The following is a 56,708-nucleotide window of genomic DNA, read 5'->3' as shown; positions in this document are numbered from 1 at the left end:
GTGGGCGCGTTCGCGGGCATGGTCGTCGCCCTCGAGCTCCAGCGGCAGCATGACGTTTTCTTCCGCCGTGAGGGCGGGCAGCAGGTGGAAGGACTGGAAGACGAACCCGACGAGCCGGCGGCGAACCGCAGCGCGGGCCTCTTCATCCATCGCGCCAAGCGATTGACCATCAAGGCGAATGCTTCCCGCGGTGGGCACATCGAGGCCGGCCAGCAAGCCAAGCAGGGTCGTCTTGCCCGAACCCGATGCGCCGACAATCGCGAAACTTTCGCCCGCGGCCACTGCCAGGTTCACGCCCGACAGGATATCCAGCTGCCCCTCCGGCCCGAAGACCGACTTGCTAACATCCGCCACTTCGAGAAGAACACGGGAAGAATCGCTCATGCGTCGTAGCCTGGTCCTGTTGCTGCTTATGGTTTGCTGCGCCATCGCCCACGCGGCAGAGCCGCGGAAGGTGCTGGTGCTCGGGGACTCGTTGTCGGCGGCGCACAACATCCCGGTGGAAGCCGGTTGGGTGCGTTTGCTGGACGCGCGCACCCAGAAGATGGCGACGCCATGGACAATGGTCAATGCCAGCATCAGCGGGGAAACCTCACTGAGCGGCCGTAACCGCCTGCCGGGGCTATTGAGCCGCGAAAAGCCGGGCGTGGTGGTGATCGAGCTGGGCGCGAACGATGGCTTGCAGGGGCTGGCCCTCGGGCAAGTGGCATCCAACCTGGACGCGATGATGACGGCGGCAGGGGCGGCAGGCGCGAAAGTACTCCTGCTCGGCATCGAGTTGCCGGTGAATTACGGCCCGCAGTATCGTGATGGATTGCGCAAGGTTTACGTGGACGCGGCGGCGAAGCACAAGGCCGCCCTGGTGCCCTTCCTGCTCGACGGCGTGGCGCTGGATCCCGCATTAATGCAGGACGATGGCCTGCATCCCACCGCGAAGGGCGAGCCCCGCGTAGCGGAGAATGTGTGGAAAGCGCTTGCACCGTTGCTGAAGTAATCGACGAAACGTCGACGTTCGCCTACCCAGAATGAACCATTGTTTTCGGTCTTCACGCTGTTCTCACCGGTCCGGCCGTTAACTCTTCACATTTGTGAATCAGCGAAGGAGAGTGGAGCGATGAGCAACCGCGACGAACAAGCAGGCCTGATCCTCCTCGTCGAGGACAACCGTCAGATTGCCGAGATGGTGGGCGAATTCCTTGAGCGCCGGGGCTACTCCGTCGACTACGCGGCCGATGGTGTCAGCGGCCTCCACCTGGCGGTATCCAACAGCTACGACGTCATCGTGCTCGACCTCATGCTCCCGGGCATGGACGGCCTGGATGTGTGCCGCAAGCTGCGCAAGGATGGCAAGAAGTCCACGCCGGTCCTGATGCTGACGGCGCGCGATACGCTCGAAGACAAGTTGGTGGGCCTGGAAGCCGGCGCCGACGATTACCTCGTCAAGCCGTTCGAAGTCCGTGAGCTTGAGGCCCGCCTGCGTGCCCTGATCCGTCGCGATCGCCGCCAGGTCTCGTCGGAAGTCCTGACCGTGGGCGATATGACCCTCGACACCGCGACGCTGCGTCTCACGCGTGGTGGCCAGGAACTCACCGTGTCGCCGATCGGCCTTAAGTTGCTCGCCATCCTGATGCGCGAATCGCCGCGCGTGGTCAGCCGCCGCGATATCGAACGCGAGATCTGGGGCGATACGCTGCCCGATTCGGACACCCTGCGTTCGCATCTCTACAACCTGCGCCGCGTCATCGACAAGCCGTTCGACCGGCCGCTGCTCCACACCATCCATTCGGCGGGTTACCGCCTGGCCGACCTCGATTCCGAGGTTGCCGCCTCCCAGACGGCATGAGAAGGGTGCGGGGCCGGAAGTAATCGATGGAAGGCAGGTCATCGCAGGGGACACGACGGGGCTGGCGCGGATCATTCCGCGCCCGCATCGCTATCGTCTTTGGGTTGCAGACGTTGGTAGTGGTCATCGCTTCGCTGATGACCGCTTACAACGTCGCGCCCCTGGGAGCCGCGCTCGCGATCATGCTGTGCTCGGGAGCGCTGTCATGGCTAGCCGTTTCCCGGGCCTGGCTGCCGATTGCCGCGCTGGCAAAGCTGTTGAATGGGTGGGATCCCGATCATCCGGATATGGAAGGGCTCGCGGCGGAAGAGGGCAGGGGGCGTGGCAAGGATAGCGACGTATCATCGCTGGTCCGTGGCCTGCACGGGCTTGCCTCGCGGATCGAAGGGTTTGGCGAGCGAGAGCGCAACTTCACGCGCGATGCCAGCCACGAGCTGCGTAGCCCGCTGACGGTCATCAAGATGTCGTCCGACATGCTGGCCGACGAGACGGACCTGTCCGAGTTCGGCCACCGCTCGCTCGAGCGGATCCGCCGTTCCACACGCGAGCTTGAATCGCTGGTGGAAGCGTTCCTGATCCTCTCGCGGGAATCCGACCAGGGTCTTGCCGAGGAAGACTTCATCGTCAACAAGGTGCTGCGCCAGGAAGTGGATTACGCGCGCGAGCTGATCGCAGGGCGTCCGGTGGAACTTATCCTGGACGAGCCCGCGGCGTTTGCGTTGCATGCGTCACCGCGCGTGTTCGCGGTGCTGTGCGGCCAGCTGATCCGCCATGCCCTGCAGCAGACCGACCAGGGCACGATTGTCGTGACGGTGATGCCGGGTAGCGTCAGTGTGATCAATCCTGCGATCGACGCCCCGGAGCCAGGCAGCCGGCGGCACGCCTCGGTGGACCGCCACGGTTTCGATCTGGCGATCGCCCGTCGCCTGTCCGATCGTTTCCAATGGCCGCTCGAACTGCGCGCGTTACCCGGCGCCTCCCGCGTCGCCAGCGTCCGGTTCCCCAACCCCCAGCCCATCGAAGCCTGACCGCGCTTGTATAAGCGCGCAAGCGCGCTCCTACAGGGACATCAGTTTAGCGATGCGCTCGGGCGTCAGTGCGCCGCTGTAGCTCTTGCGCGAGCCATCGGCGTGGATCACCAGCGTGCGCGGTGTCTCACCACCCCAGGTTGGGTCAATCATGAAATTCAGGTGGTCCGGCGTGGCCTCGGTATACGCGCGCGCTGGGACGTCGTCGAGCCTGGCCTTCGAGAGGCGAGCTTCGAGGACGTCACGCTGCGAGAGAGGATCGGTCGCCACGTAGATCAGGTCGACGTCCGCGTGCTGGCGCCGGTAGGCCCGCAACGCGGCGAGGTTCTCTTCGCAATACGCGCAATCCAGCGACCACAACGCCAGCACCTTGGTGCCGTGCGCGGGCGGCGCCACCAACGCTTTGACATCCGCCGCGGACAACGCCTCGGGAGGCGCCGCCAGCGCGGGAAGCGCGAAAGCCCAGGCCGCAAAGGCCAAGACAGCCACGCATCGGAACCCAGTCACTGCACCGCCTCGGTCGGCACCAGGCGGAACTGCCCACCCGGATTCCACGCCACGAACGCACGGTGGTCATGCAGCACCAGCTTCGGCCAGCCAGACGGGCCATCGGTATGCGCGACAGCGCGCGGCTCACCAAAGGACACGCCACCATCGGTTGATTCCCTGAGCATCAGGTCGAGCCCGTGGTCCGTCATCTGGTGCCACGCAATCCACACGTGCTTGCCATCGACGATCAGGTCCGCATGCGAGGCGCCATTCCCCGCGACGGTCATGGGGTGGAGTGGCGGCTTGCCAGGCTGGATCTGCCCATAGCTGATCTCGGGCTTGCCATCCACGGCGCTGAACCACACTGCGTGGCGCGTACCCGCGCCGTCGATGGAAAGCGAGGGCCCATGGTGCGGGCAGCCTTCGATATGCCACTGGGTAAAGGTCGCGCGCGCCACCGACGGCGAGCCGCCTACGGGGAGCGCAGCCAGGGCATGGTCGCGGATGTTGTCGCCGTAGATGGCACGGAAAAACGCATCGATATGGCCATCGGGCGTGCGTGCCAGCGCGATACGGCAGCACTCGCAGCTCTGGTCGGTGATCTTCTGTTCCGGCGCGAACGTTGCGCCGCGATCAGTAGACCAGCTGTAGTAGGTGGCCGCGCCCAGATACGGCTTATGTGCCTTCGTCGCTGCTTCCAGGTCGCGCTTATCGATCCACGCGACGATCAGGTTGCCCTTGCCATCCACCGCGAGCGAGTCGAAGCGATGGGTGATTTCAGCGGTGTCCTTGTGCACGGTCTTCGGTGCATCGAAATGCGCACCGCCGTCGAGCGAGCGCGAGAAGCGCACGAAGCCTGTCCATGGGGCCTTGCGTGGCTGTGACCAGGTCACGTAGAGCTCGCCCTTCGGACCCAGCGCGATCTTCGGGCGGTTTTCGCCTTCCGCGTAGATCGGTTCGCCCGTGGGGTTCACGATGGTCGAGAGCGTGAAATCACGGCCCATATCGTCGGAGCGCCGCACGCGCACATGTTCACCGACCGTATCGACCACCCACAGGTGGCCGGTGTTGTCGATGGCGGCGTCGAAGCCGAGTGGGGCTTCGTTGCCCATGCTGCCCATGTCGTGGGCGTGGGCTGCCGGCGCGGCGAATGCCACGGCCAGGAGCATCGCGCGCAAGCGCGCGCCTACAACGGGGGCTTTCATTGGGTGTCGTCCGGCCGCTCGCGTACGGGGTGTTTGCTCAGCTTGCGCTGCAGCGTACGGCGGTGCATGCCGAGCCGGCGTGCGGTTTCCGAAATATTGCCTTCGCATTCGGTCAGCACGCGCTGAATGTGTTCCCACTCCAGCCGGCGCAAAGGCAGCGGCGCATCGGGCGCATCGGCGAAATCATCGGCGTCGGCGGGGCCGGCATCGCCATCAAGGAGGGCGCGCACGACGGCGTCGGCATCCACGGGCTTGGCGAGGTAATCGTGCGCACCACGCTTGATCGCTTCCACCGCGGTGGCGATCGAGGCATAGCCGGTGAGCAGAAGCACGCGGATATCCGGCACCAGCGATTGCAGTTCCGGGATCAGGCGCAGGCCGTTCTCGTCGCCAAGCTTCAGGTCGAGCACGCAGTAGCGCGGCTGGTGCCGGCGGGTGAGGGCGCGCGCATCGTCGGCGTTGTCGGTGGTGATCACCTCGAAGCCCCGCGAGCTCATGGCCCGGCTCAGTACGCGGGCAAAGGTGGCATCGTCATCGACGATGAGCAGGGGGCGGCCGCCGGGTGGGACAAGTTCGTTCATGTGTGGTCTCCAATGACCGAAAGGGGCAGGCGCAGGCGCATCTGGGCGCCATGGCCGGTATTGCTGGCGGCAAGCTCGCCATCGAGCCGCTCGGCGGTGGCTTCCGCCAGGGCGAGGCCGATGCCGAGGCCGGTTGCCTTCTGGGACAAGCCTAGCGTGCCGAGTTCATCGACTTCGTCAAAGCCCGGGCCTTCATCGGTCACCGTGAGGACCAGCCAGGGGCCTTCCACACGGATATCAAAGCCGACGAAGGCGCTGCCGTTGATCGACGATGCGTCGACCGCGTTATTCAGCAGGTTGATCAGCGCATGGCGCAGGCCGGCCGGCGAGCGCAGGGCCAGCCGTTCGGCACCCGGCTCCACGCTGAGTGCCACGTCGGCTTCCGGACGCAGTAACTGGAATCGCTCCATGCACACGTGCACGAACTGGCTGACGGTAACGCGCTCGGGCACCTGGGAAAGCTGCGCCTGCCCAAAAGCGACCATCTCTCGAAGGATCGTGCGGCAACGCTGGACCTGGCCTTCGAGCAGGTCGAGGTCATCTCCCAGGGCGTTATCGCCAGCGTGCTCGCGGCGGATTTCGGGCAGCAACGTCCGCATGGTGGACAGCGGGGTGTTCAGCTCGTGGGCGGCACCGGCCGCCTGCGTGGCGATAGCGAGGATGCCCTCGTCGCGCAGTGCGCGCTCGCGGACGCGTTGAACCTCGCCTTGCTGGGTGCGGATCGCCTTGGCCAGGTTGCTGATGAAGACGCCCAGGAGGATGGCCATGATGACGAAGTTCACGCCCAGGCCGGCTACGTAAAGATCGAAATCGAGGCTCTTGTTGCCCAGGGTGGGGAGCGGCAGGTGGTACGGCACCAGCAGCACATAGGCCACGCCGGTGAGTACAGACACCAGCGCGACGCCGACAATGGAGAGTGCTGCCGCGGAAAGCGCGATGGGCACAAGTAGCAACGTCACGAAGGGATTGGAGGCCCCTCCGGTGAAATAAAGAAGGTAACCCAGCACCAGCGTATCGAACGCGATATGCACGATCGCCTCGCCCTCGCTGATTTTCCAGGGCATGCCCAGCCGGAATGAGGCGCCGGCGGCAAACACCGCAAGCACGCAGACGCCGATCATGAGGGGGAGCAGGGGAATGTCGAGCTTGAGCAGCGTGACGCACGACAGGATCGCGACGCTTTGGCCCGCGATGGCGCAGAGGCGCAGCCAGGCGAGGGTACGTGCCAGGACGAACGGACCAGAGCGGGAAGATGGAGTGTGTAAGTGGTCGCTCATGGTCTCTTAAAGCGAAGGGCCGCCCCGGGTGGGACGGCCCTCGCCGTATTACAGGTCTTCGTTATGCACCGGGGGGACCGGCTGGACATCCGCCAGTGCGTGGTCAAGCGACAGCTTGCGCATCAGCGGCAGCATCAGCACGGCGAGCACGGTGCAGCCGACGCCGACGAAGCCCAGCTTGTTGAACAGGCTGGTGTAGATCGGCAGCGACTGCAGCGGATCGTTGATATCGCTCGGGATCGCGGCGTAATTCGCCACCACGCTACCCAGGTACTGGGAAACGCCGACTGCCACGTAGTAGGCACCCATCATGAAGCCGCCCATGCGCGCGGGCACGTAGCGGGCGATCATGGCCAGGCCCAGGCCGCTCACCAGGATCTCGCCCAGCGAATACAGGCCATAACCCCAGACCATGTACCAGGAAGAGATCAGGCCGTTCACGGCGGTATGCGCGCCCAGGCCGTACATGAAGAAGCCCGCGGCCACGGCGACGAAACCCAGCGCGAACTTCGCAGCGACGGGGAAATCCTTACCGTGCTTGCCGAGCGTGTTGTATAGCCACACAAGGATTGGCGAGAGGATCACGATCCAGATCGCGTTGAGCGACTGGAACTGCTCGGGGATCCAGCGGAAGATTTCGAAGCCGAAGATACCGAACGAGAGATCGACGTTGCGCTGGGCGAACAGATTCAGCGACGTCGACATCTGCTGGTAGAAGATGAAGAAGAAGATCGTCTGGATGGTGAGCACCAGCGCGGCGATCAGGCCGGCGCGCTCGCTCTGCTCCACCGAGCGGATGAGGTGGGCAAAGATGCCCAGGACCACCACGCCAGCGGCGTAAACGCAGATCTTGGCGATGGTCTGGTTCTGCAGGATGGCCGCCGAGACACCGATGATGATGATGCCACCGACGATCACGCCGAGGATGCTCTTCATCGGCGGACGGGTTTTATCCGGTGCCGAGCCAATGTGCGCCAGGGTGTGGCGCATGAAGTAGTAGTTGACCAGGCCGAGCACCAGGCCGATCGAGCACACGCCGAACGCGGTATGCCAGCCCAGCGCGTCACCGTAGTGCTCGCCCACGTAGTCGCGGATCCACGGGGTGAGCAGCATCGAAATCGTCGAGCCGACGTTCACCGCCATGTAGTAGATGGTGAACGCGCTATCGATCTTGACCGGGTCACCTTCGTAGATCTGGCGTACGAGGTTGCCGGCGTTCGGCTTGAACAGGCCGTTGCCGAGGACGATCACGCCCAGGGCGAGATACAGGAAGATGGCGTTATCGGTGGGGACCCACAGCAGCGCGTAGCCGATCATCAATACGACCGCGCCGGTGAGCATCGTGCGGCGCGTACCGAGGAATTTGTCGCCGATCCAGCCGCCGATGGCGGGGGTGGCATAGATCAGGGCGGCGGCGGCGCCCCAGACCAGGTTGGAGTCCGCTTCGGCGAAGCCGAGCTTCTTGACCATGTAGGTGACCATCAGCACCTGCATGCCGTAGAAGCCGAAGCGCTCCCACATTTCGATAAGGAAGACCGTGCTGAACGACTTGGTCTGTGAAACAGGCGGATTCTGAATTGCCATGAAAATTCCGGACACATTGGAAACAGCGAACGGCCACGAATGGCCGTTCCCGTTGCCATGACCCTGAACCGGGCCACAACCGTTCAAGCGTAATACAAATGGTCCGCCGGGTTGTGCTGCAGCGCCAGAGGGGCGCGGCGATTCGCCACAAGGCGAGCGGCTAAGCCAGTCCAAAGGCCGTCTGTGGCATCATATTGGGCCATACCAAACCCTCCGGCCGCCTTTCATGCCGCAGCGCACCCACAATTCGACCTCGCGGGCCTCCCGCCAGGCGCCCCAGCGGCAGGCCTGATCTCCATGGCATCGACGGTTCCCCGCGGTCCGCGGCAGATCTATACGGCGTTTGGCTGGTCCATGAAGGGCCTGAAAGCCTGTTTCCAGTACGAGGCCTCGTTCCGGCTCGAGGTGTTCAACGCCATCGTCGTGATCCCCCTCGGCCTGTGGCTGGGCAACGGTGGGGTCGAAAAGATCATCCTGATCACCTTCCCGATGCTGGTCCTGGCCATGGAACTGCTGAATTCGGCCATCGAAGCCGTGGTCGACAAGGTCAGCCCGGAGTTCCATGAGCTGGCCGGCCGCGCCAAGGACATGGGCTCCGCCTCCGTGTTCCTCATGATGGTCATGGTCGTCGTCAGCTGGGCCCTGATCCTGATTCCCCGATATTTCTGAAGCCTCTGTCGTAGGAGCCCACCCTGTGGGCGACAGCTTTCGCCTAGGCTTGGGTGGGCCTGCGGCTCTTTCGCGAACGACGTCGCCCACAGGGTGGGCTCCTACAGGGCGTCCCAGCTCGCGGCCGGGCGGATCTGGGCTTGCTGAAACAAGCCGCCAGGCGTCGACTTGGGTTACCGTGTGCCCCGCACACCCAAGGAAACCGCTGCCATGAAGACATTCCTCCGCGTTTTTGCCCTCGTTGCCCTTGCCGGGTTCCTCTCCGGCTGCGGTTACAACTCGATCCAGCGTGAGGATGAGGCCGTCAAGGCCGCCTGGTCCGAGGTCCTGAACCAATACCAGCGCCGCGCCGACCTGGTGCCCAACCTGGTCAACACCGTGAAGGGCTATGCCCAGCACGAAGAACGCGTGCTCACCGAAGTGACCGCCGCCCGCGCCAAGGTCGGCCAGGTCCAGCTTTCGCCCGAGCAGGCCAACGATCCTGAGGCGCTCGCCAAGTTCCAGGCCGCCCAGGGCCAGCTTTCCGGTGCGCTCTCGCGCCTGCTGGTGGTCAGCGAGAACTACCCCCAGCTGAAGGCCGATGGTTCGTTCCGTGACCTCCAGGCCCAGCTGGAAGGCACCGAAAACCGCATCACCGTGGCCCGTAAGCGCTACGTCGATGCCGTGCAGTCGTACAACACGCTGATCCGTTCCTTCCCGAACAACCTCACGGCCAAGGTCATGGGTTACCAGGTGAAGCCGAACTTCAGCGTCGAGAACGAGAAGGCCATCTCCACGGCACCCACGGTCGACTTCAACAGCGCCCCGGCGCCCGCCCCGGCGGCTTCGGCCGCGCACTGATGCGCCGGTTCGCGGCGAGCCTGCTGCTCGCCTTCGCCTTGCTGGTGCCGTCTCTGGCGGCACTGGCTGACGATACGGCCAGCGTCCCCAAACTGACCCGGCATGTCACCGACCTGACCGGCACGCTCAGTGCCGATCAGGTGAACCAGCTGGATGCCCGGCTGGTCGCGCTCGAGAAAGCCAAGGGCGCCCAGGTCGTCGTGCTGATGGTGCCGACCACCCAGCCTGACGATCTGGAGAGCTATTCGCTCAACGTGGCCGAGACCAACAAGGTGGGCCGCAAGGGGACTGATGATGGCGTCCTGTTGCTTCTCGCCAAGAATGATCGGCGCGTGCGTATCGAGGTCGGCTATGGCCTGGAAGGCGCGCTGCCCGATGCCATCGCCTCGCGGATCATCCGCGAGTACATGGCGCCCAAGCTGCGCGCCAATGACTACGACGGCGCCATCACCGAAGCGCTCAACGCCATCACCCAGATCGTCAACGGTGAAACCCTGCCGCCGCCGGTCAAGGCGGACAATGAACGCGAGCGCCGTGATGGCGGCGGGGCGCAGATTCTTTTTCCCCTGCTGTTCGGCATCATTTTCCTGCGCGGCTTTGTAGGCTGGGCACCGCGTAGCGTGCGCATGATCATCGGTGGTGGCATTGCGGGCGTGCTGGGTGCGCTGCTCACGAGCTCCCTGTTGCTTGGCGCCGTGGGCCTCATCGTCGGCGCGCTGTTCATGGCGATCCCGGGCGCGGCCGGCCGTTCCATTGGCGGCGGTGGCTGGGGTGGCTGGGGCGGCGGCGGCTTCGGTGGCGGCGGTTTTGGCGGCGGTGGAGGCGGTGGCGGTGGCTTCAGCGGCGGCGGCGGTAGTTTTGGCGGCGGCGGTTCGTCGGGGAGCTGGTGATGGGCATGCAACGGATCGCGACCAACCTGTTTGGCGCCTGGTTCCAGATCGGCAAGCAGTTTCCGAAAGAAACACTTGATGAAATCGCTAAGCGCGTAGGTTTCGGCGAATGCACGCATCGCGGCGAGCTGCGCGTTGCCGTGGAATCACGCCTGCCGCTCGCGGCGGTGCTGGAGGGCGTGACGGCACGCGATCGTGCCGCCGCGCTGTTCTCGCACCTGCGCGTGTGGGATACCGAAGAGAACTGCGGTGTCCTGCTTTACGTATTGCTGGCCGAGCACCGCATTGAAATCGTGGCCGACCGCGGTATCGCGCATAAGGTGGCGCCCGCGGAATGGGATGCCATCACCCAGCACATGCGTGATGAGTTCGCCCAGGGACGATTCCGCGAAGCCGTGTTGACCGGCGTCGACGAAGCGGGCGCCTTGCTTGCGCGGCATTTTCCGAGCGATGGCACGCCGCGAACCAACGAGCTGCCGGATCAGCCGCTTCTGCTCTGACGCTCGGCGAATCGCGCGCAAGCCCGCTTCTTGTAGAAGCGCGCTTGCGCGCGATAGCCTGATTACCTCTGCATCGAAGGCGCCTGAGCCTGCGCCTGATTCTGCGTTTGCGTCTGCGCCAGATCCTGCTGCTGTCCCTGCGCGGCCTGCTGGTGCTGGCTCGCCTTCTCCCACGCGGCCGTGGACTGCATTAGCGAGGTGTTCACCGCCTGATTCAGGTCAACGCTGGCCAGCTGCTTGAAGGGATCGTTGGTCTGGCCCTGCACGGCCCAGCAACGCGTCGCATCGGTGTTAAGGGCGACACTGTCGATGCGGTTGAGACCCTGGGCTTGCGATTCGGCAGCGAGCGCGCCGGCGACATTGGCGGTGATGTGGTCGGAGGTGCGTCCCTGGGCGGCATCGACCTTCTGCATGCCTTCGAGGGCCTGCTTGTAGATCGCGTGGCCTGCGTGGTTCGGATCGCTAATAAGGGGCTTGTTGCCCGGCGTGTTCAGGCGCCCGAGCGTGGCTGGCCCGGCGATGCCATCGGCCTCGAGGTGGTTTTTCGCCTGGTACGCTTCCAGCGCCGCCTTGGTTGCGGGGCCGAAGCTGGCATCGGCTTTCAGCGGGTGGCCGTGCGCGTCGGTATACCCAAGAGAGCCCAACTGGCGCTGCAGTGCGCGTACGTCTTCGCCATGCATGCCTTCCTTCATGGTGCGGCCGTGCGCGTCCGGCGCGGCGTGCCTGGGTGCGTCGTGGTGCGGGGTGGTGTGCGGCGTTGCTGGCGCGTGCTGCGGCGTGGGGGCCGGCTGCCCTTGCGTCTGCCCCGATACCTGGTTCGCATAGGGCGTAAAACGCTCCATCTGCGTGCCCATGTTTTTATAGGCCGCGGCAAGCGAGATGCTGCCATCACCGTAGAGCGCAGAGTTACGTTCGATGACGGTGGATGAAAGCACGCTATCCACACGCGCATTGGGATGCTCGGCCATGGCCTTCAGGAACTTGGGGCCATCGCCGCCGCCCAGGTTATGCATGGCATAAACGTTGGCCGCCGCATCCGCGCCACCCAGCTTGGCGCCCACCGCGGCGTTTTCCTTGGTGAACTCCGCCAGCATGCCGGCCTGCAGGCGCGTGTTGTTGCGCATGGCTGCCGTATTGGTCTGCGCATCGGTGAGGTCGGCGGCATGTTCAATACCGTATTTCTCGCCGTGCTCGCGGACCATGTTGGCCCAGGTCTTGTTGAGGAACTGGCCGTAGCCGTAGGCGCTCGACATGGCCTTGGTGCCGTCGAACTGGGTTACGGTGTTCAGGTCGGCGTGCTTGTGCCCGGCAATGGGGCGGGCATGCGGGTTATAACCGGATTCAAAACCGGCGATCTTTACCAGCACGCCCGGATCGACGCCTGCCGTGTGGGCGGCATCGACCAGTTCCTGCCGGGCGGCATCAAAGCGTGTATCCAGGGGGTTCTCACCAGCCATCTCGTTCTCCTTGCGTTAGCTCACGCGCCAGCGGCTCAACGGCCAGCGGGCAGGGCGTATACCGATTTGGCCGCATCGAACGGCACGTCAAATGCTTCGGACTTACCGGCCGACTTCTTCACCACGTGCAGTGGGTAGAAGCCCTTGGCGGTGGGGTCATCCTTCACCGAGGCGGTGTAGGTCACACCCTGGGCTTTCTCGGTCACCTGGGGGATCTTGCTGATATCGGTGATCCGGCCCTTGATCGCGGCCACGAGGCTGTAATCGGCCACGCTGACACCCTGCCAGGTGCCCCCGCTGACGAACAGCCAGCCGTAGTCACCGGCGTTGCTCAGCTTCACGAACTGCGCTCTGGTGCAGCCGCAATCGCCAGCGGTGCCATAGTCGGTGGCGGCTTCGGAGGCTTCATAGGTCCAGCCCTGCTTGCCGCCCAGGCGGAGCTTGAACGCACCCATCAGGCCCGGCTGGACCTGGCTGTAGCCATAGCGGGGATCGCCATGGATATCGGTGGCGTTGTAGGTATGGAAGTAGAGCAGCTTCCCCTTCGGACCATCGACCACCTGGGGCGTGCTCGCCCGCATGCAGTAGTCAGCCGATTCGCCCTGGTCATCCTTCCAGGTGAAGGCCCAGCAGGTGTTCTTCGCATCGTAGGTCTGGCCATAGGTGTCATCCATGACCTCTTTGACGATGCCGGCGGTATCGGGCGCGGCGGCCTGGGCAAACGCGCTGCCCGTGGCACCGAGGGCGGCCCATGCGATGGCCGTTGCAATGACTGTTTTCAAGACCATTCCTTTCTTGTTCCCCAAAACGTGGCGGGGCGCATCATAGCGTACGCGCGTCAAAAAAATGGCACAAAAAAAGGGCTGCCCGAGGGCAGCCCTTTTTTCCTACACAAGTGCAGCGGTACGGCTTCTTACAGGCTGAAGTCGTACTGGAGCATCAGGCGCAGCGAACGCGGCGTCTGGTAGTAGGTCGGCACGCGGTAGGTCGAGCCGTAGTACGTGGCATCGCCGCCGTTTTCGCCCACTTCATCAACGGCCGTCTTAGTGTCGTTGTTGAAGAGGTTCATGACGTCGAGCTGCACGGTCAGGCCCTTGACGTACGCCGGGGTGTAGACCACGTTCGGGCTGATCGACCACTGCCACGGCAGGCGCTTGGCAGTGCCGCGCGACTTGATCTGGCCGTCGCAGTAGAAGAACTCCGAGTTGTAGCCCGGGATACCGCCGACGGTCTCGTCGCCGCCGCCGAAGCAGCTGGACGGACGACCCGACTCGAGCAGGGCGTTGACGCCGACCTGCCATTCCGGGGTGATGCGGTAGCCGCCGTACACCTTGAAGCTGTGGCGACGGTCGTTCGGCAGGTAGCCGGTCGCACCGGTCATCAGTTCCGGGTAATCGAACGCGCTGGTCGTGCCCGTATCCTTCTGGCCGTTATCCGACTTCACCAGGCCTTCCGTGTTGCCACGGTTCTTCGACCAGGTGTACGACGCATTGACGTACCAGCTATCGGTGGCCTTCTCGGCCGACAGGGTGACGGCTTCGTACGTGCGCTTGGCCTTTTCGCCGAACGCCACGCCCGGGATCGTCACGTTGCGGAGCTGGCCGCTGCCGTCCAGATCGACGTCAACCGAGACCTTGCTGCCCGGGTTGTAGATGAAGCAACCCGGCATGGTTGCCGGCGGGGTGAACTGGTCGCCGTTGGCGTCCATGTCCAGGCCGATCGACTTGCCGTAAGCGTAGAACGGACGCCAGTCGCAGGTATCGTCGATAGCGTTGTTGAGCTTGCGGTAGGTCGCCTTGGCGCCGACCACCCAGTCGTTCAGGAAGTCGTTGTCGCTGGTGATGCGGTGCTGGATACCGAGGATGAACTCATCCTGCGAGTACGGCTTCAGGTCCTTCGTGGCGACCGAGCGCGGATCCGGGGTGGAACCGTTCTCGCCGTTCACGATGCTCTGGCCGCTCAGCGGAGCGCCCAGGTTCGGCGTACCGGTTGCCTGATCGATATCCGAGTAAGCGAAGTTCTGCATCGTGTAGTACGAGGCCGTGGCGGCGCGCAGGGCGACGTTCGCGGCGATCGGCAGCGAGTAGCGGCCGGCGGTACCGAAGACCTTGGTCGACGAATCGCCGAACACGTCCCACGAGAAGCCCAGGCGCGGCTGCCAGATGTTGCCCTGGCGGACGAAGTTCTGCGCGGCGCCGTTCTTGTTGTTGAACGAGTCGTTGCGCACGCCGATGTAGGCGAGGAACTTGTCGCTGACCTGCCAGTTGTCCTGCAGGAACCACGACTTCTGGTCGATCGCGACCGAACCACCGGTGCGGTAGTTGTACTCGGTGACGTAGTCCTGGCCGGTCTTGTCGGTGCGGTAGTACCACAGCGCGCCACCAGCGTATTCCTGGCCTGCATCCGAGCTCCACTTCTCACGCGAGAAGCCGCCCGACAGGTCGTGGTCGCCCACCTTCCAGTCGAGGTCGACGCGGTAAGCCGTGCGCTGGTCTTCGCCGTTGAAGCGGTCGATGGTGCTGTCGAGGTAGCACGAGTTGACCGGGGCGGTGGCGCCGCTCAGCGTGCTGCTACGACGATCGATGACGTACGGGCAGCCCGAGTTCACGCCATTGATGTTGCCGTCGTACTTGGTGGCGGTGCCGTCAGCCGAGACGTAGTCCGAGGAGTTCTTGGACTTCATCTTGCCCCACTGCGCCGACACGGTCAGGTCGTCAGTGATGTAGCTGGTGTACTTGAAGATGTTGACCGCGCCGCCGGTCTTCAGGTGCTTGCGGCCCAGGTAATCGTCGGTCGACGGCTTGCCGTCGGCATTGATTTCCGAGGTGTAGTACTGGTTGGTCGTGTGCTGCGTGTTGTTCATCCCCGTCCATTCGAGGATGTTCGAGTCATTGATGTTCCAGTCCATCTTGATGAGATAGAACGGATCGCTGTACTCGTTACGCGAAGCCGGGGTGGTCGAGACCGTCGACGGGTAGGTCGTGGTCGATTCCTTGTGCGACTGGAAGATGCCGTAGAAGAACAGCTTGTCCTTGATCAGCGCGCCACCCAGCCAGGCCGAGTAGACGTTGTCGTTGTCGCTGTTCTTCTGATAGGTGCGGTAGAGGTTACCGTCCTTCGTGTAGGTGGTCGGCTGCTGCTCGCGGCCCCACGCCGGGGTGTACACCCACGATGCGCCACCCTTCCATTCGTTGGTGCCACGCTTGGTGATCACCGAGGTCACGCCGCCGGTCGAGAAACCGTACTGCGCGCCGTAGCCACCGGTCTGCACGTCGAGCTGCTGGATGGCCTGGAACGGCACTTCCGAGAACGACAGGTTGTTGTACAGGTTGGTGACGTTGAAGCCGTTGACGTAGTAGCTGTTTTCAGCGACCGAGGCGCCACCGAACGACGGCAGGTTGCCGAAGGCGGAGTCGCCCTTGACGGTGCCCGGGGTCAGCGCGGCGACGTCGACGACGTTGCGCGGGACCGGGAGCTTGTCGAGCTTGTCAGCGGTGAAGCTGGTGCGCGATTCGACCGAAGCCACGTCGATGGCGGTCAGGGCGTTGGCCGAGACGGTGACGGTGTCGAGGGCCTGCGCGCTGCTGTTGCCGCCGTTGGCGGCCGCGAAGTTCAGCTGGGCCGACTGGCCGGCGACAACGTTGATATCGCGGGTCGAGACGGTGGTGCCGTTCTCGATGACGTTCACGCGGTAGCTGCCGATCGGCAGCGACGAGGCGCGATAGTGACCATCCTGGTCAGCGACGACCGAACGCGAAGCGCCCGAGCCGAGGTTCTGGATCTGGATCGTCTGCGAAGCCGAGGCCGTACCGTAGATGTCGCCGACGGTGCTCTGGGCATACGCGGTACCGGCCAGCAGGCAGGCGCCGAGCGCAGAAACGAGCGCAGTGCGCTTCATCACGCGCGAACGCGTGAGCAGGGTGGTGCTAGTCATGAGGTCAAAAACTCCCTGGCCCTGCATTTTCAGCAAGGCTGAACAGCTTGTAGGAGCGCCGCGGGACGGCACTCGATGTGGGTATGTGAGGCAAACGGTGTGGGGACACCGACGTCGCGCCCACCTCGGGGCGAATGGCGACGTAACACGAACATAACGCTCTCGTCATGCGACTGCAAGCTTTTGCGGCATTTCGTGCAGGATGCTACGGGTCTCGCATGGGCCCGCGATCCGCCGAAAACGCCCGTGATTTCCGCAGCTTAAAGCTCGTGCAGGAGCGCGCTTGCGCGCGATTAGCGCCTAGAACCGCTGCTGATACCCGATATAAAAATACCGGTCGATATCAAACGCCGGGTTATACGGCGGGCTGCCGCCGCCAGCGCTGGAGACGTTGTAGTACAGCGGCCCCTTGCGCGCGAACACGTTGTTGACGCCAACGCGCACGTTGCCGTTCCACGGTGTGGCCCAGCGGAACTGCAGGTCGTTGAAGGCCACGCCGCCTTTCTGGCTCACGCCGTCGACGCCGCTGATCACGTTAAGCGTATCGGGCTTGTTGCATTCCACGGTCGATGACCAGCACGAATCCTTCAGCCCGGAGTAGTAGCGCACCGTCCACGTGGCGCCGAAGCGCTCCCAGCTCCAGTCGAGGGAAAGATTGGAGCGCACGCGGTAAAGCCCCTGCACGCCATTCATGTAACCGGCGAGCTGGCGCGGTTCGGCACTCGCGCTGCTGCGTTGGGTGTAATCCTTCAGGTAGGTGCTGTCGGAGAGCAGCGCGAATTCGCCAACACTTGTCTGCGGAAAACGGTAGTGGAGGCCCAGGTCGTAGCCTTCTGTACGCAGCGAGCCCAGGTTGACCAGGCTTTCATCGAGCGACGTGATGCTGCCGTTCGCCGCGCGGGTGAACCGGCCGCAATAGGTCGGGTCGTTGCGCACATAGCAGAAGTTGAGGATGTCGCCCGCGAGGATCGGGGTGATCACGTCACGGATGTCGACCTTGTAGTAGTCGAGCGTGACGTCGAGGCCATCGACGTACACCGGGCTATACACGAGGCCCGCGGTGCGGGTGATCGACGACTCGGGCTTGAGGCGCGGATTGGCGCCCGCCGTAAATGCCGACGGATTCTGGCCGCCGGTGTTCGAGGTGATCTGCGCGCCGGACTGGTCGATCTGGCGGTAGTTCGCCGGCACGCCCGCGGCAGCGCAGCGGCCACGCACCGCGGCATCCGACGCCGCCGCGCCGTAGGCGCTGTCGCAGGGATCGAGGAAGCTTTCGAAGCTCTCCGCCGTGCCGGCATACAGATCGGCCACGGTAGGTGCGCGGAAGCCCTGCGCATACGTGCCGCGCAGTAGCAGGTCGTCGAACGGCTTCCAGCGGAAGCTGTACTTGTTATTGGTACGGCCACCGAACGCGCTGTAATGCGAATACCGCGACGAGGCGTTGACCGCGAGCTCCTGCGCGAAGGGCTGGTCGGTAAGCAGCGGGATATCGAATTCGAGGTAGGCCTCGTTCACCACATAGCCGCCATTCGTCGGTGCGCTGGCAAGCTGCGTGGTGAGGCCCGCCGAATCCGCCGGATCCGGCACGTAGCGGCCATCTTCGCGGCGGTGTTCCAAGCCGCCGGCGACGCGCAGGGTGCCGGCCGGAAGGTCGACGATGCCGCCGGTGAGGTTGGCCGTGACGTCGTTCGTCCGGGTGGTTTCGTGAGCCGTCGTGGTCGACGTGACGTAGCGCCACACGGCATCCGGCGTGCCGCCCGGGCCCGCCAGGATATTCCAGGGCACGCAGCCGGCCGCGCGATCCGCGGCGTTGGCGCAGGCGAGCTGGCCATCAATGGTGGTGGTCGGGCCCAGCGCCTTGCGCGCGTTGACCAGGTTGATGTTGCCGCTGGTGGTGCGGCTGGCCCGGTCTTCGGAATACGCGTAGGTGACATCCCAGTTCCAGGTGTGGTCACCCCACTGGAACGTGCCATCGGCCCCGGCATCGGCGTGGAACACCTTCGATTTCGCCCAGTCCATGCGCGGCACCTCCACCGTGCGGCGGAAAAAGGCGGTGTCGTAGCCGGGGAAGGGGTTGTAGGCGTTGTCCGGGTCGATGAACAAGCCATCCGGGCGGCCCGTGGCGCTCTGCAGCGGGTAACCCGCCGCCTGGCTGCGCGTATCGCGCACGCCATAGTTCGCCATGCCGCGCAGGCTGATGTCGTCGGTGAGGTTGTAGCGGCCCGTCGCGAACAGGTTGCGCAGCTTGCTGCCTGCGCGGAAGCTCATGTCCTGCTGGGTGTTGTACTTGTCCGCCGTGCTGTTCACGTCGTACGGATGGTAGTTCGCGAGGTTCGCGGTATCCGTGGCACCGTGGTTGATGACATAGCGGTTGCCGGGATCACGCGGGTCCACCACACCGCCATAGGGGCCCATGTTGTAGCCATCCAGCGGATGGCGTGGGCCGTAGGCGGTGCGGGTGAGGGCGCGCTTGTCGTCATCCAGCGTATCGCCGTCTTCGTAGCTGGCGCCGAGGATGATGGATGAGCGCTCGGTGCTGCGGCCCCAGGTGAAGTTGCCGTTCTTCTGGGCACCATCACCCTTGCCATTCACGCCGTACAAAACATCGGCCGACGCGCCTTCGAAGCGATCGGTGGTGATGATGTTGACCACACCGCCGATGGCATCGGAACCGTAAATCGACGATGCGCCGTCCTTCAGGACCTCGATCCGGTCGACGATCGCCACGGGAATGGTGGAAAGATCGGTAAGGCCACCCAGGCTGGTGGTCCAGCGGCGGCCATTGACCAGCACCAGGGTGCGTACGGCGCCCAGGTTGCGCAGGTTGACGTAACGGCCACCCGCGTCATTGCTGGAGGAGAGGGTGTCTTGGGGGGTGACCTCGGGTGTCGCGGCCGAGGGCATGCGCGCCACGATGTCGCCCAGGCTGGTGAGGCCCGTGGCGCGGATGGCCGCGCGGTCCATGGTGAAGACAGGCTGGGCGGTTTCGACGTCGATACCGCGGATGCGCGAGCCGGTCACGGTCACATTGACCGGGGCGAGCATCTCGGCCGGCGAACCGGCCTGCGTGGCTGGCGTGGGTTCCTGGGGAGCCTCCTGCGCGAGCAGGGCAACGGGCGCGAGGCAGCCGAGCAGTGCCACGGCAAGCACCGCCCGCCGCGCCGCGACGAGGCGCTTCTGCCCACAACTGACGACCATACCCCGAGAACCTCCCGACCTTCGCCAGACACCACCCGGGCCCAACGATCACGCGAACATAACGCTTGCGGGAGCAACGGGCAACCGCCATGGGTCATGGCGGTTGCCCGGCCGGGCTCAGGGCGCCGCGGATTTGCCCTTGGCGCCTTCACCGATGTTACGGTCCAGGAAGGCGGCCAGCTTGTTGTAGAACTCCTCGACGTTCGCCGGTTTGACGAAGCCGTGGCGTTCATCCGACTTCACCAGGGTCTCGTAAGGCTTGTGCGCGGCGTCGAGTGCCGCCGTCATGGCCTTGAAGTGGGCAAACGGCGAGCGCTGGTCATCCTCACCGTGCACCAGCAGGATCGGAAGGTTCAGCTCGCCGGCCCGCTTGGCCGGGGAGAACTGAGCCAGTTCCGCCGGATCGTTGCCGATCGCCTCGTCCAGATAGCTCCGGCCGAGTTTGCTGCTCTTGATGTCGCCCTTATCACGCATCAGCGCCAGGTCGTAGACACCCGCGTAGCCCACCGCGCACTTGAACATGCCCGGGTCGCGGATAGGGGCCATCAGTGCCGAATAGCCGCCGAAGCTGGCGCCGAACACGCACACGCGCGACGCGTCCGCGAAGCCCTGGCTGATCGCCCATTTCACGCCATCGGCGAGGTCATCCTGGACGCGGCTGCCCCAATGACGGTAGCCGGCGGATTCGAAGGCTTCGCCACGGCCACCCGAACCACGGTAGTTGACCTGCAGCACCAGGTACCCGCGGTTGGCGAGGAACTGTGCGTCGGTGTCGTAGAACCAGTCGTCGCTGATGCCGTGCGGGCCGCCATGCGGCACCAGCACCATGGGCAGGTCCTTTTCCGGCTTGCCTTTCGGGAAGGTAAGGATGGCCTCGAGTTCCATGCCATCGCTGGCCTTGAAGCGGACCGGCCGACGCTCAGCCATCTTCGCCGGATCAACCCACGGCAACGTATTGAACAGGGACGAGACCTTGTAGGTCTTGGTGCTGATCAGCATCACGCGGCCCGGATCGCGGTCGCTCGACACCTTGAACATCAACTGGCTGCCGTCTTCGTTGTAATCGATGAAGCGGACGAATTCGCCAGGAAACTTCTGGGCGAGCGCCATGTGCAGCTTCGCGATCGGCTCCTGCGGGTTCACATACGTGACCGAGGGGATGCCCGTTTCCGACCAGGTGCCGAACGGGCGCAGCGGGGCCGGCGTCCAGAAACCATTAGGGGTGACTTCGCTGAACTCATCACGGCGGATGACCCGTGCGTTGCCGCCATCTTCGTCCTGCTCGACAAAGAGGCCGCCCTTGCCGCCCGGGCTGTAGGTCGCATACATGCGCTTGCTATCCGCGACCTGCGCGACGGGTTCGTACCACTCATGATCGTGGTCGGTCTTCACCGGGGACCAGGCGCCATTGGCATCGCGGTGCAGCACCACGTGCTTGTAGTCCTGGTCGATGCCGGTAGCGAAACGCGGGGTGCCGTCGGAGGCCATCATGAAGCGCAGCCCCGGGATACCGATATCCGCAAGCTGCTTGCGCGTGCTGGTGGTGGCATCCATGTCGTACAGCGTGCTGCGATCTTCGCTGGTCCACAGCGTGGCGCGCATATAGAAATGGCCGTTGGTCTGCGGCGGCGTGCCTTCGATGAAGCCCCAGCCGCGGTCGGTGGCGCGCGTACCGGAGCGCTTGCCGACGTTCTCGTAACCGAACAGGTAATCCGGATTCTTGCCGTTGACGTCGATGGCCATGATTTCGCCGGTCAGCGAAACCCGGCCGATCGAGCCATCCACCTTGCCGCGCGCGACGACCAGGCGCGTTGCGCTTGCCCAGATCATTTCGGCGGGCATTTCATACGGCGGCATGCGGATCAGCGTCATCGGGTTGGACATATCCGAGACGCGGTAGATCGCCAGGCCGTTCGTTTTGCCGTCGGGATCGTGATACGCGACGGACACGTACTGCCCGTCGGGCGACAGCGCCGGGTCGGTGAGCGGCGCGCGCCGGGCAAAGTCGGCGGTCGGGATCAGGTCATCCGCAACGGCCGGTGCGGCGCATGCGGCAAGGCAAAGCGCGGCCAGCAACGGCCGGGCAAGGCGAATGGTCATCTAAGGTGTCTCCCCTGGTGAAACGTCCATTTCCGCCATCACTCCCCAGGATGGCGTTCCGGCAGGCTCTATAGCCCAATCCGGGCCCTCTCCACAAGGCGGCATGCGGCAAGCGGGGGCGGTACACTTGGGGATAGCCTCCTTAGCGTGCCTCCCATGGTCGATCCGTTCGTCGTCAAGTTCGAGCCCGTAGCCTTCCACCTCGGTCCGGTCCAGGTCCACTGGTACGGCCTGATGTACCTCGGTGGCTTCCTCGGGGGCTGGGCGCTGGGTGAATACCGGCGCCGCCAGGGCCGCCTGCCGGTCAATTCGGATCGCTTCAGCGACCTCATGTTCTACGCCATGATGGGCGTGGTCCTGGGTGGCCGCGTCGGTTACATGCTGTTCTACACGGCGATCAACTGGATCTGGACCGACCCGCTGGCCATCTTCCGTGTGTGGGACGGCGGCATGTCCTTCCACGGCGGCTTGCTCGGCGTGCTGGTGGCCGGCCTGTGGTGGTCGCGGCGTAACGGCGTAAAATTTTTCGACACCATGGACTTCGTGGCGCCGCTGGTGCCCGTGGGCCTGGGCCTTGGTCGCCTCGGCAACTTCATCAATGGTGAGCTGTGGGGTAAACCGACGGACCTACCGATCGGCATGATCTTCCCGCATGCACCCGATGCGCTGCCGCGCCATCCGAACCCGCTGTACGAGTTCGCGCTCGAAGGCGTCGTGATGTTCGTGGTGCTCTGGGTGTTCTCGATGAAGCCGCGCCCGCGCTACGCCGTTTCCGGCCTGTTCGCGCTGATGTACGGCGTGTTCCGCTTCACCATCGAATTCGTCCGCGTGCCCGATGTGCAGCTCGGCTACCTCGCCTTCGGCTGGGTCACCATGGGCCAGATCCTCTCGCTGCCGCTGATCGCCCTGGGCATCCTCTGGCTGATCATGTCGCGCCGCGCCCCGTACGCGCCGGTCGCAGCACCCACCGCTACTGCCTCCTGATATCGTCCTAAGCCATGCAGCCTTATCTCGAACTGCTCCGCCACGTCCTCGATCACGGTGCCGAAAAGGCCGACCGTACCGGTACCGGCACGCGCAGCGTGTTTGGCTGGCAGATGCGCTACGACCTGGCGAAGGGCTTCCCGCTCGTCACCACCAAAAAGCTGCACCTGCGCTCGATCATCCATGAGCTCATCTGGTTCCTGCAGGGCGATACGAACACCGCTTACCTGAAAGATAACGGCGTCAGCATCTGGGACGAATGGGCTGACGAGAAGGGCGACCTCGGCCCGGTCTACGGCCGCCAGTGGCGCGCATGGCCCACGGCCGATGGCAAGGTGGTCGACCAGATCGCCTGGGTGGTGGAAGAGATCAAGCGCAACCCGGATTCGCGCCGCCTCATCGTCTCCGCATGGAACGTGGGCGAGCTGCCGAAGATGGCGCTGATGCCGTGCCACACCATGTTCCAGTTTTACGTGGCCAACGGAAAGCTTTCGTGCCAGCTGTACCAGCGCTCGGGCGATATCTTCCTCGGCATCCCGTTCAACATCGCCAGCTACGCGCTGCTTACCCACATGATCGCCCAGGTCACCGGGCTGGAAGTGGGCGACTTCGTGCACACGCTGGGCGATGCGCACCTGTACTCGAACCACATCGAGCAGGCGCAGAAGCAGCTGGCGCGTGAACCGCGCGCGCTGCCGAAGCTGGTGCTGAATCCGGAAGTGAAGACCATCTTCGACTTCCGCTTCGAAGACGTATCGATCGTGGACTACGATCCGCACCCGGCGATCAAGGCGCCCGTCGCCGTCTGATATACCGCAGCCGTTGTAGGAGTTCGCTCCTACAGGGGGAGAGGCAATATGGGCGGGTTGACGGCAGGCCGTGCGTCGCTTGCATGCACTCCATGTGCGCCGAGGCATCTTGCCTGGCACCTTCCGGCCAAGCCCCGGTCTGTGATAAATGGAAGACCGACCTGTGCTCGGTGCACCTATGGACGAACGGACTCCTATGAAACGTTGCCTCTCGGTTCGGCTTGATGGTTTGTTCGTCACCCTCGCGCTTGCGTTGTCTCCGATATCACCCGCATGCGCGCAAGGATTCGATGGCGTCGGTCAGTTGAGAGAGGGGGGCGTAGCCCTCGTGGTCCTGCTTGCGATGTCGGTGATCGCGCTATGGGTAGCGATCGAACGGCTTCGCAATGTCCGTAAGACGTTCGTGGTCCCAGAAGGCCTGGCACGCAGGGCGGACGCCCTTTGGCAGGACGGCAAGATCGACCAGGCCCAGACGTTGGTCGCCAACCACCCGAGCACGCTTTCGCGCATGCTGCATTACATGCTGGCGTATCGCGCGCTCGACCTGGTGACCATCACCAAAGGCGTGGAAGACATCGCCTCCATCGAGCTTCGCGAACATTTACGCCGTATCTACCCGTTGGCAATCATCGCGACGGTTGCGCCGATCGTAGGCTTGCTGGGCACCGTTGCAGGCATGATCGAAGCCTTCCATGCGCTTGCCTTGAACGGTCCCATTGATCCGGCGTTGCTGGCAAGCGGGATCTCCAAAGCGCTGGTCAACACGGCCGCCGGCCTTTGCGTCGCACTTCCAGCGCTGTCCTTCTACCACGGCTTCAAATACCGGATCACTGCGTTTGGCATCGAGCTGGAACGGCAGGCAGGTGCGCTCTTGCGCACCCACTTCGTGCCTACGCCGGCCGGCGTCACCCCGTGAAGATCGACCTGGGCGATGACCAGGAGCCGGAGATCGGACTGGTGGCGTTGATCGACTGTATTTTCTTCCTGCTGATGTTCTTCATGGTGGCGACCACCTTCAAGCAGAACGAAGACAAGCAGCGCAATCGATCCATCCCGGTGGATCTTCCTAAAGCTGCAGCGACCTTTCGCGCCGAAGAGGCGCCTTCGACGGGTGTACTCATCACCGTGGCGCGCGACGGAGCCATCTACGTCGATGGCGTTGCGACCACACAGGGGCGGCTTAAGGATCGCCTTCACGATTTGGCGGCTCACGATGCGCACGCGGTCATCCGCATCGACGGGGACCGCCGCGCTCAGTTCCAGGACGTCGTAAGCGTCATGGACATGTGTGCGTTCGAAGGGCTCACCAACCTCGCGGTCCACGTCCGGAACTGACATGGCCACGCGATCGTCGTGGGATCCGTATCGCCCGGTCCGAAGTGACAACCCGGCTCGCGACGTGCTGTGGTCCATCCTGGCTCACGCCATCGTGCTGGGCCTGGTGTATTACCTGGCCCAACGGTCGCCCTCACCGGATGCCGCGCGAAAGCGGGTGGACGCGACGCGTAATGCTGCATTCCAGGCCGCGGCCGCTCAGCGCCTGAACGATATGGCGTCGATCGAGTCCGCGCTCGCGCAACGCTCGCATGGGCCCGCGCCACCGCCGGTCCAGCCCGCTCGATCGGCACAAGAGGCGCTGGCACAAGCGCGGGCGCGCTACGACGCCTTGAAACAAACGCATGCCGACTTGCCCGCGCTACCGAAGATGCCGCATACGGAGGCCGAGGCACTCGCACAGCTTGCCCAGCTTAAAAGCCAGGCCGCCGCGGCACTGGCACGCGAGATACAAGCCGCGCCACCCGCGGGAGCATCGACGGCCGGGGCAGCAGCCAAGGGTGGTCCCGGGGGACCCCGGCTACTCGGTGCGGCAGGAGACACCAACCTGACCCCGTTTGAGGTTGCGTCCGCCGGCAGCCACGGCGCGGATATCGTTCCACGGGGGCGCTTCTCTACCATCCCGCCCCTAGACGCGCCGGTACGCGCGACAGGAGGGCGCAGCGTGGGCGCGGGTGGCACCTATGCCAACCGCCTGTATGTCGACACGTGGTATGTCGTGGGGCCGTTCGAGGCAATCGGCGACCATCCCCTGGATCATCCGGAGCTACCCGAGATTGCCGTCGATCTGGATGGAACCTACGCGGGCAAGTTCGGCACGCTTACGTGGCGTTACGTCCAGGCCAGCGAGTACCCGCTGTTTCTACCCGATCCTGCGGAGAGCGCCATCTACTATGGATACACCGAACTGAGCCTTGATCGCGACATGGAGATCTGGGCCTGGATCGGGGCCGATGATGACGCGAAGCTATGGGTGGATGATCAGCTGGTCTGGAAGGGCGGCGCGCCGGTGAAGCCCTGGTTCATGGTGGATGCCCGTTCGATGAGGCGCGAGATCGCCGACTACAATTTGAGCGAGGGCAAGGTGCGTCTTCGACTCTCCGCAGGACGCCATCGGCTGCTCTTTAAGTTGTACAACGGCTCCCAGGTGATGTTTTTCTCACTGGTGCTCAGCAGCGCCCTGTAGCGCAGCGCTGACCGCAACCTGGCGTCCCGCAATCACCATCCCCTAAGATGACCCCACCGCAACGGTCGCCCCAGGCAAAACGATGTCCAGACGGATTGGCGTGTTCGCGATCACTACCGTGGCCCTCTGGCTTTTGGCTCACGCCGTTGCATTCCTAACCCACGAATTCGCGCACTCGTTCCTGGCCACTGCCCTGGGTTGGAAGGGCAACCCCCTCGACCTGGATTGGGGGCATGCAACGCCGATGAACATCCTGCTGCTGCAGGATGTCGATGAGAACGTCGATTACGCTCCCGTATTTGCGGGTGGTCACGCGGTGCACGCGGGGCTCATCGCCCTGGCCGGCGTGGCTTTTGGCAACCTCGTCGCCAGCCTGGGCGTGGGCCTCGCACTTCTGGCGGCAGCACGGAAAAGGGCAGCGCCCTTACTTGGTTATTTTGCCTACTGGCTCATCGTGATGAGCGTCGGCAACCTCATTTCCTATGTCCCACTGCGCACGTTCGCATCGCATGCCGACATGCACACGGTGGCGCTGGGATTCGGCTGGACGCCCATGGAGATTCTCCTCCTCGTGGGCATGCCGTTCTTCGCCGTCGTGGCGTGGTTCTTCATACGGTGCCAGCCGTGCGCGCTGGCCTGGCTCTTCCCGGACAGCACGCCCCGCCGAAATGGTGTGGTGGTTCTCACCAGCCTCACCGTGTTTGGCTTTTTCTGCATGGGTGGCCTCACCGGCTATGGCGAAACATCCCGGCAGCTCTGCGAGGCCTTCATGTTCGTCCTGGGCCCGCTGTCGTTGGTCAGTGGACTTCTGCTGACTCGGCGTGCCGGCTGACTGGCGTTGGAACGGCGCAGCGGAGGCCGCCCAGCTTGAGACCATCCCTGTAGGAGCGCGCTTGCGCGCGATGGGCCTTGTCGCAAGCACCCATCGCGCGCAAGCGCGCTCCTACAGGGGCTTTACGGCTGCGTGATGCCCATGTTGGCCAGGGTCGGGTGCAGGTTGCGAACGGGGCTCATGCTTTCGAGCAGTGCGCCGAGATGCAGGAGCGTCGATTCGGCCAGCCACGGCGCAACGAGTTGTACGCCAATCGGCATGCCATCGCTGCTGGTGCCAAAGCGCAGCGACAACCCCGGAAGGCCGGTGACGTTCAGCTGCGCGGTGGCATCCATGACATGCAGCGACGACACGGTCTGGCCGTTGATGACGAACTCCGAAGCGTCATGGCCGTGGCTGGCCACCGGGAGCACGGGGCAGAGCAGGGCGTCGTAACGCTGGAAGTACTGGGCGAAGCCGTCGCGCATCTGTTCGATCTGCTGTTCGGCGATGACAAAGTCTTCGATCGATGTGTCAGGTGTATCGAAGACCGCCTGCACGTGCTTATAGATCAGGTCTTCATGGCCTGCCGTAACCTCGCGGAATGCCGGCTTCGTCTCCATGGCCTGGATCTTCCAGAGCACGTCCAGCGCGTTGATCTGCTCAAGCACGGGGATGCGTACTGGCTCCACCGTCACGCCCGTCGACTTCAGCGCTTCGGCTGCGGCCTGTACCGTTGCGGCGACCTGATCTTCCACCAGCCCAAAGCCCGGTTCGACCAGCCAGCCGACGCGTAGTGGACGGCCAAGCGTCACGCCTACGCCGGTATCCACGGAGAGTGGGCTGATCGAGAAGCCGTCGGCACCATCCGGTCCGGCAATGAGCGAATAGGCCAGTGCCACATCGCGCACGCTGCGGGCGATGGGACCGGCATGCCAGAAACGGCGGGGTACCCGCGGCCAGACGCCCGTCATGGGGATGCGCCCGTGGGTGGCCTTGAGGCCGACGACGCCAGTGAGGGCGGCCGGCCCACGCACGGAGATGGCGATGTCGGTGGCCAGGCCAAGGGGTGACATGCCTGCGGCGACGGCGGCAGATTCACCACCGCTGGAGCCTCCAGGGGTGCGGTCGCGGTTCCAGGGATTCACGGTGCGGCCGGAGAGGAGGTTGTCGCTCTCGATCCAGAAAGAGAACTCGGGAAGATTGGTCTTGGCGAGAAGGATGCCGCCGGCCTTCTTCATCCGGGCGATGCCGGTGGCGTCCGTATCGGGCACGCGGCCCTTGAAGATCGGCGAGCCGAGTTGCGTGAGTACGCCGGCCACGTCGAAGGAATCCTTGGCCGTGAATGGGACGCCGTGCAGTGGGCCCAGCTCGTGGCCCGCCATCACCACCGCTTCGGCGCGCTTTGCGGCTTTGAGGGCGTCGTCCGAGATGGCGACGATGGCGTTGATGTGGGGGTTCGTCGCCTCGATGCGATCCAGGTGTGCCTGCATGACTTCGACAGGCGATACCTCTTTGGTGCGTATCAGTTCGGCGAGCTTCGTGGCGTCCTGGTGAACAAGTTCGGTGGTCATGGGGTTTCTCGGTCAGTGGGTGGGGGCGCAGCAAACTCAGGAGGTCTTTACCTACCTAACGGTTGTTAGGGAGGACGATACGCGCTATGCTGAGCACCCGTCAACGACTTCTTCGACGGCATTTGCGAGAATGCGAATCGCCGCCCGCAGCGGTTTGGTTCACATTGCGAGGTAAGGTTTCGTGGAAGGCCCCACCGGAAAGAACTCGAAGGACACCATCCTTGAAGCCGCGACCCGCATGGCGCAGGCGCACGGTTACGGCGGCCTCAACCTCCGGGCGCTCGCCGATCAGGTGGGCATCAAGGCCGCGAGCCTCTACCACCATTTCCCCAGCAAGGCGGATCTGGCCACGGCCGTGGCGCGGCGTTACTGGGAGGATGCGTCTGCCGGTCTCGATGCCATCACGGCAAAGACCAGCGATCCCGCCGAGCGGCTACGGAAGTTCCCAGGCACATTCCGCACCGCCCTGGAAAACGACAACCGCATCTGCCTGTGCAGCTTCATGACAGCGGAATTCGACGATCTTCCCGACATCGTCAAAAAGGAGATCGAGAGCTTCAACGAGGTGAATATCGCCTGGTTGGGCAAGACCCTTGTCGAAGCGGGCGTCGCCAGTGCCAGGGATGCGAAGAAGCGCGCGCATGCCATCTTCGCCGCGGTCGCGGGCGCGCAGCTCATGGCGCGCGGGCGGGGCGATATCAAGCTCTACGACACACTGATCCGGGCCTACCAGGCCTCGGGCCTGATCCCGGCGTAAAGCGGGGAGGGTGGCCCGACACGCCTTGACACTCGAAATACGTGCATATACGCTTATTTTGAAATGAGTGCATATGCACCTATCTGGAGCCGTGGTATGCCAGCTAGCCGCCAGCGCGATCCTTCTTCCTGCAACTGCGGTGCACTGCGCAAGGCATCGCGGCGGGTCTCCCGGCTCTACGACGAGGCGCTCGCGCCCACCGGCCTTGGCTCGAGCCAGCACACCCTCCTTGCTGAAATCTCCCGTTGGGGTGCCGAGGCGCCTACCCTCTGGGAACTGGCCGAGTCGCTGGTGATGGATCGAACGACCATCGCGCGGAATCTGCGGCCCCTTGAGCGCGACGGTTACGTCGCCGTTCGCCCTTCCGATATCGACAGGCGTAGCAAGCTGGTGGCCCTGACCCCTGCGGGGCAGGCAAAGCTCGCGGAAACGAAGGTGTACTGGCTCCAGGCCCAAAAAACCTTCGAACGCGCATTCGGTGCGTCGGAAGCGGCCCTCTTGCGATCGCAACTCCTGTCGATCGCCAACGCGGATGCCTGACGGGCACCACCATCGTTAACGCGGGGAGAAACCCATGCGCTACAAGCTACTTGGACGCCACACCGGATTGCGCGTTTCAGAAATCGCGTTCGGAGTCGCGCTGTTCGGCAACCAATGGGGTTATGGATCGGAGCCGGCCGACGCACGGCGCGTCCTCGACCGATACCTGGCCGCGGGCGGCAACTTCCTGGATACCGCCGATGGCTATCAGTTCGGTCAGTCCGAATCCGTGCTCGGCGATCTCATCGCCCCGATTCGCGACGAGATTGTTCTTGCCTCCAAATACAGTGGAGGCGCGGCGAAGGAGGCGTCCCTGGCCTTCACCGGGAATAGCCGGAAGAACATGGTGTATTCGGTCGAGCAATCGCTACGCCGCCTGAAGACCGACCGCCTGGATCTGTACTGGGTACACCACAGCGATAACGTCACCCCATTCGAAGAGATTCTCCGCGGACTCGACGACCTTGTGCGAGCGGGCAAGGTGCTCTACGTCGGCGTCTCGAATTTCCCGGCGTGGCGCATATCGCGCGCGGCGTTGCTCGCTGACCTCCGCGGCTGGGCGCCACTGGCGGCGGTCCAGTTCGAATACAGCCTCGTGGAGCGCGGCGGTGACAGGGAACTGATGCCCATGGCAGAAGCCCTGGGGCTTGCAGCCTTGCTGTGGTCGCCGCTCGCGGGCGGCCTCCTCACGGGAAAATACCGGGCGGGCGAGCAGGGGCGCTTGCAGGGGTTGGGCCGCGTCATCCGCACGGAAAAATCCCAACGCGACAGCGCGGTGGTGGATGCCGTCATCGAAGCGGCGGGCGAATTGGGCGTCACCGCAGCCGAGGTGTCGCTTGCGTGGATCCTTGCGCGTGCGCGCAGGTCAACGACATCGGTGCTGCCCATCATCGGCCCGCGCACCGTGGAACAACTGGAGAACAACCTCGCGGCCCTCGATGTCATCCTGCCGGAAGAACTCATCGCGCGACTCGATGAAGTGAGCCAGTCCGAGCCGGGCGCACCGTTCGACGTCAACGCAAGCACGCTTCCACGCATGCTCGGCGGCCGGCCAGAACTTATCGACCTGCCGGTCACACCCGCCATCTAGGCTAAAAACGCAGTTGTAGGAGCGAGCTTGCGCGCGATGGGTGCTTGCCGTAACACCCATCGCGAGCAAGCTCGCTCCTACAACAGCCGGCCTGATGGCGTTAGAGCGGGCCGAAGAACTTCTCGAGGCTGCCGTCGCGGGGCAGGCCGCTTAGCTTCACCAGCTTGCCGTCGTCACCCTTCATGAGGATGCCGGGCGTACCCTCGAAGCCCATCTTCAGCATCAGCATCTGGTTGTCGTCGAGCTGGCTCTGGATAGCTTCAGGGATGGTCTTCAGCGCGGTTACGCCGCCCTTCTCGTAGGTGGTCTCGTTCTTGACCAGAGCCGCGTCAGGATCGGCGGCGCCAATGATCGCGGCCGCCTTGTTCGGACTGTCTTCGCGGATCACGCCGACGAGCAGGTAGCGAACCTGCACCTTGCCGGCGTCGACCCACGGCCGGGCCGCCTTCCAGAACGCATGGCAATAAGGGCAGTTGGGATCGGAGAAGGCGTAGACGATGCGCGGTGCGTCGGCCTTGCCATCGCGGATCCACTTCGCCTTCGACAGCGTCTCCATGAAGCTGTCGCCCAGCGGCTTCATGACCAGGTCGGTGATCGTGCTGTCGTCAATGCGCTTGCCGGTCACGTCCACGCGCGTGCCGATGATGGCGTTGCCATCCGGGGTCACGTAGATCGCCATCGGCTGGTCGCCGACGGCGCCCGCGAAGGCCCGCAGGCCGTTGCCGGCAGGGAATTCCTTGATGTGGTCCAGGCCCTGGGCGCGGAGCGCCTCGAGCACCTTGGGCTGGTCCTGGCTTGGTGCCGGCTGCTTCTTGGCGGGCGCTTGCGCCTGGGAGGTGGCCGGGCTCTCGGCCTGGCTGCAGGCGGTCGCGATCAATGTGATCGCAGCAAATGCTGCGCGAGCTACGTAGCGTGGTGCGGTCATGCCTTTCCTTTCTTCTTCGTCGCGCGAGGTGAGCGCCAACGCCCAGTATGGCGGGGTCTATGACTTTCAGCCCAGACCCGTCGTCAAATGTTATGTTATAACAATTGATGAATCTAACAGGTCGATGGCTCAAAGTGGGTTGTCTGCCTATCTATTCGCTTCGACCCGCTCGACGGTTACAGCGCGCCGGCTCAGGAATGAAACCCATGCCAACGAATGAAAGATTGCGGGAACCCCTGCCCGTTACGGTCCTCTCCGGGTTCCTCGGTGCCGGGAAGACGACCTTGCTCAACCACGTGCTGCACAACCGGGAAGGGCGCCGCGTGGCTGTCATCGTGAATGACATGAGCGAGGTGAACATCGATGCCGCGATCATTCGTGATGGCGGCGCCGGCCTCAGCCGTACTGAAGAAAAGCTGGTCGAGTTCTCAAACGGCTGTATCTGCTGCACCCTGCGTGACGATCTGATGCACGAAGTGCGGCGCCTGGCGGATGAAGGGCGCTTCGACTACCTCCTGATCGAATCCACCGGCATCGGCGAGCCGCTGCCGGTGGCCGCTACCTTTCACGTCCGTGATGAGGATGGTTTCTCGCTTTCCGATGTGGCGCGGCTCGACACCATGGTCACCGTGGTCGACGGGCGCAGCTTCCTCGCCGATTTCTGTTCGACGGATTCGTTGGCCAGCCGCGGGGAAAGCAACGGCGAGGACGATGGCCGCGCACTGGTGAACCTGCTGACCGAGCAGGTCGAATTCGCCGATGTCATCGTCATCAACAAGTGCGATCAGTTGAATGACGTCGAGCGCGAGCAGGTACACCGCGTTCTGCGTGCCTTGAATCGCGATGCCCAGCTGGTGGATGCCGCGTTCGGCGAGGTTCCCCTTGGCCTTGTCCTGAACACGGGCCTGTTCGATTACGAGAAGGCCCAGCTCGCACCTGGCTGGGTGAAAGAGTTGATGGGCGCGCATACGCCGGAGACCGAGGCGTACGGCATCACGAGTTTTGTTTACCGGGCCGCACGACCGTTCCACCCGGCGCGTCTGCATGCGCTGTTCGAGGCGGGGGTGCCGGGCGTCCTTCGTGCCAAGGGCTACTTCTGGCTCGCCAGTCGCATGGATTGGGTTGGCAACCTGGCCGTCGCGGGCGGTGCCACGGATATCACGGCGGCCGGCCATTGGTGGGCCAGCCGCGAACGCGTCCGTGCGGGCCTTAAGCGCCCGTTTGCCATCGAGGATTTGCGCGTTGCGCCGCCGGGCGACCATGAGATTCCCGATGCCGAGCAGCGTCGGGCGCTGCGCGACCTCTGGCATCCCCGCTATGGCGATCGCCGCCAGGAACTGGTGATGATCGGTGTCGACCTGCCCGAAACCACAATCCGCGCTGCCCTGGACACCTGCCTGCTGACGGATGACGAAATGGTCCGCGGTCCGGTAGCGTGGCAGCTGTTGCCCGATCTTTTCCCGGCGTGGTCACGCCCGTCACTGTCATGAGGCTTCCCTTGATCGCTTCCCGCCTGCTCTCGATCCGCCCCCTCGCGCTGGCTCTCGCGCTTGCCGTATCGGCCCCGGCCATCGCTGCCGATACCTCGCCCGGCAAAGGCGGGTACAAGGAATTGCCGAGCGAGACACCGGCGACCTTCAAGCCCGTGCACGACGCGTTCGATTACGAGACGCGCGACGTGATGATCCCCATGCGCGACGGGGTGAAGCTACACACCGTGATCCTGGTACCCAAGGGCGCGAAGAACGCCGGCATCCTGTTCACCCGTACGCCCTACGATGCGACGGAGATGACCAGCGCGATCGAGAGTGGCCACCTCGCCATGGCGGTGAGCCATGACGACGATGCCAGCGACGTGCTCGTGCAGGATGGCTATATCCGCGTCGTGCAGGACGTGCGCGGCAAATACGGTTCGGAAGGCGATTACGTCATGAACCGCCCGCTGCATGGCCCGTTGAACGCCACGCCGGTCGATGATTCCACCGATGCGTACGACACCATCGACTGGCTGGTGAAGCATGTGCCGGAGAGCAACAAGCGCGTCGCGATCCTGGGTATTTCCTACGATGGCTTCGAGCCCTTGATGGCTATCATTCACCCGCACCCGGCGTTGAAAGCCGCAGTGCCGATGAACCCGATGGTCGATGGCTGGATGGGCGACGACTGGTTCCACAACGGCGCCTTCCGCCAGCAGAATCTCGAATACATCTACGAGCAGACCGCCTCGCGCAAGAATCACTACAAGTGGTGGTCCAATTATGCGGACGACTACCAGTTCTTCCTGGAAGGTGTTTCGGCTGGCGCAATCGCGAAGCAGTACGGCATGGAGCAGTTGGGCTTCTGGAATAAGGTCGTGGCGCATCCGGCCTACGACAGCTTCTGGTCGGAGCAGGCCGTGGACAAAATCCTCGGGCGTGAGCCGGTAAGCGTGCCGACCATGCTGGTCGCCAGCCTTTGGGACCAGGAAGACATCTACGGTGCTTTCGCGGTGTACAAGGCGATGGCACCGCACGATGATGCACACAAACTGTTCCTCGTCGCGGGCCCGTGGTTCCATGGCCAGGAAGTGCGTGATGGCAGCTCGCTGGGTGCCGTGCGTTTCGGTAGCGACACCTCGCTGTACTTCCGCCAGAACATCCTTCGCCCGTTCCTCGCGCATTACCTGAAGGACGCGCCGGCCGTGACGGCGCCGGTCAATGCGTACGTCACCGGTGAGAACCGTTGGGAAACCGCGCCGGCGTGGCCGGTAGCCGCTGGTGGCGACGCCACGCTGGTGCCCGAAGCCGATCACTCCCTGCGTATCGCAGGCAGCGCAACGCAGGGGCAGGACACCGCTGGTTCGGTCGAGTACGTCTCCGATCCCGCGCATCCGGTGCCTTACCGCCCGCGGCCGGTGGGGCCGATGGCTGGCGTGGGCTGGCAGCACTGGCTGACCACCGACCAGCGTGAAGCTGCCTCGCGTCCGGACGTGGCCACCTTTACTTCGCCTGTGCTGACCGAAGCGGTGCAGATCAGCGGCGCGCCTCGCGTCCACCTGATGGCGAGCACCACGGGTACCGATGCGGATTGGGTCGTCAAGGTGATCGACGTGTATCCGGACCAGGTGCCGAACCAGCCGGAGATGGGTGGTTACGAACTCGGCGTGTCGATGGATATCTTCCGCGGCCGTTACCGCGAAGGTTTCGAAACCGCGAAGCCGATCGCTGCAAACACCGCGTTGCCTTATGACTTCGCGCTGCCCAACGCCAACCACGTCTTCCTGCCGGGCCATCGCATCATGGTCCAGATCCAGTCGTCGTGGTTCCCGCTGTACGACCGCAACCCGCAGAAGTTCGTGCCGAACATCTTCCTGGCCCAGCCGTCGGATTACATCCCCGCCACCCAGAAGATCATCACCGGCACTGGTGGCACCACGATCGACCTGCCGCTCGGCCGCAAGGCCTGACTCTTGTAGGAGCGCGCTTGCGCGCGATGGGTGCTCGCGACAAGACCCATCGCGTGCAAGCACGCTCCTACAGAAGGTCCTTTGCAACGTGGTGGCCGCGGCGGATGGCGTACAACGCCAGGGCCGCCGCGGCGATACCCGATGCCGCACCTACCCCCAGCGCCCAGCGTGGCCCCACATGGTCGGCGATCCACCCGACCAGGGGCGCGCCTAGCGGCGTACAACCAAGCGCGATACCGACACGAAGGGCCATGACACGGCCGCGCATGGCAGGCGCCGTTGACAACTGCATGAGGCTGTTCGTCGTGTTGGTGAGGGTCAGTGCGGAGATGCCGATCACGACCAGCGCCGCACCGAAGAACGCATAGTTCGGTGCGAGCGCAGCAAGCGTGCAGCCGAGTCCGAACACGCCCGCGCCGTACATCAGCGCTTCAAACCGCGGCTTCGCGCGATGCGCGGCCAGCAGCGCGCCGGCCACGGTACCGACCGCCATGATCGAGGAAAGCAGGCCGAAGCCCCTTGCGTCCTGATGGAAGGCGCCCACGGCCATGGTGGAGATAAAGATCGGGAAGTTGAGGCCGAACGTACCGATGAGGAACAGGATGCCCAGGATCGCCATGAGGTCGGGGCGCTTCATGACGTAGCGGAGGCCTTCGGTGAGGCTGCCCTTCGTCTTTACCGCGCGGACGCGCGCCTGCAAGCGCGAGGGGTGAAGCTGGGAAAGCGAGGCAAGCACGGCGATGAAGCTGGCGCCGTTGAGCAGGAATGCCCAACCCGTGCCGACCTTGGCGATGACGAGGCCAGCCACGGCGGGGCCCACCATGCGCGCCGCATTGAACGACGTCGAGTTCAGCGCCACGGCATTGGGGAGTTCCGCATCGCTTACCAGTTCGCCGACGAAGGTTTGCCTCACCGGTGCATCGAACGCGGCCGCGCAGCCGGAAAGCAGGGCGAACACGTAGACGTGCCAGAGCTGCACGACGCCCGTGAGTGTCAGGGCGCCCAATACGAGTGCGAGCACCCCTAGCGTCGCCTGCGTGCCCATCAGCAGCCGGCGTTGGTTGAAGTGGTCCGCCGCATAGCCGGACCACGGAAGCAGGAGAAGCTGTGGGCCGAACTGCAGCGACATCACCGTGCCCACCGCTGACGCGTTGTGATGCGTCAGCTGGGTGAGCACGAGCCAGTCCTGAGCCGTGCGTTGCATCCATGTGCCAATGTTCGACACGAGTGCACCGGCGGCCCAGGTGCGGTAGTTCGGATTCTTCAGAGAGCGGAACGCCCCGTGGCCGGTGGCGCTCACGGTTGCTTCGGGAGATGGCCGCCGTGAAACCGTCCGAAATGCCGCGCGCCGAACAGGCCCAGCGCGAGCACGCCCAGTCCGAATGCGGCGACGTCGGCGGTCGACTTCCAGTCGAACTGGCCAACACGGCACACCAGCGCGTAGCCGGCGGCCAGATTGAAAAAGCCCCACAGCACATTCACCGTCGACGACGACAGGCCTTCGCCGGGTGGCGTGGCGAATGGCGTCTGGAACGGCTCGCCGCGTACACCGCTGATGAAGTGGGGCAGGGCGTTACAGAGCAACGCGCCGCTGAGGAAATACGAGAGGAGGGGCAGCACGTTCACGATCAGGCACTCCGGGAGTTGAGCAGGTGGATGACGTCCTGGACAGGTGCGGGCGAGGTCAGAATTCGGCGAGGCGTTGCAGGAGCGGCACCGCGGCGGCGAGCACGCGCTGTTCCTCGGGGGATAACTGCGCGGCGATGGCCTGCGATAGCCAGTCTTCCTTGGCGGCGCGATTGGCGTTCAGTGCTTTCCTGAAGCCCGGTGTGAGGTCCACCAGCGTCTGCCGGCCGTCGTTGGGGTCCGGCTTGCCATGGATCGCCTTCATCTTCTCCAACGCGGCGACTGTCACGCGCATGGATTGCGGCCGCACGCTCTCCGCCCGCGCCAGCGCCGACACGGTCGCTGGACCGTCGCGATCGAGGCGGAGCAACACCGACTTCTGAGCCGTGGTGAGATCGTTGGGGCCGGCCTGTTCGCGGAGGCGGCGGAGGAGCTTGCTGATTGAGAGGCGCAGATCGGCGGCGAGCGGTGCCGCGGTGCGTGGCTCGGGCGATGAGGTAGGCATGGATAAAGCCTAACATCCATACAGCTAAACTGTACAGCTAAACTGTATATATCGAGCTTGTGTAGGAGCGCGCTTGCGCGCGATGGGTGCTCGCGGCAAGACCCATCGCGTGCAAGCACGCTCCTACAGGAGCTTACGCGCGCATTGGCGCGTAGCGTTCCAGCCAGTGGGCATACGAGGGCGGGAGCGTCCACGAGGGGCGCGGCACGTCCAGGGCCATCGCGGCTTTGTACGGCCAATGCGGGTCGGAGAGGTGCGCGCGGCCGATCATCACGAGGTCCATCTGGTTTTCCGCGACCACGCGGTTCGCGGCGATCGGATCATCGATGCCCCACGACGAGGCGACCGGCAACCCGGCTTCGCGACGGACGCGCTCGGCGATGGTGCCGAGGAACGCGGAGCCCCACGGGATGTTCGTTTCGGGGATGGTGAAGCCGACGCTGACGTTGAGCAGGTCGAGCCCTTCCGCGTGCATCTTGCGGACCAGGTCGATCGATTCGACGAGGGTTTCTTCGTCGCGGCCGTCGTATTCGAGCACGCCAAAGCGCGCGGTGAGCGGCAGGTTTTCCGGCCATACGGCGCGCACGGCGGCAAGCGTTTCGAGCAGGAAACGGCCGCGGTTTTCCGCGCTGCCGCCATAGATGTCATCGCGCTGGTTCGAATGCGCGGAGAAGAAGCTCTGCGCGAGGTAACCGTGGGCGAAGTGCAGCTCCAGCCATTCGAAACCGGCGGCGCGGGCGCGCTTTGCCGCGGCGACGAAATCGGCCTTGACGCGCGCGATGTCGTCCAGGGTCATGGCGCGCGGCACGCGCGGCAAACCCTTGCCGAAGGCGATGGCTGACGGTGCGATGGTTTCCCACGCACGCGGGTCGGTGGCATCGATGTGGTCGTCGCCTTCCCACGGCTTGTGGGCGCTGGCCTTGCGGCCGGCGTGGGCGATCTGGATGCCCGGCACGGCACCGGCGGCCTTGATCGAACCCGCGATGCGAGCGAGGCCTTCGACGTGGGCGTCATCCCAGATGCCGAGGCAGGCAGGCGTAATCCGGCCATCGGGCGAGACGCCCGTCGCTTCGACGATCACCAAGCCGGCACCGCCGCGGGCGATGGCCGGGTAGTGCACCTGATGCCAATCGTTGGTGTAGCCGTCCTCGGCGCGGTACTGGCACATCGGCGGGATGGCGATGCGGTTGCGGAGCGTGACGTCTTTGAGGGTAAACGGGGAAAACAGGGCGGACATGGCAGTGCCTGAAAACAGAATGCGACAAACGATAGGGGTTGAGGTCTATAATGAAAAGATCGATACGCTAATGGTTACTATAAGATTTCATTATGCTAAGCCCTGCCTGGCTCCGTTCGTTCAGCGCTCTCGCCGCCGAGGGCAGCTTCACCCGCGCGGCGGACTCGCTGGCACTTACCCAGGCGGCGGTCAGCCAGCACATCCGCCAGATCGAGGCACAGGTGGGCCCCGTGTTCATCCGCCGGCCGCGCGGGGTGGAGCTCACCCCGGCGGGGCAGGCCCTGCAGGCCTACTGTGAGGAAGTGGAGCGCGCGGGCCGCTGCCTTGCCTCGCGCCTGTCGGATGCCGATGCGCTCCAGGGCATCGTTTCCATGATCACGCCGGGCAGCGTGGGGCTTTCCACGTACCCCAAGCTTCTCGACATCCAGAGCGAAACGCCCGGCCTGGTCATCCGCCATCGCTTCGCCCCTGAAGACGACGTGCTCAAAGCCGTGCTCGATAACCGTGCGGACATGGGCATCGTTTCCCACCACCCGCAGGACGAACGGCTAGCCGTCGAACGCTTCTGTGAGGAAGCGCTGGAACTCGTTGTCCCTGCGGGAGCCGATGTTGAAGGCTGGGACGACCTTGTGCGGCTCGGCTTTATCGACCACCCGGATGGCCACGCGATGGCGACCCGGCTGCTCTCCCGGCGCTACCCAGGGAAGCGGGGCCTCGCGGACATTCCGGTGAGCGGCTTTACCAACCAGATTGGCCTGATCCTGGAGCCCGTCGCGCGCGGCCTGGGCTTCAGCGTAATGCCGCGGCACGCGCGCCGCGCCTTCGCCCGGCCGGAGGCGATCCGTGTGCTGGGTGCCGATCAGTCGGTCGTCGAGACGCTCTGGCTGATCCACCGCGCGGAATGGGATCTGCCACGCCGCGCACGCCATGTCGTGGATGAGTTGCACCGACGCCTCGCGGCGGACTGATTTACCCACCCACCAATAGCTTGCCTCCCGCGCGCCGCATTTGCGCGCAGGCCTTCACGCCGGTGCCCTTGCGTCGTGCCGGGGAGCGGCGGAGAGTGGTCATGCCGGGCAGGGCATGCCCGGCAGGGGAGGTGCGATGGACAGGCGTTGCCTGGGGTGGCTCGTCCTTGCGTGTGCATCGGTGGCCGCGGCGGGTGATGCCGAGGCGCCGGGGCCGCGCAGTGTCGCGTCCGTACTCGAGGAGACGCACGCCGCGGCGATGGACATCATCCGCGACGCGGGCACGCAATTCAGCATCGGCGCCTTCATTGCGCGGCAAAACGCCGAGTTGCTCGTTCCGCAACTGGCCGCCGTGGCCGCCGCCACCGATGGCAAAGCGGTGGGCGAACTGAACGATGTGCAGCAGTCGTTTCTTAACGGCACGATGAATGCTGCCGACGATATGCGGCGCAGTGAGCGCTATCCGCGCAAGAAGGCTACCGCCATGCTTGCGCAATCCGATGCATTGCTCAGCACGTTGTCCGCGACGTATCGCTACCCGCGCGTGCTCGACTTCAGCCCCCGATATATCGTGGCGCCGGCGCATGCAACGCCGCTGGATATCGTGATCGCGGGACACGCGCTCGATGCGCGTGCCCCCGCGCTTTCGCTGCAGGGTTCGCCGTGCGAACTCCGTGATACTTCGGCAGACCAGCTCCGCTTCCGTTGCCAGTTGCCGCCCATCGCCGATACGCACGCGCTGGGCTATCTCACCCTCGCGTTGGCGACGTATCCGTCCCGTCCATGGTGGGGAGTGCTGGTCGACTGGATGCAGGCGGCGCCAACACCGATCCGCTACACACTCGCGCTGGCCCTGGTGCCGCGGACGGTCGGCGGCTTCGACGCCACGGCGCGCGTGAACACGGGGGATGACGGCCTGGAAGCGAGCGTCATCGTGCCCGTCGGTGAGGTGGACTGGGGCGGGACGCGCAACGTGGCCCTGCCCGAAGGCGCGATCTTCGTCATCCTGCACGGCCGTCAGGCCGATGGGCGGGTGTACGAAGACACCAGCAGCGAAGCGGCGCCACACCCGTGGTATGCCGCCACGATCGACATGAAGGCCCGGCGGATGGCCATCCGTGCCCGGGCGCTGGACGAGGCTCTGGCGCAGCCTTAGGGCTGGTACGGGCGCATCTTCAAACGCCTGTTTGTTCCACCATCACATTCCTAGGACTACTATTTGCGTGTACGGGCCATTCCGTGCCCGAATCCACACGAAATTGCGAAGGAAGTTCCATGGCCGTTCACCTGGTTGCCGCGCTCGACGAAAACTTTGCCATCGGCAAGCAGGGCGGATTGCCCTGGCATCTTCCCGACGACCTCCGCTACTTCAAGACGCTGACCACGGACAAGGCGATCCTGATGGGCCGCAAGACGGCCGAATCGATTGGCCGTGCCCTGCCGGACCGCACCAATTACGTCCTTTCGCGCAAGGGTGAAGCCCCGTATCCGGGCCAGGTCACCGTGCGTTCGATCCCTGAAGCCCAGGCTAGCTGCGGCCATTCGGGCCTGATGGTGATCGGCGGCGGTGAGGTGTTCCGCGAGGCGCTGCCGTATGCCCGCACGCTCTACCTCACCTGGGTTTACGCCGCCGTCGACGGCGCCGACGTGTTCTTCCCCGGTATCGATTTCAAGGAATGGACCGAGGTGTCGCGCGTTCACCACAAGGCGGATAAGGATCACGCGCATCCGTTCGACATGGTCGAATACGTCAGGAACGTCTGATGCACGTGCTTGCCGGCGTCCTCATTGATGGCGCCGGACGCATCCTCATTGCGCAACGCCCGGCCGGGAAGCACCTGGCCGGGATGTGGGAGTTCCCCGGCGGTAAGGTCGAGCCGGGCGAAGCGCCCATGGCCGCGCTCGAACGCGAGCTGGATGAAGAGCTCGGCATCGCGATCGATCCGTTGTCGTTCGAAGACCTGATCCGCGTGCCCTGGACGTACGGCGAGCGCAGCATGCTGCTCGAGGCGGTGGTGGTTCGTGCCTGGTCGGGCGAGCCGCAGGCCCTCGACGCCGCGGCAATCGACTGGCGACTCCCAAAGGATATCGATCCGGGCATGCTTGCGCCGGCCGATCGCCCGATCCTTGCCGCCTTGCGCCTGCCCGAGCATTACGTGATCACCCCGGCGGATGTTTCGGTGGCGCAGGCCACCACACTGGTTCGCGCGGCGCTTGCGCGCGGTGAGCGCCTGCTCCAGTGGCGCTTGCCGGGTGCATCCACGGAGGAGGCAAGGGCCGGTGCTGCGGCGCTGCTGCCCGAGGTGCGCCGGTTCGGCGCGCAGCTGCTGCTGAATCGCGACATCGAGGGTGCTCGCGCCCTCGGCGTCGGCGTACACCTGTCGGCTGGGCAATTGCGCGAAGTCACCGAACGGCCCCTCGCATTCGACGTGCCCGTGGGTGCCTCGTGCCACGACCCTGACGAGCTCGTCCTTGCGTCGGCATGTGGTTGCGACTTCGCCACGCTCTCGCCTGTTGACGCGACGGCAAGCCATCCCGACACGCCTCCGCTGGGCTGGCCACGGTTTGCAAAATGGGTGGAAAACGCTTCGCTGCCGGTCTATGCGCTGGGTGGCCTGGGCCCGACTGATGTGGCCATGGCACGCATGCACGCCGCGCAGGGCGTTGCAGGTATCCGAGCCTTCTGGACCGCCTGAAAGATCTTGCAGGAGCGCGCAAGCGCGCTCCTGCCGTTCGATCAACCCTTGTTCTTCAGGCGCGCGACAAGCGCGTGCATGACCGTCTGGGTTTCCTGCGCGAAGAAGTCTTCTATGAAGCCAGGGTCCAGCAGTCCGGTCGTATCGCCCCACACCTCGAGCAGGTCGGCGCGGGCGATGGCGCGGGTACGCGACATGGCATGCGGGGGAAGCTTCAGCAGGTCGGTAAGCCACAGCACGGCGCGCTGGACCACCTGTTCCACCGCGGCGAGCTCATCGACCAGGCCGATAGCATGGGCCGCTTCCGCATCGACCATCGCGCCGGCCACCAGCAGTCGCTCCGCGCGGTAGTTGCCGATGATGCGGCGCATGGCGAACTGGATGGGCTCCGGTACCGAAAGGCCCACCTGCACTTCGTTGAGGCCGATCTTGTAAACACCGTGGGCCATGATGCGGTAATCGGCGAACAGCGAAAGCACCGCACCGCCCGCCGGGCTGTGCCCGGTCAGCGCGGCGACAACCGGTACCGGTGAGCTGGCGATCGCGCCGCACAGGGCGAAGAAATCGTTCCAGAACGTTGTGACACCCGCCTTGTCGAGCGCGAGCAGGGCGGGTACGTCAACACCCGCCGAGAACATGCCCTGCGCACCGGAAAGGACAATGCCACGAGCTCCGTTCACCGGTGCTTCGAGGACTGCCTCGCGCAGTGCGCGGACCAACGCGGTATCCAGCGCGTTGACCGGTGGCCGCGCCATGCGGATCTCGTGGATGCCGCCGTCGTGGGGAAAAATATCCAGCATGTCGTTGCCTCGGCTCAGGGGTTGCGGGTACGGGTATCGGCGTCGGTCCACGTGTAGCGTACGGCGTAATCAAGCGTGGCTTTGCCATTGGCAGGCACCTCCACCTTGAACTCCATGCTATTGGCCGTGTTGGTCGACGGTTTCTGCGATGACGAAAGCAACTTCCAGGCGCGCCAGCGGCTCGCATGCTCCACGACCGTCACGATGCGTGCATCGTCGCCGGCGTTGGTGAGGGTGAGGCGGGTACCTTCGTCCATCTGGTGATCGCCGACCTTGAACGACGTGCGCTCGCGCTTCACGCGCAGATCGAACGCGTTACCGAGGTTCACCGTCGCGTTTTCGTCCTTCGGCGTGTCTTCGAGCTGGCTCTCGCCAAGCATCTCCGCGTTGCCGTCGCGGTCCGTGGTCAGTACACGCAGGTAGCCGGCGGGCAGGCTGTCGAAGGCCTTGAACTTGAGCGTGGTATTGACTGGCACGCTATCGGTGGGCGTCGCACCGAAATCCGTGCGGGTGTTCGGGACACCGCCATAAAACGCGTAGCCGGCGTCGTAGGTAGCCACGCGTTCGCAAGCGAGCGTACGGCTATCGTAGAGCGGCGTCTGGGTGATGCTGCCGTCGGGCAGGTCGACCGCCTTGGGCAGGGTGTACGTACGCAGGTCGCCTAGCGTCGCGGCGACTGGGTTGATATCTGCTGCGGCCATGGGGGCCGGCGGGGGCGCTGCGACCGACATGGCTTCGAAACGGCGGCCCATGGGCGGCATCTTGGCGCGGCGCGCATCGCCGGCGACCAGCTTGAGCGCGACATCCTTCCAGTCGCGACCGCTGCGGTTCGCGATACTGGCGTTGGCATCGAACGCCATGGAGCAACCACCGCCGTTGGCGAGCGTGGCCACGTAAGCACCGCGCCAGCCGAGGCCGGACGTGGGGTAGTCGAGCTGGCCGACCGTGCTGCCGCTGGCGCTGCCATCCACTCGTACCTGGAGGGTGGAACCGCGGGCAACGTTATCGCCGCCCTTGATCCGAAGGGCGGCATAGTCGCGAACGATGGTGACCTGGCCGTTGCCATCGCGAATCGTCATGGGATCGCCCGCCTGCACAAGCGTACCGGCAGCGAGATCCTGGCCACTCGTTCCTATCACCCAGACGTTCTGGCCAACGAGCCCGGCCAGCGCACCGTCGAAGCCCTTGCCCATGATCAGGCGGCGGGAAACCACGCGCGTGCCCTTGCCGGGAAAGCGCAGCGTGAGCGCTTCGCTGTCCAGTGCGGATGGAAGGCCGCCGATGGACAGATCCTGTGTGCCGCCCTTCAGGTCGAAGGAACGGCGTTCGTGGACAACGGCGTAACCATCGCTGGAGATCGTGTCCCCGGTGGTCTGGAACAACTGGTCGCCATCGGCGCGGTAAAGGGTAAGGGCCGTGCGCTCATCCGCCGCGAAGGCGGGCAGGGCGACAGCGCAGGCGATAGCCAGGACTAGGGTGCGGCGCATGGGTCTCTCTCCGTGTAGATCGCCAGCGGATCATACAGCGGGCCCATGAACGCATTCTGTGAGGCGCCGCCTCAGGCCGTGGCGGCGGCGCGGACGGCGTGGGGCAGGGCCACCGGACGACCGGTCTTCGTGTCGATCCAGACCATGGTGACGCTGCCATCGGCGTGGATGCGGGTGGCGTCCTGGCTGTCGACGATGCGGTGGCCGACCGTCATCGAACTGGTGCCGATGCGATTGACGTACAGCTCAATCTGGATATCCGCCGGCCATTCGATCGGCAGGCGGTAGTTGATCTCGCTGTGCGCCATGACCGGCGCGGCCTCCGGGCTGTACCACGGCTCCGGCAGGTCCATGAGCCACTTCAGGCGAGCTTCCTGCAGATACACCAGGTAGTTCGCGTTGTTGACGTGGTTGTAGGCGTCCAGATCCTGCCAGCGCACATCCATCGGCGTGATGAAGATCGGGTTCGGCGGAGGCGTCTGCGCGGCTTCAGTGCTCATGCGGTCTTTTTCTTCTTTGCGGCCGGGGCCGTCTTGGTGGTGGCTTTCTTGGCAGCGGCGGGCGCCGCCTTCGTCGTGGCCTTGGCGGCGGCCTTTTTAGCTGGCGCCTTCGTAGGTGCCGTCGGCGCGGTACCGGGTTTCAGGTGCGGCAGCAGGAAGCGGCCGGTGTGCGACGCCTTGGTTGCCGCGACCTTCTCGGGCGTGCCACTGACCAGGATCTGGCCACCGCCAGCACCGCCTTCGGGGCCGAGGTCGACCAGCCAGTCGGCCGTCTTGATCACGTCGAGGTTGTGCTCGATGACGACCACGGTGTTGCCGTGCTCGACCAGCGTGTGCAGCACCTCGAGCAACTGCTCGATATCGTGGAAGTGCAGGCCGGTGGTCGGCTCATCCAGGATGTACAGCGTGTTGCCGGTATCGCGCTTGGAAAGCTCCTTCGACAGCTTGACGCGCTGCGCCTCGCCGCCCGAAAGCGTCGTCGCGCTCTGGCCGAGCTTGATGTAATCCAGGCCCACCGCGCGCAGGGTTTCCAGCTTGCGGGCGATCACAGGTACGTTCTCGAACAGCTTGAATGCATCTTCCACCGTCATGTCGAGCACGTCGGCGATGGTGTGGCCCTTGTAGAGCACTTCGAGCGTTTCGCGGTTGTAGCGCTTGCCGTGGCAGACATCGCAAGGCACGTACACGTCCGGCAGGAAGTGCATCTCCACCTTGATCATGCCGTCGCCTTCGCACGCCTCGCAGCGGCCGCCGCGCACGTTGAAGCTGAAGCGGCCCGGCGAATAGCCGCGCGAACGCGACTCCGGCACCTGCGCATACAGCTCACGCAGCGGCGTGAACAGGCCGGTATACGTGGCCGGGTTCGAGCGCGGTGTGCGGCCGATGGGCGACTGGTCGATATCCACGACCTTGTCGAACAGGTTCAGGCCTTCGATGGACTCGTACGGCGCGGGCTGCTCGCTCGCACCATTCAGTTCCATGGCGGCGATGCGGTAGAACGTATCGTTGACCAGCGTCGACTTACCCGAACCGGACACGCCGGTGACGCAGGTGAACGTGCCCACGGGCACGCGCAGGTCGACGTCCTTCAGGTTGTTGCCGGTGGCGCCCTTGAGCTCCACCCACTGGTCTTCCTTCGTCTCGCGACGCTTGGCCGGCACCTTGATGCCGCGTTCGCCGCTGAGGAATTTGGCGGTCACCGACGTCGGCGACTTCATCAGCTGTTCCAGCGTGCCTTCGCCCACGATCGCGCCGCCGTGCACGCCCGCGCCCGGACCGATATCCAGCAGGTGGTCGGCCGCGCGGATCGCGTCTTCATCGTGCTCCACGACGATCACGGTATTGCCGAGATCACGCAGGCGAGTGAGCGTGCCGAGCAGGCGTTCGTTATCGCGCTGGTGCAGGCCGATAGAGGGTTCATCGAGCACGTACATCACGCCGACAAGGCCCGCACCGATCTGGCTGGCCAGGCGGATGCGCTGGGCTTCGCCGCCCGAGAGCGAATCGGCCTGGCGATCGAGCGTGAGGTAGTTCAGGCCCACGTCGTTGAGGAACGTGAGGCGCTCGCGGATCTCCTTGATGATCTTGACCGCGATCTCGCCGCGCCAGCCGGTGAGCTTGAGCGTGGCGAAGAACGACAGCGCGTTATCGATGGCCAGACCGGTGATCTCAGGGATCGCCTTGTCGGCCACGAACACGTTGCGCGCCGACGGGTTCAGGCGCTGGCCACCGCAATCCGGGCACGGATGGTCAGCGATGTAGCGCGCGAGCTCCTCGCGCACCGCGGTGGATTCGGTCTCGCGGTAGCGGCGCTCGAGGTTGTTGATGATGCCTTCGAACTTGTGCTCGCGGGTGACCTTGCCGCCACGATCGGTGATGTAGCGGAACGGGATCAGCTCCTTGCCCGAGCCATACAGCACGGCGTTCTGCTGGGCCTTGCTGAGCTGGCGCCACGGGGTCTCCGGGTCGAAGCCGTAGTGCTTGCCCAGCGAGATGATCATCTGGAAGTAATAAGCGTTGCGACGATCCCATCCACGGATGGCACCGCCCGCGAGGCTAAGCTCGGGGTGGCCCACGACACGCGCGGGATCGAACACCTGGGTGACGCCCAGGCCATCGCAGGTGGGGCAGGCGCCCACGGGCGAGTTGAACGAGAACAGGCGCGGCTCGAGCTCCGGCAGCGAGTAGTCGCACATGGGGCAGGAGAAGCGCGAGGAGAACAGCTGCTCCTGCGCCTTCGCGTCATCCATGTCGACCAGGATCACGATGCCGTCGCCCAGGCGCAGTGCCGTTTCAAACGACTCGGCCAGGCGCTGCTTGATGTCGTCGCGCGGGCGGAAGCGGTCGATCACCGCTTCGATGGTGTGCTTCTGGCGCAGGGTGAGCGGAGGCACGGCGTCGAGGTCGTACACCTCGCCATCGACGCGGGCGCGGACGAAACCCTGCGCGCGCAGCTGGTCGAACACCTGGACGTGTTCGCCCTTGCGCTCGCGGATGACCGGCGCGAGCAGCATCCAGCGCTTGTCGGCGTCCAGCGCCAGCGCGGTATCGACCATCTGGCTGACGGTCTGCGCTTCCAGCGGGATGCCGTGGTTCGGGCAGCGGGGTGTGCCGACACGCGCGTAGAGCAGGCGCAGGTAGTCGTACACCTCGGTGATCGTACCGACGGTGGAGCGGGGGTTATGGGACGTCGACTTCTGCTCGATCGAGATGGCCGGGGAGAGGCCTTCGATCGTATCCACGTCCGGCTTTTCCATCATCGAGAGGAACTGGCGGGCATAGGCCGACAGTGACTCGACGTAGCGACGCTGGCCTTCGGCGTAAATGGTGTCGAAAGCGAGGGACGATTTGCCGGACCCGGAGAGCCCCGTAATGACAATGAGCTTGTCACGGGGCAGGTCGAGGTCGATGTTCTTGAGATTGTGCGTGCGGGCGCCGCGGATGCGAATGCTGTCCATGTGCCGACGTAAATGGGGGAAGAAAGGGACTATACCAAGGCCGTCAAGCCTTCATCCCCCTTGCACTTGTGACGGTTCATCACAGGCGTTGTGTCGGGTTGGTCGCCACCGGCTACCATGGCCCGGCCCGCGCAGGGGCGGGCCACTCCAACCCGTGAAGAGGACATATGCATGCGTAACTGGAAAGGGATCGCCGCCGGCCTGGTGCTGGCTACCTGTACCGGCCAGGCCATGGCCGCCCCGCCGAGCGAGGCGCAGGTACGCCAGCTCATGGATGCCGTGGGCATGGGCCGCATGCTGAGCCAGATGAACAGCCAGATGGCGGGTGTGATGGCCAGCGCGCTGCCGTGCGTGCCGCCGAGCTACTGGCAGGGTTTCGTCGATGCCAATGCCACCAACCAGCTCATCGGCCGCATGGTGCCGGTGTACCAGAAGCACTTCACGGCCGAGGATATCGACGGCCTGCTGAAGTTCTACAAGAGCCCGCTCGGCCAGAAGGTGATCACCCAGATGCCGGCCACCATGGCTGAGGGCATGCAGGTGGGTAAGCAGTGGGGCCAGGAACGCGGCCAGCAGATGATCACCCAACTGCAGAGCCAGGGCACCCTGAACGCCCAGGGCCAGTGCCCGGCCACCGGCACGGCCGCCAAGCCCGCCACCCCGGCGCCCGCCCCGGCCCCCGCCAAAAAGAAGTAACCCCCCGCGTAGGAGCCCACCCTGTGGGCGACATCTTTTCGCGAACCCCGACAGGCCCTGTGGCGGCGGTACGAAAGGCGTCGCCCACAGGGCGGGCTCCTACAGATCCTCGTAAGTCTTTGAAATGGCGGTGATTTCTGTCAGTGGCTAGAATTTGCCCAAAGGTTAACCGCCTGATTGACCTTGGCTTTTCCCTGCCGCTATAATTCGCGGTTCGTAACACCCGTAACACCCTAAAAAGAACTACATAATCAGGAACAGTCATGAGCTACGCAGTCATTAAGACCGGTGGCAAGCAGTACCGCGTGATGCAGGGCGAAGTCCTGCGCGTGGAGCTGCTCCCCGCCGAAGTCGATTCGACCTTCACGTTCGAAGAGGTTCTCCTCGTCGGCGAAGGTGAGTCGATCACCGTTGGTGCCCCGCTCGTCGCCGGCGCCACTGTCAGCGCCAAGGTCCGTGCACACGGCCGCGCCGATAAGATCCGCATCATCAAGTTCCGCCGCCGCAAGCACTACAAGCGTCAGCAGGGCCACCGTCAGCATTACACCGAAATCGAGATCACGGGCATCAACGCCTGAGTCGCCGGAGGATATTGAGTCATGGCACATAAAAAAGGCGTAGGTTCCAGCCGTAACGGTCGCGATTCGAACCCGAAGTATCTCGGTGTGAAGATCTATGGCGGCCAGGCTGTTGAAGCCGGCAACATCATCGTTCGTCAGCGTGGCACCAAGTTCCACGCCGGCGTGGGCGTCGGCCTCGGCCGCGACCACACCCTGTTCGCCCTGGTCGACGGCACCGTGTCGTTCAAGACCCGCGGCGACAAGGGTCGCAAGTTCGTCGACGTCGTCCAGGCGTAATTCGCCACGACGCGATAGCGAAGGCCCCGCCCCACGGCGGGGCTTTTCGTTTGTAAGGCCCCCCGATTCACTGCCCAGGTTCTCCCCATGAAATTCGTCGACGAAGCCCAGATTCGAGTCACAGCCGGTAGCGGCGGCAATGGCTGCGCCAGCTTTCGCCGCGAAAAATTCATTCCGTTTGGCGGCCCCGATGGTGGCGACGGCGGTGATGGTGGTTCCGTGTGGCTGGTGGCCGATGAAGGCCTGAACACGCTGGTCGATTTCCGCCACATGCGCCAGTTCAAGGCCCCGCGCGGCCAGAACGGCATGGGCAGCCAGATGTATGGCAAGGGCGGCGAAGACATCGCCATCCGCGTGCCGGTGGGTACCGTGGTCACCAACGTCGATACCGACGAAGTGATCGGCGACCTTACCGCCAACGGCCAGCGCCTGAAGGTCGCCGAAGGCGGTCGTGGCGGCCTGGGCAACATCCATTTCAAGAGCTCGGTGAACCGCGCGCCGCGCAAGGCTACCCCGGGCACGCCCGGCGAAGTCCGCGACCTGAAGATGGAGCTTCGCCTGCTCGCCGACGTGGGCCTGCTGGGCTTCCCGAACGCCGGCAAGAGCACCTTTATCCGCGCCGTGTCGGCTGCGACCCCGCGCGTCGCTGATTACCCGTTCACCACGCTGCACCCGAACCTGGGTGTCGTGCGCATCGGTACCGACCAGAGCTTCGTGGTCGCCGACATTCCCGGCATCATCGAAGGTGCGGCCGAAGGCGCAGGCCTCGGTATCCAGTTCCTCCGTCACGTCTCGCGCACCAGCCTGCTGCTGCACGTGGTGGATATCCGCCCCATCGACGGTTCCGACCCGGTGGAGCAGGTGCAGACCATTGAGCGCGAACTCGCTAGCTTCGATACCGAACTGGTCGATCGCCCGCGTTGGCTCGTCATCAACAAGATGGACGTGTTCGACGACGAGGAAGAGCTCGAGGCCGCCGCTAACGACATCGTGAACCGCCTCGGCTGGACGGCCCCGTCGTTCCTGATCTCCGCCGCCGGTCAGCAGGGTACCCGCGAAGTCTGCCTGCAGGTCCAGCAGTTCTTCGACGCTGAGCGCGCCGCCCGCAAGCTCGATCAGGAAGCCAGCGACGACGTGCGCATGCGCAGCGAATAACCCCTGCCCCGTAGGAGCCCACCCTGTGGGCGACGCCGTTCGCGATAACGCCACAGGGCCTGTAGCGGTGGGGCGAAAGATGTCGCCCACAGGGTGGGCTTCTACCGGTGTATCAGTGTTTCGGCCCGGGTGTTGGGCAACAAAAAAGCCGGCTTGCGCCGGCTTTTCTGTGAACAGCGATGTCGCGCAGGCTTTAAGCCAGGTCGCGGATCTTCGCGTTCAGGCGGCTCTTGTGACGAGCAGCCTTGTTCTTGTGGATCAGGCCACGGGCGGCGTAGCGGTCCATGACCGGCACGGCGACGGCGTAAGCCGAGGCAGCAGCTGCCTTATCCTTGGCGTCGATCGCCTTGACGACCTTCTTCAGTGCGGAACGCACCATGGAACGCGCGCTGACGTTGCGCAGCCGGCGCTGCTCCGACTGACGCGCACGCTTCTTCGCGGACTTGATGTTGGCCAAGGTAAAGCTCCAGAGTTCGGTGGGTTTTAAAAAAGACGCCCATTGTGCGGCCAAAATGGGGCTGCGTCAATAGGTTAGCCCCCCGCGGGAAGCCCGGCCGGGAGCGCTCTCCCGGACTGCCCGGGAAAATTCAGAATGAGGACTGTCCCGCGCCCGCCCGCCTTTGTCAAACTAGCGGTTTACCGGCAGCCCCAGGTACGGATGAAAGCCCCCAGCCTCTTACGCAGCATGCTGTCCTTCAGCAGCATGACCATGGTTTCGCGTGTGCTCGGCCTGGTCCGCGATATGTCGATCGCTCATTCGTTCGGCGCCAACGCGGCCACCGATGCGTTTTTCGTGGCGTTCCGCATCCCGAACTTCATGCGCCGGCTCTTCGCCGAGGGCTCTTTTTCCACGGCTTTCGTGCCGGTCTTCACCGAGGTTAAGGAAACCCGCACGCACGGGGATCTGAAGGACCTGATGGCGAAGACCTCGGGCACCTTGGGTGGCGTACTGCTGCTGGTGACGGCCATCGGCATCATCTTCGCGCCCCAGGTCACGACGCTGTTTTCGCCCGGCTCCGTCAACGAGCCAGGCAAGTTCGATCTCACCGTCGATCTGCTCCGCCTGACGTTCCCGTTCCTTCTGTTCGTGTCGCTGACGGCGCTGAGCGGCGGGGCGCTTAACAGTTTCCATCGCTTTGGCCTGCCGGCTCTGACGCCGGTGATCCTCAACCTGTGCATGATCGCAGGCGCGCTGTGGCTGGCGCCCATGCTGCACACGCCTATCATGGCGATGGGCTGGGCGATCCTGGTGGCGGGCGTGCTCCAGCTGGCATTCCAGCTCCCCGCGCTGCGCCAGCTCGATCTGCTGACCCTGCCGCGCTGGGGCTGGCAGTCGCCGGATGTGCGCCGGATCATGCGCCTGATGGTGCCGACCCTGTTTGGCTCCTCGGTGGCGCAGATCAACCTGCTGCTGGATACGATCATCGCCTCGCTGCTGATTGCTGGCTCGCAGAGTTGGCTCTCCCAGGCTGACCGCTTCCTGGAGCTGCCGCTGGGCGTGTTCGGCGTGGCCCTGGGCACGGTGATCCTGCCCTCGCTCTCACGCCACCACGTGGCCAGCGATCGGGACGGGTTCTCCCGCGCCCTCGACTGGGGCCTGCGGACCACGCTGCTGATCGCGGTGCCGGCCATGTTCGCCCTGATGATCCTTTCGTTCCCGCTGGTGGCCACGATCTTCCAGAACGGCCGGTTCACCGCGTTCGATACGAAGATGGCCTCGCTGTCGATCACGGCCCTCAGCTTTGGCCTGCCGGCATTCGCCATGGTGAAGGTGGTGCTTCCGGCGTTCTACGCCCGCAAGGATACGAAGACCCCGGTGCGCGCTGGCGTGGCTTCGCTGGTCTCTAACATGGTCCTTAACGTGCTGTGCCTGGCCCTGCTGGTCACCCTGTGGGGCACCCCGGCGCAGAAGGACGGTTCCTGGCTGCAGGCCATCGCGACGATCCCGGGCCTGCACATGGCCCTGGGCATGGCCAGCGCCATCGCCAGCTATATCAACCTGGGTCTGCTCTGGCGCTGGCTGGGGAAGGCAGGCGTCTACGAGCGCCAGCCCGGCTGGCCCCGGCATATCCTCCGCCTCGCCGTCGCCTGTGCCGTGATGTCCGCCGTGCTTCTGGCTGGCCTGTACGTCTGGCCGGAGTGGAGTGGGGTCGAGAAGTGGACGCGAGTAGGGCGCCTGGCCGTGCTGGTTTGTGCCGGCGGCGGCTCGTATGTGGCGGCCCTCTTCGCCATGGGTTTCCGCCCTAACGAGCTCCGCGCCCGCTAAGGCTGCGCACGCATTGTGCGGCGCAATGGGGCCGCTATACTGGCCCGATGGCTTTTATTCCGCATCGACCCCAAGGCGGCCGCGCATGACGCTGCGACTCCATCGCGACGTGGACGGCGCGTGCCTCACGCCGCAGGGCAGCGTGGTCGCGATCGGCGCCTTCGACGGCCTGCATCTCGGCCACCAGGCCATCCTTGCCGAGGTGCGCCAGCGCGCCGCGGCACAGGGCCTGGCGCCTGCCGTCATCACCTTTGATCCGCTGCCGCGCGCCTTCTTCTCGAAGGAGCCCGTGCCGCGTCTTTCCGGCGTCCGCGAAAAGGCGGAAGGCATGACCGCCGCCGGTATCGTCGAGCTGCTCTCCCTGCGCTTTGACGAAGCCCTGACCCAGATGTCCGCCGAGGATTTCGTGCGCAGGGTGATCGTCGGCCGCCTGGCCGCCCGCGAGGTATGGGTGGGCGAGGATTTCCGCTTCGGCCATCGCCGCGGCGGCGATTTCGCGCTGCTCCAGGCCATGGGTACCGAGCTGGGCTTCACCGCCCATGCCGTGGCGCCGGTGCTGGTGGATGGCGAGCGGGTGTCGTCGTCGAAGGTCCGTACGCTGCTGGCCGAGAGTCGCTTCGCCGATGCCACGACGCTGCTGGGCCGCCCGTTCGTCATCGACGGCCACGTGGAGCACGGTAAGCAGCTCGGGCGCGAACTCGGTTACCCCACCGCCAACATCCACCTGCGCGACCGCGTGAGCCCCATCCAGGGCATCTTCGCCGTGCGCATTGGCATTGGCGACGGCCCGTGCAGCTGGCCCGGTGTGGCCAGCCTGGGCTTCCGCCCCACGGTGAACGAAGTGCGCGAGCCCCTGCTCGAAGCGCACCTGTTCGATTTCTCCGGCGATCTCTACGGCCAGCGCATCGGCGTGGAGTTCGTCCGCAAGCTCAGGGATGAAGAAAAATTCGACGGCCTGGAAGCCCTGACCGTACAGATGCGGCAGGATGAAAAGGACGCCCGGAAGGCTCTGGGGATGAACCCCATCCTTGCCGATGCATGACATACCACGGTTGCCAGCGATGACCCAGGACTACAAGAACACGATCAACCTGCCGCAGACGGAATTCCCGATGCGCGGCGACCTGCCCAAGCGCGAGCCGAACTGGCTGGCGAATTGGGAGCGGGTGGGCCGCTACCAGCAGATCCAGGAAAAGACCGCCGGCCGCGACAAGGTGTTCGTGCTGCACGACGGCCCGCCGTATGCGAACGGCGCCATCCACCTTGGCCATGCGGTCAACAAGGTGCTGAAGGACGTCATCGTCAAGTCGAAGCTGATTGCCGGTTACCGTGCGCCTTACGTGCCGGGCTGGGATTGCCACGGCCTGCCGATTGAAATCGCGATCGAAAAGAAGTTCGGCAAAGCGGGCGACAAGCTCGATGCCGCCGCGTTCCGCCAGAAGTGCCGCGAATACGCGCTTGCGCAGATCGACCTGCAGCGCGCCGACTTCAAGCGCCTTGGTGTCCTGGGTGACTGGGAAAAGCCGTACCGCACGCTCGATTTCACCTACGAAGCCGACATGATCCGCGCGCTGGCGCGCATCGTCGATAACGGCCACGTGGTGCGCGGCGCCAAGCCGGTGTACTGGTGCTTCGATTGCGGCTCGGCGCTGGCCGAGGCGGAGATCGAATACGCCGACAAGACCTCGCCCGCCGTGGACGTGGCGTACGACGCCGTGTATCCGAAGGAAATGGGTGCCGAGTTCGGTGTTGAGGTGGGTGACGCGATCATCGCGGTGCCCATCTGGACCACGACCCCGTGGACGCTGCCGTCCAGCCAGGCCGTCTCGCTGGGTGGCGAAATCGAATACTCGCTGGTCGAAGGCCCGTCGCGCGACGGCAAGCGCGTCCTGCTCGTGATCGCGTCGGCGCTCGCGGAGAAGGCGCTCGCCCGTTATGGCGTGGAAGGCGATGTGGTCGTGCTCGGCCGCAAGCAGGGCGCGGCGCTGGAGAACCAGCAGCTCAAGCACCCGTTCTACGACAAGCACGTGCCCATCATCCTCGGCGACCACGTGTCGGATGAGGACGGTACCGGTGCCGTCCATACCGCGCCCGACCACGGCGCGGAAGACTTTGCCGTGGGCCAGCAGTACGGCATCGGCACGCTGAATTACGTGGATGGCCGCGGTGTATATCGCGCCGACCTGCCGCTCGCGGGTGACGTCACCTTCGCCGGCATGCACATCTGGAAGGGCAACGACGCCATCGTTGACTTGCTGCGCTCGCGCGGCGTGTTGCTGGCGTTCGCGAAGCTCACCCACAGCTACCCGCATTGCTGGCGCCACAAGACGCCGGTGATCTATCGCGCCACGCCGCAGTGGTTCATCGGCATGGAAACGGCCGGCCTGCGCGATACCGCGCTTACCTCGATCAAGAGCGTGCGCTGGGTGCCCGCATGGGGCGAAGAACGCATCCGCGGCATGGTCGAAGGCCGCCCGGACTGGTGCATCTCGCGTCAGCGCACCTGGGGCGTGCCCATCACGCTGTTCGTCGACAAGAACACCCACGAGCCGCACCCGGATTCCGTGCCGCTCATGGAGAAGGTGGCGCAGAAGGTCGCCCACGAGGGCATCGATAGCTGGTTCACCCTGGATCCGCGCGAACTGCTGGGCGATGACGCCGACAAGTACGAAAAGGTCACCGACGTCCTCGACGTGTGGTTTGACTCAGGCGTAAGCCACTTCGCGGTCGTGGGCCAGCGCCCCGAGCTGCAGGCGGGCAACGCCAGCGAATACAAGGTCATGTACCTCGAAGGCTCGGATCAGCATCGCGGCTGGTTCCAGTCGTCGCTGCTCACCTCGGCTGCCATCCACGGCCGGGCGCCTTACGACCATGTGCTGACCCACGGCTTCACCGTGGATGCGCAGGGCCGCAAGATGTCCAAGTCGCTGGGCAACGGCATCGAGCCGCAGGACATCATGAAGACCCTGGGCGCGGACATCCTGCGCCTGTGGATCTCCTCGACCGACTACCGCAACGAAATGTCGCTGTCGGACGAGATCCTGAAGCGCGTGGCGGATACCTACCGCCGCATTCGCAACACCGCGCGCTTCCTGCTCGGCAACCTCGACGGCTTCAACCCGGACAAGGATCTCCTTGCGACGGACGCCTGCCTGCCGCTCGACCAGTGGGCCGTGCAGCAGGCCGCCGACACGCAGGCCGCCATCATTGCGGCGTACGAGCGTTACGACTTCCCCGAGATCGTCCAGCGTGTGCAGAACTTCTGCACCACGGAGCTCGGCGCGTTGTACCTCGACGTCACGAAGGACCGCCTGTACACGATGCCGACGGAAAGCCGTGGCCGTCGCAGCGCGCAGAGCGCGATGTACCGGATCGCCGAGGCGATGGTGCGCTGGATCGCGCCTATGCTGAGCTTCACGGCCGAAGAGATCTGGCAGCATCTGCCAGGCTCGCGTGGCGAATCCGTGCTGTTCGAGACCTTCTACGAAGGCCTCGACGTGCGCCAGGATGCGGAGAGCCGTGCGTGGTGGAGCAAGCTGCTCACCATTCGCGAGACCGCATCGCGCGTGCTTGAAGGTATGCGCAAGGCGGGTCAGATCGGCGCTTCGCTCGATGCCACGATCACGCTGCATGCCGACCTCGCTACGCAGTCGGCGCTGGCGGAGTCGGCCAGCGAGCTGCGCTTCTTCTTCATCACCTCCGACGTGGTGCTGGCGCCGCTCGAAGGTCGTCCGGCCAACGCCGAAAAGGTGGAGCTGGAGGAGGGCGAGGTCTACGTGTCCGCCGCCGTCACCGATTGGGCCAAGTGCATTCGTTGCTGGCAGCACCAGCCCGACGTGGGCCACGACCCGGCCCACCCGGAAATCTGCGGCCGTTGCGTTGAAAACGTGGCCGGCCCTGGCGAAGA

The 56,708-nt window shown here is 64.7% G+C and carries 51 protein-coding genes (2 of these 51 running past the window's edge); 29 read left to right on the top strand and 22 right to left on the bottom strand.

Features of this window, described 5'->3' with window-relative positions:
• A protein-coding gene (locus L2Y96_RS16265) for an ABC transporter ATP-binding protein (RefSeq protein ID WP_247328242.1) crosses the window boundary here: on the bottom strand, positions 1-384 show its 5' portion. The gene continues 303 nt to the left of window position 1, outside the view; 384 of the gene's 687 nt are visible here — the first part of the coding sequence; the start codon lies at positions 382-384; the stop codon falls past the left edge of the window.
• Between L2Y96_RS16265 and L2Y96_RS16260 the strand changes: the two genes are divergently transcribed.
• The 3 genes from L2Y96_RS16260 (at position 383) to L2Y96_RS16250 (ending at position 2,871) form a co-directional block, all read left to right on the top strand.
• A complete protein-coding gene (locus L2Y96_RS16260) occupies positions 383-994 on the top strand; it encodes an arylesterase (RefSeq protein ID WP_425492431.1) in 612 nt (203 codons plus the stop codon). The genes L2Y96_RS16265 and L2Y96_RS16260 overlap by 2 nt on opposite strands.
• Before the next feature lie 120 nt (positions 995-1,114).
• Positions 1,115-1,843, top strand: coding sequence for a response regulator transcription factor (locus L2Y96_RS16255; protein ID WP_045831332.1), 729 nt, complete (start codon positions 1,115-1,117; stop codon positions 1,841-1,843).
• A 26-nt stretch (positions 1,844-1,869) separates the two neighbouring features.
• Positions 1,870-2,871: a sensor histidine kinase gene (locus tag L2Y96_RS16250; RefSeq protein ID WP_247328240.1), complete on the top strand. Its 1,002-nt coding sequence runs from the start codon at positions 1,870-1,872 to the stop codon at positions 2,869-2,871.
• 30 nt (positions 2,872-2,901) lie between these two features.
• Here L2Y96_RS16250 and L2Y96_RS16245 read toward each other — a convergent pair whose 3' ends face one another.
• Genes L2Y96_RS16245 through L2Y96_RS16225 form a run of 5 tightly spaced genes read right to left on the bottom strand, consistent with a single transcriptional unit; the run spans position 2,902 to position 8,007 of the window.
• A complete protein-coding gene (locus L2Y96_RS16245; RefSeq protein WP_247328238.1) occupies positions 2,902-3,360 on the bottom strand; it encodes a thioredoxin domain-containing protein in 459 nt (152 codons plus the stop codon).
• 14 nt (positions 3,361-3,374) lie between these two features.
• The gene (locus L2Y96_RS16240) at positions 3,375-4,565 is read right to left on the bottom strand and encodes a sialidase family protein (RefSeq protein ID WP_247328237.1); all 1,191 of its coding nucleotides are present in this window, start codon (positions 4,563-4,565) and stop codon (positions 3,375-3,377) included.
• Positions 4,562-5,146, bottom strand: coding sequence for a response regulator transcription factor (locus tag L2Y96_RS16235; protein WP_247328235.1), 585 nt, complete (start codon positions 5,144-5,146; stop codon positions 4,562-4,564). Before L2Y96_RS16235 ends, L2Y96_RS16240 begins: the two co-directional genes overlap by 4 nt.
• Positions 5,143-6,423, bottom strand: a complete 1,281-nt coding sequence (locus L2Y96_RS16230; RefSeq protein ID WP_247328233.1) for an ATP-binding protein — start codon at positions 6,421-6,423, stop codon at positions 5,143-5,145. The genes L2Y96_RS16235 and L2Y96_RS16230 overlap by 4 nt, the downstream gene beginning before the upstream one ends.
• Before the next feature lie 48 nt (positions 6,424-6,471).
• On the bottom strand, positions 6,472-8,007 hold the full coding sequence (locus L2Y96_RS16225; RefSeq protein ID WP_247328231.1) for a peptide MFS transporter: 1,536 nt from the start codon (positions 8,005-8,007) through the stop codon (positions 6,472-6,474).
• Positions 8,008-8,304: 297 nt separating this feature from the next.
• On the opposite strand from L2Y96_RS16225, the gene L2Y96_RS16220 reads away from it, so the two are divergent.
• The 4 genes from L2Y96_RS16220 (at position 8,305) to L2Y96_RS16205 (ending at position 10,906) form a co-directional block, all read left to right on the top strand.
• A complete protein-coding gene (locus tag L2Y96_RS16220) occupies positions 8,305-8,676 on the top strand; it encodes a diacylglycerol kinase (protein ID WP_247328229.1) in 372 nt (123 codons plus the stop codon).
• A gap of 210 nt (positions 8,677-8,886) precedes the next feature.
• Positions 8,887-9,516, top strand: a complete 630-nt coding sequence (locus L2Y96_RS16215) for a LemA family protein (RefSeq protein ID WP_247328226.1) — start codon at positions 8,887-8,889, stop codon at positions 9,514-9,516.
• A complete protein-coding gene (locus L2Y96_RS16210) occupies positions 9,516-10,406 on the top strand; it encodes a TPM domain-containing protein (RefSeq protein WP_247328223.1) in 891 nt (296 codons plus the stop codon). Before L2Y96_RS16215 ends, L2Y96_RS16210 begins: the two co-directional genes overlap by 1 nt.
• A 5-nt stretch (positions 10,407-10,411) precedes the next feature.
• Positions 10,412-10,906, top strand: a complete 495-nt coding sequence (locus L2Y96_RS16205; RefSeq protein WP_343218417.1) for a TPM domain-containing protein — start codon at positions 10,412-10,414, stop codon at positions 10,904-10,906.
• 62 nt (positions 10,907-10,968) lie between these two features.
• Here L2Y96_RS16205 and L2Y96_RS16200 read toward each other — a convergent pair whose 3' ends face one another.
• The 5 genes from L2Y96_RS16200 to L2Y96_RS16180 form a co-directional block, all read right to left on the bottom strand.
• Complete coding sequence (locus L2Y96_RS16200) at positions 10,969-12,363, bottom strand: XVIPCD domain-containing protein (protein WP_247328217.1); 1,395 nt, start codon at positions 12,361-12,363, stop codon at positions 10,969-10,971.
• Between the two features lie 35 nt (positions 12,364-12,398).
• Positions 12,399-13,145: a hypothetical protein gene (locus L2Y96_RS16195; protein ID WP_247328215.1), complete on the bottom strand. Its 747-nt coding sequence runs from the start codon at positions 13,143-13,145 to the stop codon at positions 12,399-12,401.
• 131 nt (positions 13,146-13,276) lie between these two features.
• Positions 13,277-16,297 (bottom strand): TonB-dependent receptor, encoded by a 3,021-nt coding sequence (locus L2Y96_RS16190; protein ID WP_247328212.1) that lies wholly within the window; start codon positions 16,295-16,297, stop codon positions 13,277-13,279.
• 300 nt (positions 16,298-16,597) lie between these two features.
• The gene (locus L2Y96_RS16185) at positions 16,598-19,495 is read right to left on the bottom strand and encodes a TonB-dependent receptor plug domain-containing protein (RefSeq protein WP_247328211.1); all 2,898 of its coding nucleotides are present in this window, start codon (positions 19,493-19,495) and stop codon (positions 16,598-16,600) included.
• A gap of 117 nt (positions 19,496-19,612) precedes the next feature.
• Positions 19,613-21,595 (bottom strand): alpha/beta hydrolase family protein, encoded by a 1,983-nt coding sequence (locus tag L2Y96_RS16180; protein ID WP_247328209.1) that lies wholly within the window; start codon positions 21,593-21,595, stop codon positions 19,613-19,615.
• Positions 21,596-21,751: 156 nt separating this feature from the next.
• On the opposite strand from L2Y96_RS16180, the gene lgt reads away from it, so the two are divergent.
• The 6 genes from lgt to L2Y96_RS16150 all read left to right on the top strand — a co-directional run bounded on the left by lgt (position 21,752) and on the right by L2Y96_RS16150 (position 26,741).
• On the top strand, positions 21,752-22,579 hold the full coding sequence (lgt, locus tag L2Y96_RS16175) for a prolipoprotein diacylglyceryl transferase (RefSeq protein ID WP_247328207.1): 828 nt from the start codon (positions 21,752-21,754) through the stop codon (positions 22,577-22,579).
• A gap of 14 nt (positions 22,580-22,593) precedes the next feature.
• A complete protein-coding gene (locus L2Y96_RS16170) occupies positions 22,594-23,388 on the top strand; it encodes a thymidylate synthase (RefSeq protein ID WP_247328206.1) in 795 nt (264 codons plus the stop codon).
• 196 nt (positions 23,389-23,584) lie between these two features.
• Complete coding sequence (locus L2Y96_RS16165) at positions 23,585-24,304, top strand: MotA/TolQ/ExbB proton channel family protein (RefSeq protein ID WP_247328204.1); 720 nt, start codon at positions 23,585-23,587, stop codon at positions 24,302-24,304.
• Positions 24,301-24,723, top strand: coding sequence for an ExbD/TolR family protein (locus L2Y96_RS16160; RefSeq protein WP_247328203.1), 423 nt, complete (start codon positions 24,301-24,303; stop codon positions 24,721-24,723). Before L2Y96_RS16165 ends, L2Y96_RS16160 begins: the two co-directional genes overlap by 4 nt.
• A 1-nt stretch (position 24,724) precedes the next feature.
• The gene (locus tag L2Y96_RS16155; RefSeq protein WP_247328201.1) at positions 24,725-25,909 is read left to right on the top strand and encodes a hypothetical protein; all 1,185 of its coding nucleotides are present in this window, start codon (positions 24,725-24,727) and stop codon (positions 25,907-25,909) included.
• An 82-nt stretch (positions 25,910-25,991) separates the two neighbouring features.
• Positions 25,992-26,741: a hypothetical protein gene (locus L2Y96_RS16150; RefSeq protein WP_247328199.1), complete on the top strand. Its 750-nt coding sequence runs from the start codon at positions 25,992-25,994 to the stop codon at positions 26,739-26,741.
• A gap of 122 nt (positions 26,742-26,863) precedes the next feature.
• Here L2Y96_RS16150 and L2Y96_RS16145 read toward each other — a convergent pair whose 3' ends face one another.
• Positions 26,864-28,294 carry an amidase gene (locus L2Y96_RS16145; protein WP_247328197.1) on the bottom strand — a complete coding sequence of 477 codons (1,431 nt, stop codon included), beginning with the start codon at positions 28,292-28,294 and terminating at the stop codon, positions 26,864-26,866.
• A 181-nt stretch (positions 28,295-28,475) separates the two neighbouring features.
• Here L2Y96_RS16145 and L2Y96_RS16140 point away from each other — a divergent pair, with 181 nt between their 5' ends.
• The 3 genes from L2Y96_RS16140 (at position 28,476) to L2Y96_RS16130 (ending at position 30,681) form a co-directional block, all read left to right on the top strand.
• Complete coding sequence (locus tag L2Y96_RS16140) at positions 28,476-29,051, top strand: TetR/AcrR family transcriptional regulator (RefSeq protein ID WP_247328195.1); 576 nt, start codon at positions 28,476-28,478, stop codon at positions 29,049-29,051.
• A gap of 96 nt (positions 29,052-29,147) precedes the next feature.
• Positions 29,148-29,591, top strand: coding sequence for a MarR family winged helix-turn-helix transcriptional regulator (locus tag L2Y96_RS16135; protein ID WP_247328194.1), 444 nt, complete (start codon positions 29,148-29,150; stop codon positions 29,589-29,591).
• Positions 29,592-29,625: 34 nt separating this feature from the next.
• Positions 29,626-30,681, top strand: a complete 1,056-nt coding sequence (locus L2Y96_RS16130; RefSeq protein WP_247328191.1) for an aldo/keto reductase — start codon at positions 29,626-29,628, stop codon at positions 30,679-30,681.
• A 100-nt stretch (positions 30,682-30,781) separates the two neighbouring features.
• Here the strand turns inward: L2Y96_RS16130 and dsbG are convergent, their stop codons facing one another.
• Positions 30,782-31,606 (bottom strand): thiol:disulfide interchange protein DsbG, encoded by an 825-nt coding sequence (gene dsbG / locus L2Y96_RS16125; protein ID WP_247328189.1) that lies wholly within the window; start codon positions 31,604-31,606, stop codon positions 30,782-30,784.
• A gap of 206 nt (positions 31,607-31,812) precedes the next feature.
• Between dsbG and L2Y96_RS16120 the strand changes: the two genes are divergently transcribed.
• Both L2Y96_RS16120 and L2Y96_RS16115 read left to right on the top strand, forming a co-directional pair.
• Entirely contained in the window at positions 31,813-33,096 is a 1,284-nt protein-coding gene (locus tag L2Y96_RS16120; protein WP_247328187.1) for a GTP-binding protein, read from the top strand.
• Positions 33,097-33,128: 32 nt separating this feature from the next.
• Positions 33,129-35,051 (top strand): CocE/NonD family hydrolase, encoded by a 1,923-nt coding sequence (locus L2Y96_RS16115; protein ID WP_247337086.1) that lies wholly within the window; start codon positions 33,129-33,131, stop codon positions 35,049-35,051.
• Positions 35,052-35,118: 67 nt separating this feature from the next.
• Here the strand turns inward: L2Y96_RS16115 and L2Y96_RS16110 are convergent, their stop codons facing one another.
• The 4 genes from L2Y96_RS16110 to L2Y96_RS16095 form a co-directional block, all read right to left on the bottom strand.
• On the bottom strand, positions 35,119-36,351 hold the full coding sequence (locus L2Y96_RS16110) for an MFS transporter (protein WP_247328185.1): 1,233 nt from the start codon (positions 36,349-36,351) through the stop codon (positions 35,119-35,121).
• Positions 36,348-36,677, bottom strand: a complete 330-nt coding sequence (locus L2Y96_RS16105; RefSeq protein ID WP_247328183.1) for a hypothetical protein — start codon at positions 36,675-36,677, stop codon at positions 36,348-36,350. Before L2Y96_RS16105 ends, L2Y96_RS16110 begins: the two co-directional genes overlap by 4 nt.
• Positions 36,678-36,735: 58 nt before the next feature.
• Positions 36,736-37,182 (bottom strand): MarR family winged helix-turn-helix transcriptional regulator, encoded by a 447-nt coding sequence (locus tag L2Y96_RS16100; protein WP_247328182.1) that lies wholly within the window; start codon positions 37,180-37,182, stop codon positions 36,736-36,738.
• Between the two features lie 133 nt (positions 37,183-37,315).
• Positions 37,316-38,419, bottom strand: a complete 1,104-nt coding sequence (locus tag L2Y96_RS16095; RefSeq protein ID WP_247328180.1) for an NADH:flavin oxidoreductase/NADH oxidase — start codon at positions 38,417-38,419, stop codon at positions 37,316-37,318.
• Positions 38,420-38,511: 92 nt separating this feature from the next.
• Between L2Y96_RS16095 and L2Y96_RS16085 the strand changes: the two genes are divergently transcribed.
• From L2Y96_RS16085 to L2Y96_RS16070, 4 genes are all read left to right on the top strand, one after another.
• Entirely contained in the window at positions 38,512-39,387 is an 876-nt protein-coding gene (locus L2Y96_RS16085) for a LysR family transcriptional regulator (protein WP_283248844.1), read from the top strand.
• A 136-nt stretch (positions 39,388-39,523) separates the two neighbouring features.
• Positions 39,524-40,543, top strand: a complete 1,020-nt coding sequence (locus tag L2Y96_RS16080) for a hypothetical protein (RefSeq protein ID WP_247328178.1) — start codon at positions 39,524-39,526, stop codon at positions 40,541-40,543.
• A gap of 119 nt (positions 40,544-40,662) precedes the next feature.
• The gene (locus L2Y96_RS16075) at positions 40,663-41,151 is read left to right on the top strand and encodes a dihydrofolate reductase (protein WP_247328176.1); all 489 of its coding nucleotides are present in this window, start codon (positions 40,663-40,665) and stop codon (positions 41,149-41,151) included.
• Positions 41,151-42,083: a Nudix family hydrolase gene (locus L2Y96_RS16070; RefSeq protein WP_247328175.1), complete on the top strand. Its 933-nt coding sequence runs from the start codon at positions 41,151-41,153 to the stop codon at positions 42,081-42,083. The genes L2Y96_RS16075 and L2Y96_RS16070 overlap by 1 nt, the downstream gene beginning before the upstream one ends.
• 41 nt (positions 42,084-42,124) lie before the next feature.
• Here the strand turns inward: L2Y96_RS16070 and L2Y96_RS16065 are convergent, their stop codons facing one another.
• The 4 genes from L2Y96_RS16065 to uvrA all read right to left on the bottom strand — a co-directional run bounded on the left by L2Y96_RS16065 (position 42,125) and on the right by uvrA (position 47,827).
• A complete protein-coding gene (locus tag L2Y96_RS16065; RefSeq protein WP_247328173.1) occupies positions 42,125-42,883 on the bottom strand; it encodes an enoyl-CoA hydratase/isomerase family protein in 759 nt (252 codons plus the stop codon).
• A gap of 14 nt (positions 42,884-42,897) precedes the next feature.
• On the bottom strand, positions 42,898-44,370 hold the full coding sequence (locus L2Y96_RS16060) for a DUF4139 domain-containing protein (RefSeq protein ID WP_247328172.1): 1,473 nt from the start codon (positions 44,368-44,370) through the stop codon (positions 42,898-42,900).
• A 71-nt stretch (positions 44,371-44,441) separates the two neighbouring features.
• Positions 44,442-44,870 (bottom strand): acyl-CoA thioesterase, encoded by a 429-nt coding sequence (locus L2Y96_RS16055; protein WP_247328170.1) that lies wholly within the window; start codon positions 44,868-44,870, stop codon positions 44,442-44,444.
• A complete protein-coding gene (gene uvrA / locus L2Y96_RS16050; RefSeq protein WP_247328167.1) occupies positions 44,867-47,827 on the bottom strand; it encodes an excinuclease ABC subunit UvrA in 2,961 nt (986 codons plus the stop codon). The genes L2Y96_RS16055 and uvrA overlap by 4 nt, the downstream gene beginning before the upstream one ends.
• Positions 47,828-47,998: 171 nt before the next feature.
• Here uvrA and L2Y96_RS16045 point away from each other — a divergent pair, with 171 nt between their 5' ends.
• The 4 genes from L2Y96_RS16045 to cgtA all read left to right on the top strand — a co-directional run bounded on the left by L2Y96_RS16045 (position 47,999) and on the right by cgtA (position 50,535).
• A complete protein-coding gene (locus L2Y96_RS16045) occupies positions 47,999-48,523 on the top strand; it encodes a DUF2059 domain-containing protein (protein WP_247328165.1) in 525 nt (174 codons plus the stop codon).
• A gap of 263 nt (positions 48,524-48,786) precedes the next feature.
• Positions 48,787-49,101: a 50S ribosomal protein L21 gene (gene rplU, locus L2Y96_RS16040; RefSeq protein ID WP_247328164.1), complete on the top strand. Its 315-nt coding sequence runs from the start codon at positions 48,787-48,789 to the stop codon at positions 49,099-49,101.
• 21 nt (positions 49,102-49,122) lie between these two features.
• Positions 49,123-49,380 carry a 50S ribosomal protein L27 gene (rpmA, locus tag L2Y96_RS16035; RefSeq protein ID WP_072321611.1) on the top strand — a complete coding sequence of 86 codons (258 nt, stop codon included), beginning with the start codon at positions 49,123-49,125 and terminating at the stop codon, positions 49,378-49,380.
• 87 nt (positions 49,381-49,467) lie between these two features.
• Positions 49,468-50,535 carry an Obg family GTPase CgtA gene (gene cgtA, locus L2Y96_RS16030; protein WP_247328162.1) on the top strand — a complete coding sequence of 356 codons (1,068 nt, stop codon included), beginning with the start codon at positions 49,468-49,470 and terminating at the stop codon, positions 50,533-50,535.
• A 193-nt stretch (positions 50,536-50,728) separates the two neighbouring features.
• Here cgtA and rpsT read toward each other — a convergent pair whose 3' ends face one another.
• Positions 50,729-50,992, bottom strand: a complete 264-nt coding sequence (rpsT, locus tag L2Y96_RS16025; protein ID WP_090052307.1) for a 30S ribosomal protein S20 — start codon at positions 50,990-50,992, stop codon at positions 50,729-50,731.
• 201 nt (positions 50,993-51,193) lie between these two features.
• Between rpsT and murJ the strand changes: the two genes are divergently transcribed.
• From murJ to ileS, 3 genes are all read left to right on the top strand, one after another.
• Complete coding sequence (gene murJ, locus L2Y96_RS16020; protein WP_247328161.1) at positions 51,194-52,801, top strand: murein biosynthesis integral membrane protein MurJ; 1,608 nt, start codon at positions 51,194-51,196, stop codon at positions 52,799-52,801.
• Between the two features lie 85 nt (positions 52,802-52,886).
• A complete protein-coding gene (locus L2Y96_RS16015; RefSeq protein WP_247328160.1) occupies positions 52,887-53,843 on the top strand; it encodes a bifunctional riboflavin kinase/FAD synthetase in 957 nt (318 codons plus the stop codon).
• Between the two features lie 19 nt (positions 53,844-53,862).
• Positions 53,863-56,708: the 5' portion of an isoleucine--tRNA ligase gene (gene ileS, locus L2Y96_RS16010; RefSeq protein WP_247328159.1), read on the top strand. It continues 16 nt past the right edge of the window; the window shows 2,846 of its 2,862 coding nt (coding positions 1-2,846); the start codon lies at positions 53,863-53,865; the stop codon falls past the right edge of the window.

This window comes from Luteibacter aegosomaticola (assembly GCF_023078475.1).
Classification (GTDB): Bacteria; Pseudomonadota; Gammaproteobacteria; order Xanthomonadales; family Rhodanobacteraceae; genus Luteibacter; species Luteibacter aegosomaticola.
Note: the sequence above shows the minus strand (reverse complement) of the source record. Positions and strands in the feature narration are given on the sequence as shown.

Coding starts and splice junctions, on each gene's coding strand:
- L2Y96_RS16045 (WP_247328165.1), top strand. CDS start 47,999: ATGCGTAACTGGAAAGGGATCGCCGCCGGCCTGGTGCTGGCTACCTGT.
- L2Y96_RS16015 (WP_247328160.1), top strand. CDS start 52,887: ATGACGCTGCGACTCCATCGCGACGTGGACGGCGCGTGCCTCACGCCG.
- L2Y96_RS16155 (WP_247328201.1), top strand. CDS start 24,725: ATGGCCACGCGATCGTCGTGGGATCCGTATCGCCCGGTCCGAAGTGAC.
- L2Y96_RS16230 (WP_247328233.1), bottom strand. CDS start 6,423: ATGAGCGACCACTTACACACTCCATCTTCCCGCTCTGGTCCGTTCGTC.
- L2Y96_RS16260 (WP_425492431.1), top strand. CDS start 383: ATGCGTCGTAGCCTGGTCCTGTTGCTGCTTATGGTTTGCTGCGCCATC.
- L2Y96_RS16180 (WP_247328209.1), bottom strand. CDS start 21,595: ATGACCATTCGCCTTGCCCGGCCGTTGCTGGCCGCGCTTTGCCTTGCC.
- L2Y96_RS16250 (WP_247328240.1), top strand. CDS start 1,870: ATGGAAGGCAGGTCATCGCAGGGGACACGACGGGGCTGGCGCGGATCA.
- L2Y96_RS16055 (WP_247328170.1), bottom strand. CDS start 44,870: ATGAGCACTGAAGCCGCGCAGACGCCTCCGCCGAACCCGATCTTCATC.
- lgt (WP_247328207.1), top strand. CDS start 21,752: ATGGTCGATCCGTTCGTCGTCAAGTTCGAGCCCGTAGCCTTCCACCTC.
- L2Y96_RS16135 (WP_247328194.1), top strand. CDS start 29,148: ATGCCAGCTAGCCGCCAGCGCGATCCTTCTTCCTGCAACTGCGGTGCA.
- L2Y96_RS16215 (WP_247328226.1), top strand. CDS start 8,887: ATGAAGACATTCCTCCGCGTTTTTGCCCTCGTTGCCCTTGCCGGGTTC.
- L2Y96_RS16130 (WP_247328191.1), top strand. CDS start 29,626: ATGCGCTACAAGCTACTTGGACGCCACACCGGATTGCGCGTTTCAGAA.
- rpmA (WP_072321611.1), top strand. CDS start 49,123: ATGGCACATAAAAAAGGCGTAGGTTCCAGCCGTAACGGTCGCGATTCG.
- L2Y96_RS16165 (WP_247328204.1), top strand. CDS start 23,585: ATGAAACGTTGCCTCTCGGTTCGGCTTGATGGTTTGTTCGTCACCCTC.
- L2Y96_RS16065 (WP_247328173.1), bottom strand. CDS start 42,883: ATGCTGGATATTTTTCCCCACGACGGCGGCATCCACGAGATCCGCATG.
- rplU (WP_247328164.1), top strand. CDS start 48,787: ATGAGCTACGCAGTCATTAAGACCGGTGGCAAGCAGTACCGCGTGATG.
- L2Y96_RS16210 (WP_247328223.1), top strand. CDS start 9,516: ATGCGCCGGTTCGCGGCGAGCCTGCTGCTCGCCTTCGCCTTGCTGGTG.
- dsbG (WP_247328189.1), bottom strand. CDS start 31,606: ATGACCGCACCACGCTACGTAGCTCGCGCAGCATTTGCTGCGATCACA.
- L2Y96_RS16120 (WP_247328187.1), top strand. CDS start 31,813: ATGCCAACGAATGAAAGATTGCGGGAACCCCTGCCCGTTACGGTCCTC.
- uvrA (WP_247328167.1), bottom strand. CDS start 47,827: ATGGACAGCATTCGCATCCGCGGCGCCCGCACGCACAATCTCAAGAAC.
- L2Y96_RS16060 (WP_247328172.1), bottom strand. CDS start 44,370: ATGCGCCGCACCCTAGTCCTGGCTATCGCCTGCGCTGTCGCCCTGCCC.
- L2Y96_RS16235 (WP_247328235.1), bottom strand. CDS start 5,146: ATGAACGAACTTGTCCCACCCGGCGGCCGCCCCCTGCTCATCGTCGAT.
- L2Y96_RS16170 (WP_247328206.1), top strand. CDS start 22,594: ATGCAGCCTTATCTCGAACTGCTCCGCCACGTCCTCGATCACGGTGCC.
- L2Y96_RS16100 (WP_247328182.1), bottom strand. CDS start 37,182: ATGCCTACCTCATCGCCCGAGCCACGCACCGCGGCACCGCTCGCCGCC.
- L2Y96_RS16185 (WP_247328211.1), bottom strand. CDS start 19,495: ATGGTCGTCAGTTGTGGGCAGAAGCGCCTCGTCGCGGCGCGGCGGGCG.
- L2Y96_RS16225 (WP_247328231.1), bottom strand. CDS start 8,007: ATGGCAATTCAGAATCCGCCTGTTTCACAGACCAAGTCGTTCAGCACG.
- L2Y96_RS16070 (WP_247328175.1), top strand. CDS start 41,151: ATGCACGTGCTTGCCGGCGTCCTCATTGATGGCGCCGGACGCATCCTC.
- murJ (WP_247328161.1), top strand. CDS start 51,194: ATGAAAGCCCCCAGCCTCTTACGCAGCATGCTGTCCTTCAGCAGCATG.
- L2Y96_RS16190 (WP_247328212.1), bottom strand. CDS start 16,297: ATGACTAGCACCACCCTGCTCACGCGTTCGCGCGTGATGAAGCGCACT.
- L2Y96_RS16205 (WP_343218417.1), top strand. CDS start 10,412: ATGCAACGGATCGCGACCAACCTGTTTGGCGCCTGGTTCCAGATCGGC.
- L2Y96_RS16080 (WP_247328178.1), top strand. CDS start 39,524: ATGGACAGGCGTTGCCTGGGGTGGCTCGTCCTTGCGTGTGCATCGGTG.
- L2Y96_RS16255 (WP_045831332.1), top strand. CDS start 1,115: ATGAGCAACCGCGACGAACAAGCAGGCCTGATCCTCCTCGTCGAGGAC.
- L2Y96_RS16240 (WP_247328237.1), bottom strand. CDS start 4,565: ATGAAAGCCCCCGTTGTAGGCGCGCGCTTGCGCGCGATGCTCCTGGCC.
- L2Y96_RS16220 (WP_247328229.1), top strand. CDS start 8,305: ATGGCATCGACGGTTCCCCGCGGTCCGCGGCAGATCTATACGGCGTTT.
- L2Y96_RS16095 (WP_247328180.1), bottom strand. CDS start 38,419: ATGTCCGCCCTGTTTTCCCCGTTTACCCTCAAAGACGTCACGCTCCGC.
- L2Y96_RS16150 (WP_247328199.1), top strand. CDS start 25,992: ATGTCCAGACGGATTGGCGTGTTCGCGATCACTACCGTGGCCCTCTGG.
- cgtA (WP_247328162.1), top strand. CDS start 49,468: ATGAAATTCGTCGACGAAGCCCAGATTCGAGTCACAGCCGGTAGCGGC.
- L2Y96_RS16200 (WP_247328217.1), bottom strand. CDS start 12,363: ATGGCTGGTGAGAACCCCCTGGATACACGCTTTGATGCCGCCCGGCAG.
- L2Y96_RS16085 (WP_283248844.1), top strand. CDS start 38,512: ATGCTAAGCCCTGCCTGGCTCCGTTCGTTCAGCGCTCTCGCCGCCGAG.
- L2Y96_RS16145 (WP_247328197.1), bottom strand. CDS start 28,294: ATGACCACCGAACTTGTTCACCAGGACGCCACGAAGCTCGCCGAACTG.
- L2Y96_RS16075 (WP_247328176.1), top strand. CDS start 40,663: ATGGCCGTTCACCTGGTTGCCGCGCTCGACGAAAACTTTGCCATCGGC.